Origin of the sequence: Phyllobacterium sp. 1468 (genome assembly GCF_031455525.1) — a bacterium.
GTDB lineage: Bacteria > Pseudomonadota > Alphaproteobacteria > Rhizobiales > Rhizobiaceae > Phyllobacterium.
Genome location: NZ_JAVDSX010000002.1, coordinates 336,125 through 390,966, shown reverse-complemented (window position 1 = coordinate 390,966; position 54,842 = coordinate 336,125). Strand labels below are relative to the sequence as shown.

The window sequence follows — 54,842 nt, the reverse complement described above, 5'->3', positions numbered from 1 at the left end:
GGGCGCAATGCGGCCTTGATCGGCGCGGGTATCGGCGCGCTCAGCGGCGGCGCGATCGGCAATTACATGGATCGTCAGGAATCGGAACTGCGCGCGCAGTTGCAGGGCACCGGCGTCTCGGTGACGCGCAATGGCGACAGGATCATCCTCAACATGCCGTCCAACATCACCTTCAACACGGATCAGGATCAGGTGAAGCCGGAATTCTTCTCCACCCTGGGTTCTGTCGCCATCGTGCTGCGCAAGTTCGACCGCACCATCGTCGATGTCGCCGGTCACACGGATTCCACCGGCAGCTTGCAGCATAATCAGCTGCTGTCGGAACGCCGGGCGCTGTCCGTTGCCAATTATTTGACCCAGCAGGGCATCGACAACCGTCGCTTCGACGTTCAAGGCTATGGCCCGTCGCAGCCCGTTGCGACCAACGCCACGGAAGCCGGTCGGGCGCAGAACCGTCGCGTCGAGATCCAGATTTCGCCGCTTACCGAGTAGCCGCCAGCGCCACCGCAATCCTTGCGGCAAGCCGTGCGTTGTTCTCGACGAGAGCAATGTTCGCTTTCAGGCTCTCACCCTTGGTGATGTCGAGAAGTTCCGAGAGAAGAAAGGGCGTTACTGCTTTGCCGGTAACGCCTTTTTTTGCGGCGCGGGCAATCGCTTCTCTAATGTACCCGCTCATGATTTCCGCGGGAATCTCACTTGCCTCAGGGATGGGATTGGTAATCAGCATGCCGCCGACAACGCCGATGGCATCCCGCGCGGCTTGAAATTTTGCAATGGCCTCGGCCGTATCCAGCCGCAGGGGCGCCTTGAGATGCGATTGCCGCGACCAGAAGGCAGGAAGCTCGTCCGCGCCATAGACCACGACCGGTACGCCTTTGGTTTCAAGCACTTCCAGCGTTTTTTCGATATCGAGAATCGCCTTGGCGCCGGCCGAAACGACGATGACCGGCGTCCGGCCGAGTTCCTCCAGATCAGCGGAGATATCGAAACTCTGCTCGGCGCCTTTGTGCACGCCGCCGATACCGCCGGTTGCGAAAACCTTGATGCCGGCGAGGTGGGCGGCGAGCATCGTCGCGGCAACCGTTGTTCCTCCGGTGCGCCCTTCGGACAACGCAAACGCTAGATCCGCGCGGGAGAGTTTCATCGCGCCCTTGACCTGCGCCAACGCCTCGCGCTCTTCAGGTGACAGACCGATCTTCAAACGCCCATCGACGATGGCGATGGTGGCGGGAACCGCACCTTCCGCACTGATGATAGCTTCGACGTCGGCTGCCATGCGGCTATTGTCCGGGTAGGGCATCCCGTGGGTGATGATGGTGCTTTCGAGGGCAACGAGGGGTTTGCCGGCCGCAAGCGCGTCTTGAACCGCGGGCGCAATATCCATGAATGGGTTCAAAACTTCGGTCATTGTCATTTCCTTTTTTTGTACGAAAGCATCGCAGTCGGAGCGCTGTTTGCAGGCTACCATGGCGTGAAGCTCAACAAACCTTCATGCGAGAGCAACTGCGGCCGGTATCTGTGCAAGTGCCGTGTCGAATTCCTGCCGTGTGAACCTGGCGCTGGCGGTGTGGACTTTCAGCGTCAGCATCGATGCTGCCAGTCCTTCGCGAAAGGCTTCGTCAAAAGCGAGCCCCCGCATCAGCGCGGCGATCATGCCGCCGGCCAGCGCATCGCCGGCGCCGGTGACATCGGCGATATCATCGACGGCGGGCGGGTGGATAGCGAACACATCGGTGCCGCAAAAGGCGAGGGCGGCCTCGCCACCATTGCTGATGACAGCGCCCTTAAGACCCTCGGAGTGCAACGCTTTATATATGTCACCGGGAGCGGCGTCGGAAGAGAGCCCGGTCAGTGCCAACGCTTCGCGGCGGTTCATGAACAGGCAGGTGAGGTTGCTGAAGATCGGCGCCAGACGAGACACTTTTGCCGGCGAAATCGCCAGCGCAAACAGTGGCCGCTCGCCTATGAGACTTGCCAGCCGCTGCAGCGGATCCGAGGGGAGGTTGGCATCGCAGAAAACCGCATCGGCCATGGCGATCGAGTCGCGGACCTTGCGCCGGCGCAATTGCCGCGGCAGGGCCAGCTCATAAAGTCCCATGTCCGCGATGCCGGCGACGACATCGCCTTGTTCGTCGAGGATGGCCGTATAGCTTGGTGTCGCCCGGTCCATGAAGACGACCGAGCCGTCCTGAATGCCCGCCGATTCGATGGCTGCGGCGACCATTTCCCCGATCCGGTCACCGCCGCGTACCGAGAGAATTTCGGCGGCGATCCCGCGCTGAACCGCGAGCCGCAGCGCATTGAAAACGCCGCCGCCCGGCTCCTCGCGCATGATTCCAGGGTTGGATGCGCCAGGCACGAAAGGCACGAGGCTCTGGCCGCGCCGGTCGAGATGAGCGCCGCCGACAGCGAAGAGCAACGGCTTGGTGACTTGAATCATGGTTGATTGCGTATCCAGATAAAACTTGAAGTTGTGGGTACCGACGCCCGCGCTCCTCTCTAGAACGCCGGAGGCCGCGGTGCAATCATAACAGCGATTCGAAAGGGCAAGCCTTGGGTTCAGTCAAAGGCGCGACGAAGCCCGGTCGAGTGATGTGGACAGAACGTCACGTCTCGACGAGAACATTTTGCGAACATTTTTTGATTATTGTTGGTTTACAATAACTTACGCCTGTTGCCAAATAAGAACAAAACAGATACAAATAAATTCAGATACTGGAACATTCCGGACTTCATGCACAACACAGGGGTAGTGTAACATGGCTCAAAATTCATTGCGGTTGGTTGAGGGTAATTCGGTGGATAAAACGAAAGCGCTGGATGCGGCATTGTCCCAGATCGAGAGGGCCTTTGGTAAGGGCTCGATCATGCGGCTTGGACGCAATGAGCAGGTGGTTGAAATCGAAACGGTTTCGACCGGCTCGCTGTCGCTGGATATTGCCCTTGGCGTCGGCGGATTGCCGAAAGGCCGCATCGTCGAAATCTATGGGCCGGAAAGCTCCGGCAAGACGACCCTTGCCCTGCATACGATTGCCGAGGCCCAGAAGAAGGGCGGCATTTGCGCCTTTGTCGATGCCGAGCACGCGCTTGATCCTGTCTATGCCCGCAAGCTTGGCGTCGATCTGGAAAATCTCCTGATCTCGCAACCGGATACCGGCGAACAGGCGCTGGAAATCACCGATACGTTGGTGCGCTCCGGCGCGATCGATGTTCTGGTTGTCGATTCGGTCGCCGCACTGACACCCCGCGCTGAAATTGAAGGCGAGATGGGTGACAGTCTGCCGGGTCTGCAGGCGCGCCTGATGAGCCAGGCGCTGCGCAAGCTCACGGCTTCCATTTCCCGCTCCAACTGCATGGTTATCTTCATCAACCAGATTCGCATGAAGATCGGCGTCATGTTCGGCTCGCCCGAGACGACGACAGGCGGCAATGCGCTGAAATTCTATGCGTCCGTTCGTCTTGATATCCGCCGCATCGGTTCGCTGAAGGAACGCGATGAGGTCGTCGGCAACCAGACCCGCGTCAAGGTGGTCAAGAACAAGCTTGCTCCGCCCTTCAAGCAGGTTGAATTCGACATCATGTATGGCGAAGGCGTTTCCAAGACGGGCGAGCTGGTCGATCTAGGCGTCAAGGCTGGCATCGTGGAGAAATCCGGTTCCTGGTTCTCCTACAATTCGCAGCGTCTCGGTCAGGGCCGCGACAATGCGAAACTGTTCCTCAAGGAAAATCCGGAAATTGCCAACGAGATCGAATTGGTGCTGCGCCAGAATGCCGGGCTCATCGCCGAGCAGATGCTCGACAAGGGTCCGGACGATGTCGACGATGACGAGAGCCCGGACGCCGCCGAGGGCTGATCGGCGATTGGAACTAGAGGCTTCATCTATCTGTGATGACAACCCGCATCCAGGCTCTGGCTGCGGGTTTGTTTTTTTGCGATGCCAGCCCATATTAGATTGCACCCGGGCCGGTGCCAAACTGCTTGCCTCTCTCAAGCTCAGATGAGCGCGCGTGGCGTTGTTGGCGAATATCCATTCCGCCCGGATTTTCTGGACAGGTCGCGGCCCTATCGCTACAAGCGGTGCGTTCTGCCCCATTACATGTTGAAAGGGGCCAATTCCGTTTCGGACAATAGCAGGTCAGAAGGCAATAAGATGAGTGGCGTCAACGAGATCCGGTCGACATTTCTGAACTATTTCAAGAAGAATGGCCATGAGATCGTGGCGTCGAGCCCGCTTGTTCCGCGCAATGACCCGACACTGATGTTCACAAATGCGGGCATGGTCCAGTTCAAGAACGTTTTCACCGGCGTTGAACAGCGTCCGTACAGCCGCGCCACCACCTCGCAGAAGTGCGTCCGCGCCGGCGGCAAGCACAATGATCTCGACAATGTCGGCTATACCGCCCGCCATCACACCTTTTTCGAAATGCTCGGCAATTTCTCCTTTGGCGACTATTTCAAGGAAGAGGCGATCTCGCTCGCCTGGAACTTGATCACGAGGGAGTTTGGGCTTCCCGCTGACAAGCTCACCGTCACCGTCTACCACACGGACGACGTGGCTTTCGATCTTTGGAAGAAGATCGCCGGCCTTCCCGAAGAGCGCATCATCCGCATCGCTACCAGCGATAATTTCTGGGCGATGGGCGATACCGGCCCTTGCGGGCCGTGCTCGGAAATCTTCTATGATCACGGCGCAGACATCTGGGGCGGTCCGCCCGGCAGCCCGGATGAGGATGGTGATCGCTTCATCGAGATCTGGAATCTCGTCTTCATGCAGTTCGAGCAGGTGACGAAGGAGCAACGCATCGATCTGCCGCGCCCCTCGATCGATACCGGCATGGGACTGGAGCGCCTTGCCGCGGTTCTGCAGGGCAAGCACGACAATTACGATATCGATCTGTTCCAGACACTGATCCACGCTTCGGAAGAAGCAACCGGCGTCAAGGCGGAGGGTCCGTTCCGCGCCAGCCACCGCGTCATCGCCGATCATCTGCGGTCATCGAGTTTTCTCATTGCCGATGGCGTGTTGCCGTCCAATGAAGGCCGCGGTTATGTGCTGCGCCGTATCATGCGCCGCGCCATGCGTCACGCGCAGTTGCTTGGCGCCAGGGAGCCGTTGATGTATCGCCTGCTTCCGGCGCTGGTTCGCGAGATGGGTCAGGCCTATCCCGAGCTCATCCGCGCAGAATCATTGATCTCCGAGACGCTGAAGCTCGAGGAAACCCGCTTCCGCAAGACGCTCGAACGCGGCCTTGGCCTGCTTGGGGAAGCAACGGAAACCTTAAGCGATGGCGACAGCCTCGACGGCGAAACGGCATTCAAGCTCTATGATACTTTCGGCTTCCCGCTCGATTTGACCCAGGATGCGCTGCGCCAGCGCGGCATTTCCGTCGATACGGAAGGCTTTTCCGCCGCCATGGAGCGGCAAAAGGCCGAGGCCCGTGCCCATTGGTCCGGGTCGGGCGATGCGGCAACGGAGACCGTATGGTTCGCGGTTCGCGACAAGGTCGGGCCGACGGAGTTTCTCGGTTATGAGACCGAGAAGGCGGAAGGCATCATCACTGCGCTGGTGCAGAACGGCGCGGTTGTAGACAGCGCCAGCGAGGGCGACGCGGTGTCGGTCGTCGTCAACCAGACGCCGTTCTATGGCGAATCCGGTGGCCAACAAGGCGATACAGGCACCATCTCGGGCGATGGCTTCCTGGTGGCCGTCACCGACACGCAGAAGAAGAACGACGGCGTTTTCGTTCATATTGGCACCGTGACCAAGGGTACGGTGAAGGTGGACGTGCCGGTTGAGCTCACGGTGGACCATGCGCGCCGTACGCGCATCCGCTCCAACCATTCGGCAACGCATCTGTTGCACGAGGCGCTGCGTGAAACGCTTGGCACCCACGTCGCGCAAAAGGGTTCGCTCGTCGCACCGGATCGGTTGCGTTTCGACTTTTCGCATCCGAAACCGATTTCGGACAAGGAGCTTGCCGTCATCGAGGATCTCGCCAACGAGATCGTTCTGCAGAATGCGCCGGTCACTACGCGCTTGATGGCCGTGGATGACGCCATTGCCGAGGGTGCTATGGCGCTCTTCGGTGAAAAATATGGCGATGAGGTGCGTGTGGTCTCCATGGGTACCGCGCTGCACGGCGACAAGTCCGGCAAAAGCTATTCGACCGAGCTGTGTGGTGGAACGCATGTGCGCGCCACCGGTGATATCGGTTTGATCCGCATTGTCTCCGAAGGGGCAGTTGCCGCGGGCGTGCGCCGCCTCGAAGCTTTGACGGGGGAGGCGGCCCGCCGCTATCTCGAAGAGCAGGACGAACGCGTCAAGGCGATCGCCAGCGTGCTCAAGTCTACGCCAGCCGATGCGTTGTCGCGTGTCTCGGCGCTGATGGATGAGCGCCGTAAACTCGAACGTGAATTGACGGAAGCGCGCAAACAGTTGGCTTTGGCCGGCCCGGCTTCCGGCGGCGCGCAATCCGAAACCGTCAACGGCATCGGTTTCATCGGCAAGGTGGTCAGCGGCGTCAATCCGCGTGACCTTAAGCCACTTGCCGATGATGCAAAGAAGACCGTCGGCTCCGGCGTCGTCACCTTCATTGGCGTGTCGGACGATGGCAAAGCAAGCGCGGTCGTCGGCGTTACCAATGATCTCGTCGGCAAGTTCAGTGCCGTCGATCTCGTTCGCATTGCATCGGCTGCGCTTGGCGGGGCAGGCGGCGGCGGCCGTCCTGACATGGCACAGGCCGGTGGTCCGGATGGCTCAAGGGCCGAGGAAGCGGTGTCTGCCGTGCGTGAAGCTTTGGCTAGCTAGCTTGCTTTCAATCCAGCCGCGTGAACTGCGCGGCTGGAAACTATCTCAAGTTGTTATTGGACATTTATTGGTATTTTAGACTTATTGATTAATTTTTTGTGCTTGCGATGTTTGAAGAACGTGTGCGAGTCTATGATTGTAGTGGAGAAGTTCGCCATATTTGATAAATTTATACTTCAATCGAGACGAATTCGGCATTCATAATTCGGCATGCAGGAGCCGCCGTGCCCGCGCGGAGGCGGAGCGTTTGCTACCGGGTTAAGTGCAGCCTGGTTTGCGCGTACAAGAAGTTTTAGTTTCAGCGCGGCGCACCGCGGAGGGATTGTGAAACGATTTTTGGGCCTGGCGTTCGCCGCACTACTCCTGAGTGCCTGTCAAACTCCAGCCGTCGTCAAGGATGTCCATTTGGGCGCTGACATCGTTTATGGTGGAGATGTTATCGCCTACTATGCCTTGATAGAAGCTTTGCATGTCACGCCTCTCTACTCCACGCGTTCGGGCTTCGGACTCGAGACGAGTTTTCAGAGTCCACGAAAAATGTATTTTTTGGAAGCCTGGAGCTACGGAAAACAATTTGACTATGTGAAAGGCATGACAACGAAATCGGTTTGCTTGATCCAGCCGTGTATGCCGATGAGCGCCGAGCAAGGCATCATGTCGATGGATGAAGCGGATTTTATCGCTGCAGCGTCCAAGGGCTTTGAATTTGAGCTGGTGGGCAAGGCCGGGAAGATTGTAGGTAAAGTTCCGGCTCAAGCATTCCGGACGGTGCTCGATATGAAGGGCAGGCTGAAGCCACCTCCGACGTCACCCGCCGCACCAGCCCCCTGACTTCGACCAAATCGGACGGTGCATCGGAGAATATCGACCAACCCTCATGATGCCTAGAGCAAGTTCTGTTTGTTTGAAGCCAGTTGTGTTTCGCGGATGGCGCGACAATTCACGCGAAAGGTGGCGAGGCCGACGTTCACCATCGTCCGCAGCCGCCTGACAAGTGGGTGTCCGCCAGACAAAGTGGGTGTCCGCCAGACAAAATGGGTGTCCGCCAGCCGGAAACCCGAAGGGTCCGGGTGAATTGGGCCGGCTTCGGCTTCGTCCGATGGATAAGCATCGGCCTTGCCAAACCCTCGACCTTGAACCAAATTCCCTCCGTCGGAATGGCTCTGAATAAACAAAATCCGCTCTAGCCGGCGCGAAACCCTCGCGCCGCAGCAATATGCATCGGCGCGATGCTATAGCGGTTCAGCCCCGCCATCACCGTCGGGTCGTTCTCGGCAAATTGTATTGCTTCGTCATGGCTGAGCACTTCGAGGAGCGCGATGCCGAACCAGCCGTCCGGATCCTGCACCGGGCCATAGGCGAGCACCGTTCCTTCTTCGAAATATTCGCCGACATAGGTCACATGCTGGCGCATCAATTCCTGTTCGTCATCGTCCATATCGTCGGCGAAGGTCGGGCGCGGCGGGATCAAGCGGAAAAAGAAATGCTGCGTGGTCATCGTTTCAGTCCCCTCGGTTCGATGGCGCTGTGACACTCCATCATACCGCAGGAACGTGGGACTTGCGATCCGGTAAATACTTGCCGCGCTGCGGGGCCATTTCATGGAGACCAAACGACAATCGTCATGTGGGTGGCGGAAATGGTGATTTTCGAACACCGAACCGCAGCGTAGGTTTGGTGCGTGAGCATCGAAGCGCAGAAAAATCCCAGTTGCAGGCCTCGATGCCAAATTTACCGTGGGGCTCTTACCCGCTCCATTTCGCTTTCGATCAGTCCGCCAAGCCGCTGCATGCCTGCATCGATCGCTTCGGCGTCTGGCAGGGAGAAGTTCAGCCTTATCGTGTTCCTGCCGGTGCCGTCGGCGTGGAAAGCCGCACCCGGCACGAAAGCCACGCGGATCTGCTCGATCGAACGGGCCAGCAGCGCCGCACCGTCCATATGATCCGGCAACGTCATCCAGACGAACATGCCGCCCTCCGGCTTTGTCCAAGTCACACCCTCCGGCATATACCGTGCCAGGGCGTTCAGCATGTGATCGCGCCGTTGCCGGTAATGGTTTCTGGCCTTCTCTACCTGCGCATCGAAATGGCGTTCCGCCACGTGGTGTATGACCATCTGGTTGATGGTAGGGCTGTGCAGGTCAGCCGCCTGTTTGATGAGCACCAGCTTGCTGATGACGGGGTGTGCGGCGCAGATCCAGCCAACACGCAAGCCGGGCGTCAGTGTTTTGGAAAAACTGCCCGAATAGAGCACCCGCGTGCCGTCGATATTGCCTTCGCGCTCGATGTCGAGCGCCAGCAGTGATGGAGCGTTCTCGCCTTCGTAGCGCAGGGCGCGGTAGGCGGCATCCTCGATCAGCGGAATATCAAGTTCGTGCGCTAGATCGATCAGCTTCATGCGATCGCTGCGGCCTATTGTTTCGCCGGTCGGGTTAGAAAAATCACTGGTTAGATAGGCAAGTTTTACATGACCTCCCGCCACCCTCGCGTTGGCCCGGTAGGCGTCGGGTGTCATGTTGCCGCCCTCTGGGATCAAGCGATCATAGTTCGGCTCATAGGCATTGAATGCCTGCAGTGCGCCGAGATAGGTCGGCCACGTGGTGAGGATCGTGTCACCGGGCGAAATGAACAGCTTGCCGAGATAGTCGAGCGCCTGCTGCGATCCGGTGGTGATGATGATGTTGTCGATCGTGCAGGCTACACCGAGCGAGGCCATGTACTGCACGAGCCATTGCCGCAGCGGCTTGTAGCCTTCACTGACCGAATATTGCAGCGCGGCATCCGCATTCTCGTTAAGGACCGCAGCATAGGCGTCCTTGATCGCATCTTTTGGAAAGAGCGCCGGGTCGGGAATACCGCCCGCGAACGAGATGATGTCCGGCTGGTCAAGCAGTTTCAAAAGCTCACGAACTTCCGAGGCGCGCATCTTGCCGGTGCGTCCCGAATAGCGGGCATCCCAGTCGCTCATTTCATTCCTCCCATGGTGCATAGGCACTCGACCGCAAATTCGCTATTATGTCAACAATGCTGTCGTATATTTGGGTTTTCAATCTGGCAATATGAAAAACCCCGGTGCGAGTGAACCGGGGTTTTCTGTTGCACAAGGGCCGGATCAGGCAGCCATGGCTTTTGAAAGGTTTTCGTTGATCTTGTCGAGGAAGCCTGTGGTCGACAGCCAGGGCTGATCCGGGCCGATAAGCAGGGCCAGATCCTTGGTCATGTAGCCGGCTTCGACCGTGTCCACGCAGACCTTTTCCAGCGTGTGGCTGAAGCGCTCTAGTTCCGCATTGCCGTCGAGCTTGGCACGGTGCGCAAGTCCGCGCGTCCAGGCGAAGATGGAGGCGATGGAGTTCGTCGACGTCTCTTCGCCCTTCTGGTGCTGGCGATAGTGGCGGGTCACAGTACCGTGCGCAGCTTCAGCTTCGACGGTCTGGCCATCCGGCGTCATCAGCACCGAGGTCATCAGGCCGAGCGAGCCAAAGCCCTGCGCCACGATGTCGGATTGCACGTCGCCGTCGTAGTTCTTGCAGGCCCACACATAGCCGCCGGACCACTTCAGCGCCGACGCGACCATGTCATCGATCAGGCGATGTTCGTAGGTGATCTTCTTGGCTGCGAACTTGTCCTTGAATTCGGCGTCGAACACTTCCTGGAAGATATCCTTGAAGCGGCCGTCATAGGCCTTGAGGATAGTGTTCTTGGTCGAAAGATAGCAAGGAACGCCGCGATTATAGGCATAGTTGAACGAGGCGTGGGCAAAGTCGCGGATCGAATCGTCCAGATTGTACATGGCCATCGCAACGCCGGCGCCCGGCGCATCATAGACTTCGTGCTCGATGGTCTCGCCATCATCGCCGACGAACTTGATCGACAGCTTGCCCTTGCCAGGGAATTTGAAATCGGTGGCGCGGTACTGATCGCCGAAAGCATGACGACCGACGATGATCGGTTGCGTCCAGCCTGGAACCAGGCGGGGAACGTTCTTGGCAATGATCGGTTCGCGGAAGATGACGCCGCCGAGAATATTGCGGATTGTGCCGTTGGGCGACTTCCACATCTTCTTCAGGCCGAATTCCTCAACACGCTGCTCATCCGGCGTGATCGTGGCGCATTTGACGCCGACGCCATACTGCTTGATCGCGTTGGCTGCATCGATTGTCACCTGATCGTTGGTCGCATCGCGATGCTCGATCCCGAGGTCATAATATTTCAGGTCGATATCGAGGTAAGGATGGATCAGCTTTTCCTTGATATATTGCCAGATGATGCGAGTCATCTCGTCGCCATCAAGCTCGACGACCGGATTTGCAACCTTGATCTTTGCCATGAAGTGTCAGCCTCTTTTTTGCTGCGTCTGGGAGTGTCAGCATGAGATTAAAGTGAGGGTTCGCGCCCCTATAGCACCGCGATTGCAGAACGCAAAGTGAGGGATGCGCTTTCTCATGATCAAGGGGAGAGATACCGGTGACATCCACCATTGCCCATCAAAAAAACGCGGGCTATGACGACACCGCAAAGTTCAAGGATGAAAAATGGCCGGTACAGACAGACAGCGCACCTTGATCGCCGAAGGCCCGGCTATCATTCTGGTGGAGCCGCAATTGCCGGAAAACATCGGCATGGTGGCGCGGGCCATGGCAAATTTCGGTCTGGCCGAGCTGCGCCTGGTCAAGCCGCGCGAGGAATTTCCAAACGACAAGGCGCGCTCCGCCGCGAGCCGCGCCGATCATATCATCGATGCGGCGCAGGTCTTCGACGACCTGCCTTCGGCGATCAAGGATTTGCATTTCGTCTATGCGACCACGGCGCGCGAGCGTGATGCCTTCAAGCAGGTTCGCGGCCCTGTCGAAGCAGGCCAGGTCCTGCGCCGGCGTTTCAACAATGGTGAGAAGACCGGCATTCTTTTCGGGCGCGAACGCTTCGGCCTCAATAATGACGAAGTCAGCCTTGCGGATGAGCTCGTGACCTTTCCGGTCAATCCGGCGTTCTCATCGCTGAATATTGCACAGGCGGTTTTGCTCATGTCCTACGAGTGGATGAAGTCAGGTCTGGAGAAGCATACCGACACGGCTTTTCGCGGGCCGGAACTCGAGCCAGCGCCAAAGGAACAGTTGCAGGGCTTTTTCAACCATCTCGAAGATGCCTTGCAAACGCGCGGTTATTTCCGGCCGATGGCGCGCAAGGAAATCATGGTCAACAATCTGCGCGGTGTGCTCACTCGAGCAGGTTTTTCCGATTCCGAACTGAAACTCCTGCGCGGCGTCCTCGTGTCGCTCGATTATTTCAGTCCGAAGACTCCGCGCGGCTCCGGTGCGCCGGAAGGGCGCAAGCGCGAGAAACCACCAGCGAAGAATATAGACGGGGATAAGCCGGGCGATGAGTGAAGAAACAGCGGAACGGCCGATCATCGTCTTCGACAGCGGGATTGGCGGCCTCACCGTCTTGCGCGAGGCGAGGGTGCTGATGCCGGACCGGCGGTTCGTCTATATCGCCGACGATGCCGGTTTTCCCTATGGAGAATGGGAGGAGGGCGCCTTGTGCTCCCGTATCGTCGACATGTTCGCAGGTCTCATCGCCGAGCACGATCCGGAGATTGCGGTCATCGCTTGCAATACCGCCTCGACGCTGGTGCTCGATGATCTCCGCAAGGCCTATCCGGCTGTACCGTTCGTCGGCACAGTCCCCGCGATCAAGCCGGCCGCCGAGCGTACCTCCTCGGGCTTCGTCAGCGTGCTGGCGACGCCGGGCACCGTCAAGCGCGCCTATACCCGAGATCTCATCCAGTCCTTCGCGACAAAGTGCCATGTGCGCCTCGTCGGCAGCCAGAATCTGGCTGCCATGGCAGAAGCGCATATTCGCGGCGACCACATCGATGACGAAGCCATTCGGGCAGAAATCGCGCCATGTTTTTATGAAAATGGCGGCGACCGGACCGATATTGTCGTCCTTGCCTGCACGCACTATCCCTTTCTCGCCAATGTCTTCCGGCGCCTTGCACCCTGGCCGGTAGACTGGCTCGACCCTGCCGAGGCGATCGCCAGGCGGGCGCTGTCACTGCTAAAGCCGAACGGCACCGGTGCCGAGCCTGAACATGGTGACGACATCGCCATCTTCACCTCGGGCAATCCGGATTTCGCGACGAGAAGGCTCATGCAGGGCTTTGGGCTTGCAACAGCGTGACTGCCTAATATTGTGTCATAGAGACCGGGCGATAAAAAAATAGACAAATTGCGACTAACGTCGAATTGACCCCGCAACTTGCCGCCGCCAAAAGTTGCTTTTTGAGTTTTTCAGAGAGCACTTATGAATTTTCGCTATTTATTGCTTGCGGCCGCCCTTGGCCTTTCCGCCTGTAACGGCTCGGACTCTTCGACGAAGAACAACGAAACAGAGGGCACCTTTTCTGATCTGGCCAATGCAAAGGCCGAATTGGTCAAAGTGAATGCACAAAAGGACGCGGGAGAAAAAGATGTCGCGGCCCTGGAAGCCAGGCAGAAAGAGCTGAGATCAGCCATTGGGAGTGCCACGGCTGAACTCGACCGGCTGCAGGGTGGGGACGGAAAGGGCGGCGAAATCTCCGCTCAGAAAGCCCGTCTTGCAGAGCTGGCTAAGGAGGCGGAAGGCAAGGCAGCAGAGATCAAGACGGCAAAAGAAACATTGGCGCGGCTGGGCAGCCTTGAAGACAAGAGCGGCGAGATCGGCCTTGCCAAAGCAGCGTATGACAAGCTCGTCCTGGATGCAGCGGCGACAGTGGAAGAGCTCAAAAAGGCAACGGAAAAGCTCACGCGGCTTGCAGGTGAAGAAAGCGATGGCGGCGAGGGCGGCGAGATCAAGGCGGCCAAAGAAAGGCTTGCTGACCTCCAGAGCAAAATCGATGATGCCAACAACAAACTCAAGTCTGCGCAGGATTCCCTCGAAATATTGAACGGCAAGGGCGAAGGCTCGATTTTTGCCGCACAGGAGAAACTCAAGAAGCTGACGGGAGATGGCGCCGACCCAGGCGAGATTGCCAAGGCAACCAAAGAACGCGACGATCTGCAGGAGGCGGCCCGCAAGGCAAATGACGATCTTGTTGCAGCAAGGCAGAAACTCGCCACGTTGCAGGGGGACGATGGCAAGGGCGGTGAAATTGCCGACGCGGAGCGCAAGCTGCTCGATGTCACGAAAGAAATCAAGACTACTGGTGAAATGCTGAAAGCAGCGCGCGAAGCCTTGAACAAGCTGCAGGGCGAGAATGGCGATGGGGGCGACATTGCAGCGGCCCGCAAGACTCTCGAAACCCTCTCCGATGAAATCCTAACGGCACAAGACAAACTGGCAGCGGCGCAGGAGGCTTGGAAAAAGCTTGCGGGCGAAGACGGCAAGGGCGGCGATATCGCTGCCGAGCAGAAAAAGCTCGACGATCTGATCAAGCTGGCAGCTGACAAGGCAGAGGAGATCAAAAAGGCGGGCCTTGAACTCGAGCGGATCAAGCTGGACGGCAAGGCTATAACGGATGAGGCGACGCTCGATGCAGCACGAATTCGGTCAGAGGCCCTATTTGACGCCGGGCGCTATGTCGAGGCGGCAAACCTGTTGAAAAAGGTTGGCCTTGCCAGCGAGGCCGCCAGTCTGATCGACAAGGCAGCCGGGCTCCTGACTGCCGCGGGCAAGCTCGAAGAGGCTTATATGCTTTACGCGCCGGACAACCATCCCATCGAAGACAGCAATCCCTATGGCGACGATCCAAACGGGTCAGTAGCATTTGACAAGGTCGACGAGACGCCTTCGGTCAAGCGTCATTCGATGCAGCTCGGCGGCAAGACGGTGTGGTTCACCGCCAAGGCCGGTCATCTCATCGCCTATGGCCAGAAGGACAAGAACAATCCTGATGCCAAGCGCGATCCGCAAGCTGCAGTCTTCTATATGAGTTATACCCGCGATGACCTGCCAAAGGAGGGGCGCCCTGTGACCTTCTTCTTCAACGGCGGCCCGGGCGAATCTTCGATTTGGCTGCATCTCGGTGCTTGGGCACCGTGGCGCCTTAAGGTTGACGCGCCCAATGTTCCGGCTGATGCCTCAGCTCATGCTCCCGAGAGCTACCCCTTTATCGGCAATCCGGAAACGCTGCTCGACAAATCGGATCTCGTCTTTGTCGATCCTGTCGGGACCGGTTATTCGCAAGCCATCTCCTCGGACGTCAAAAACCACATCAACAAGGATTTTTGGGGCGTCGATGCAGACGCCAAAGTCATGCGCGATTTCATCACCGGCTACATCAATGCGAACAACCGCCAAAGCTCACCGAAATATCTTTATGGCGAATCCTATGGCGGCGGCATTCGCGTGCCGGTTTTGACCAGACTACTGGCCGATGCCGGCACCACGGGCTTCGAGGAGGATAAGTCGGGCAAGCCCCCGGTCGTGCTGACAGGGTCCATCCTCCATTCGCCCATTCTGAACTATGCAACAAATTGCCGGGCTGGTGATACCTCCGCGTCATGCGCCGGCTTTCTGCCAACATATATCCTGACCGGTGCTTATTTCGAAGAGTCCGACACGCGAACAATGGCCGACCGCGCAGATGAGGCGCGGACGTTCACAAAAACAAAACACATACCGGCGATCGCGCAGTTTCGCAGCGGCAGCACAGGCTGGGACGCATTCAAGACCACGGAGGATGGCAAGGCATATCTGTCTGAAATAGCCCGGTTGACCCATGTTTCCGCTGTAGAAATACCTTCGCTTAATCCGAAGAAGGTAGTTGATAAGATCAAGAACTATTGGGCGGTGTACCCCAACATGGATATCGGCCGTGTGGAGCCGGACCGCAAGGGTGCACTTGGTTATATGAACTTTCTGAAACCGGGTATGAGCTATAACATCTATGATACCCGCATGCTTGTCCAAGGCGCGGTCAAGTATGATTTCGAATATTCTGAAGACATTGCGTTCAAGGCGGAAATGGCGACATTTCTGCCGGACTATCTGAACTATAAAAACAACGCCCGCTATGTCGCTTCTGCAGAACTGACCAGCTCTAATTGGTCATGGGATTGGGGCAGCAACCGGGGCGGAGGAGCCAAAATCACGGCGGAAACACTTTCCGACCTTGGGCTGGCGATCAACTATGCCCCAGAGCTTAAACTGATGGTCACCCATGGGTATTTCGATGCTGCGACTCCGTTCTTTCAAACGGAGCTCGATCTCGACAAGGTGGTCAAAGTGAACGGAGCGGACGTCAAGCTATCCGACCGGATCCCGGTCCACGACTTCGAGGGCGGTCATATGATCTACTACGTCGAAAAGGAGCGTCCGGCCTTGAAGAAAACCATGGACGATTTCTACGACGCGCCGCCCTATACCCCGCCAGCCGTCCCTCCGGTGCAAAAATCGGCGGCTCTCCAGTGAGATGAATACTATGAGAAAAATATTGCAAGCTGCTGTTATTCTGATCTTTTTCAGCACATCGATGGCCGTCGCAATGCCGGCTTCCGGCATGGGACAGTTGCATGCCGGCGCTGTCGTCCTGGTCAGGGACAGGATGGGTTCGCCGCCGATCGATCCGAACCTGCCGCCCGTAACCGGCGCATCGATCAATGCCGAGATCAACGCCGAACTTGCGGCGCGCTTTGCGGAAGCTGCCGGTACTTCCTCCGGATTGCTGACAGCCAGCCAAGCGAAGAATGCAAGCTGGGGCTATGTCGCCGATCATTTTGCGGCCATCGATCGTGATCATGACGGCTATGTCAAATTACGCGATGTCCTGGATTTCATGCAGGGCGGGTCGGCCAGCAGGCAATTCCCTGCCGGGTCGGCGGGGGTCCAGATCGTGGAGTGAAGGCTTCTCAGGCCGTCGCTGCCGCCGCCGTTTTCGCCACTCCGCCAAGTTCCTTCCTGATCACCGGGGCGACCTTCGTGCCATAAAGCTCGATGGCCTTCAGCGTGTTCACGTGCGGCAGGCTGCCGAGGTCGATCTGCAACATGAAGCGGTCGTGCTGGAAATAGCTGTGCTGCAGCATGATCTTGTCGATGATTTCCCGCGCTGAGCCGACCAATAGCGCGCCACGCGGTGTCCGCCCGGCTTCGTATTGGGCGCGACTGCTCGGCGGCCAGCCGCGCTCGCGACCGATCTTGTTCATCACCACCTCGTAGGACGGCCAGTATTCGTCAGACGCGGCCTGCGAAGTCTCTGCGATATAGCCATGCGAATTGATGCTGACTTTCAGCGTTTCTGGCGCATGTCCTGCCTTGGCTCCCGACTGGCGATAAAGGTCCACCAGCGGCGCAAAACGATGCGGTTCGCCGCCGATGATCGCCACGGCGAGCGGCAGGCCGAGCGTTCCGGCGCGGACCACCGATGCCGGTGTGCCGCCGACCGCGATCCACACGGGCAGTGGATCCTGCAGCGGACGCGGGTAAACGGCGAGATTGTCGATCGGCGCGCGAAAATTGCCGCTCCATGTCACGCGTTCGCTGGCGCGCAGTTTCAGCAGCAGGTCGAGTTTTTCGGCAAACAGCTCGTCGTAATCGTTGAGGTCATAGCCGAACAGCGGAAAGGATTCGATGAACGAGCCACGTCCGGCCATGATTTCGGCGCGGCCGGAGGAGATCAGGTCGAGCGTCGCATATTCCTGGAAAACCCGTACCGGATCGTCGGAGCTCAGCACCGTTACGGCGCTGGTCAGCCGGATGTTCTTTGTCCGCGAGGCGCCCGCCGCCAATGCGATAGCTGGGGTCGAGATGACGAAGTCAGGCCGGTGATGTTCGCCGATTCCGAACACATCGAGCCCGACCTCATCGGCGAGCACCATCTCCTCGATGAGGTTCTGCATGCGCTGGTGCGCGCTGATGGCGACGCCCGTCGCGGGATCGGGGCTCATCCCTGCAAATGTATAGATGCCGAGTTCCATGGTCATACCTTGCGTTGAACTGTGCTGCATAGTTAAGCGCAGGATGACGCCATGGGAAGAACGCACGTTGCAGTTGCCAAGGCACCAAAAGGAAACCGGGTTGGGAGATGAGTTTGCTGTGCGTGGTTCGACAAGCTCACCATGAGGGAGGTAGGCGCATTCCGAGAGAGCTAGCAAGGCGCAGCTCTTCAGTTTCCGACTCTCTTGAAACGCAACCTCCCTCATGGTGAGCTTGTCGAACCACGCACAGCAGCGGACCGTCTCTCCATTCTGGAACGGAACTGTTTCCATCCAGGCATGAAAGGGTCTAAACCCGGGAGACGACCGTCACCTCAATACCCCACGGTAAAACGCTCTCTGCTGTGCTTCGGCGATTCTGCCTCATCTACAATCGCCACGGCGAGGTCGCTGGCGCTGATGGCGCTGTTGCCATCGGCGTCAAACACCGGATTGTCCTTGCCAAGCCGGTATTTGCCGGTGCGGGGGCCGGGTGCCAGATGGAAGGGTGGCGAGACGAAACTCCAGTCGAGGTCGCTCTCACCGCGCAGATCGTTCAGGGCTTGGCGTGCACCCAAGGCGCCTTCCTTGTATTCGGCGGGAAAACCTTCGCCATCGACAAATTGCGTGCCATCGGGCGCATAAAGGCTGCCCGCACCACCGATCACGATCAGCCGGTTGATCCCCGCTCGCTTCGTTGCCTCGGTGATCGATTTGCTGGCTGCGATATGGATTGCCTTGATGTCCGGGTTGGTCCAGCCGGGATTATAGGCGGAAATGACGATGTCATGGCCCTTGAGTTTGGCTGCGAGGTCGGAGGTGTTGGTTGCATCGGCTTCGACGGCTGTGACACCCTTCAGCTTTTCCACCTTGTCCGGGCTGCGCACCAGCGCAGTCACGCTATTGCCGCGCGCCACGGCTTCCCTCAGAATCTCGCTGCCAACAAAGCCAGTAGCGCCGATCAACGCAATTTTCATGACATGCTCCTCTGATGCAGCTACGCATCGTTTTACGGTTACTAATAATAACCATGTATGCTAGAAACATGGCGGAGAGAAGTACGCACTTTTTCCGTTTCAGGGCACATGGAAGTAACCGCATGAGGAAAAGCGGGAACCGGTGTTCCGTCCAGATGAAGAAACAGACGACGAGGCAGATATGAGTATTCACACGAAGACCGAGGGCAAGACACCACTGCTTGAATCGATGCCAGCCATGCAATCGGACGGTGCAGGCGGATGCCCGATGCGCGAGGTGCTGGATATTGTCGGCGACTCCTGGAGCCTCTTGACGCTGATCAACCTGCAGTCCGGACCGCGCAGGTTCAACGTGCTCCGCCGCATGATAGAAGGCATTTCCCAGCGCATGCTTACGGTGACGTTACGCTCGCTCGAGCGCGACGGTCTCGTCAGCCGTACAGTCAAGCCGACATCGCCGCCGGAAGTGACCTACGCCTTGACCGATATCGGTCATTCGATTGCCGTTCCGGTGGGGGCGCTCGGCGAATGGGCGGCTGCCAACCGCGATCACCTGCGCGCTGCGCGCAAGGCGTTCGACGAGGCACGCGCGGATCTGGTCGTAAATTCATGAATTTGGTAGAAATGGCGCCTTGAATGGCTGGTTGACAGCCTCGATGCCGACGATCTCCGACACGAGAAGAGATAATCTGCATGAACGTTTGAGTTGGCTGGAACCCCCATCCGCCGGTTGCGTTTCTTCACCTGTGCAACATTTCTCAGGGAGAATGACGATGCCTGCAAAATCCCAGGCCCAGCAGAAGGCAGCCGGTGCGGCGTTGTCCGCCAAGCGCGGCCAGACCAAGAAGAGCGAACTCAAGGGCGCTTCCAAGGGGATGTATGAATCGATGAGCGAAAAGCAGCTTGAGGAGTTCGCGGAAACCGACCGCAAGAACCTTCCGAAGAAGAAGTCAACCAAACACTAGTTCAAATGCTGTGGGCGCGGATCTCACTGGCAGATGCGCGCCTCACATTTTCTTCCATGACAGCCGAGATCTAGATGCAGGTTGCCCTGATGGGCAGCATCGCCGTCCGGACCGATCACCGTCATGAAGCGGTCGCAACTCACCTTTTGCAGCGCGCGCCAGAATGCCTGTTCTTCCGGCTTCCCCCGCCAGCCTGAACCAAGTTCCGTCGTCTTGCCGTTCTTGAACTTGAAGGACACGATATCGACGGCGTTGGCGAAGGCGTGCTCCGAGACGCGGCCCTTGTGCCCATTGTTGACCTTGCGGCACTGATAGTCGGAACCGGTAGTGATGCTTTCGATCTCTGCACCAAAATTCGCCTGTGCATCTTTTTGCACCTCAACGACCCACGTCGCCAATGATCCTGCCATCGCGCAATTCGTGGTGATCGGCGCTGCCAGTTTCACCGGGTTATCCTTGCCAATGGCCGTGATCTTCAACGGCGAACGCTCACCGCACATTCCCTCGGACAAGGGTGAAATGAGTTCGCCCTTGACTTCGCCGTTCATCAGGGCAGGGCAGGCATTCTGATAGACCCGATCGGGCGAGACCGAAGGATCCGCCTTCTCCACACTTTCCTCATGATCAGGCTTGTCGTTCGCATCCTGCTTGGGCAGCGGGTTCGGGCCGAGTTGTTCGGCCGGCTTTGGCGGCTCCTTTGGCTTCTCGGCGGTGGCTTCCGGAGCCGGCTTCTGCTCAGGAACGGGCGTCGTTTGCGGATCCGCCTTCTGGATTTCGCCGGCAGGCTTTTCCTCGGGCTTTGGCGCTTCCCGCGCGACCGCATCGCGTGGATTGTCCTGCGGCAATGGCGGAACGACCGGCAAGGGAACGGCTGGTACACTCGGGGGACGAACAACTTTTACCCGGTGCCCACGTCTGTGCCGCGCGTCCGCATCGTCGCTGGAACTGATAAGGACTGTGCTTGCAATGATGGCTGTGAGGGATAGAAGGACGAATGTCGAGCAACGCGATTGCCGCGAGAATAGGGTCATTACCGGCTCTACTCCTGTTGAGCGTCCACCCTAACGTTTCAAATGTGGCATCGGTTTCAAATTATATGATCCGCTGAAACATGCGGCCTGGGCGCTACTGAGCGGGAATACCAACTTGACATCATGAAAGCTTCACACTAGAAGCCACCCCAGCGCAGGGCTTGTAAGAGCTCTGCGTTTCATTTGACGTGTCCCGTGAGTGATCTCGCAAAGCGTGCGTGGGTCATTCTGTCAGTCTTCGAAAACGGAAGGCAGAGGAGGGCGCGTTTCCTTGAACCCGGGTCTTAAGGCTCGAGGTTTGGTTTGTTTGAAAGGAAATGCGATGAGCAAGCGCGAATCGTCCAAGTATAAAATCGACCGCCGTCTCGGCGAAAACATCTGGGGCCGTCCGAAGTCCCCGGTCAACCGTCGTGAATATGGCCCCGGCCAGCACGGCCAGCGCCGCAAGAGCAAGCTCTCCGATTTCGGTGTGCAGCTGCGCGCAAAGCAGAAGCTCAAGGGCTTCTACGGCGACATTTCGGAAAAGCAGTTCCGCAAGACCTATGAGGAAGCCGCTCGCCGCAAGGGCGATACCGGTGAACAACTCATCGGCTTGCTCGAGTCGCGTCTGGATGCGATCGTGTACCGCGCCAAGTTCGTTCCGACGATCTTCGCAGCGCGTCAGTTCGTCAACCACGGCCATGTCAACGTCAACGGCCGTCGCACAAACATCCAGTCCTACATCTGCAAGGCTGGCGATGTGATCGAAGTGCGCGAAAAGTCGAAGCAGCTCGTGATCGTTCTGGAAGCCGTTCAGCTGGCTGAACGCGATGTTCCTGAATATCTCGAAGTCGATCACAACAAGATGGTTGCCAAGTACAACCGCGTTCCGGCCTTCTCCGATGTGCCTTACGCCGTACAGATGGAACCGAACCTGGTTGTCGAATTCTATTCGCGTTAATCGGTATTGAGTTTTAAAAGAAGCCGCCGGAGAAATCCTGGCGGCTTTTTTGTTTTCCCAATCGGAGCCTAGTAATGGCTGATCTTCAGGATGTCGTCGACAGCGTCTATCGCGATCTTTCCAGCCGCATCGGCGAGGGCAAGCTTGCCGACTATATTCCGGAACTCGCAACCGTCGATCCGAAGCAGTTCGGCATCGCGCTGGTCACTGTCGACGGGCAGATCCACGTGGCAGGCGACGCCGAGACGGCATTCTCGATCCAGAGCATCTCGAAGGTCTTCACGCTGACGCTTGCGCTCGGCAAGATCGGCGACGGTCTATGGAAACGCGTCGGACGCGAACCCTCGGGCAATCCCTTCAATTCCATCGTCCAGCTCGAGCAGGAAAAGGGCAAGCCGCGCAATCCCTTCATCAATGCCGGAGCGATTGCGGTCGCCGATGTGGTTCTGGCTGGCCATCTGCCCAAGGAGGCGATCGGAGAGATCGTGCAGTTCATTCGCCAACTCGCCGATGATGAAACCATCGCCATCGATCAAAACGTCGCCCGCTCGGAGACGCAGACCGGGTACCGCAATGTGGCGCTCGCGAATTTCATGAAAGCCTTCCGCAATCTCGATCACCCGGTCGAACACGTCCTCGGCGTCTATTTCCATCACTGCGCGATCGCCATGTCGTGCCACCAACTTGCGCACGCCGGGCTCTATCTCGCCTCGGCCGGGCGTAATCCGCTCAATGGCGGCAGTGTGGTTTCGGCAAGCCGCGCCCGCCGTATCAATGCGCTCATGCTGATGTGTGGCCACTATGACGGCTCGGGCGATTTTGCCTATCGTGTCGGCCTGCCGGGCAAGAGCGGTGTTGGTGGAGGCATCCTGGCCATTGCCCCGGGCAAGGCGTCCATCGCGGTCTGGTCACCGGGGCTGAACGAGGTCGGCAATTCGCAGCTCGGCTCGGCGGCCCTGGAACTTCTGGCGCAGCGCACCGGCTGGTCCGTGTTCGGGCAATAAGCAATTCCAGGAAAAGTGGGAACCGGCTTTACCAATCGGAATTGCGGCTAGAGCGGAAAGTCCGATAGCGCTTGCGCTGCCGTTGTTTGCAATGCAATGAAAGCGCCATGAGGTGTTCACATGACCATTCATGACCAGGAATTGACCGACGCTGCCGGTTGCCATCCGATGTTTCTCGGCGTGCCATCCGGTGTGGAGTTCAACAAGTTGCGCAAGCGGCTGTTACGCAACACGCGGCAGGCGCTCGAAGATTTCACCATGGTCAAGCCGGGTGAGCGCTGGCTCGTCGGGCTTTCCGGCGGCAAGGATTCCTACGGCCTGCTTGCGCTGCTGCTTGATCTCAAATGGCGTGGTCTGCTGCCGGTGGAACTCCTCGCCTGCAATCTCGATCAGGGCCAGCCGAATTTCCCCAAGCATATCTTGCCTGATTTTCTGAAGGCAAACGGCATCGCGCATCGCATCGAATACAAGGACACCTATTCGATCGTCACCGAGAAGGTGCCGGAGAGCCAGACCTATTGTTCGCTCTGCTCCCGGCTCAGGCGCGGTCATCTTTACCGCGTGGCGCGGGAGGAGGGCTGCTCGGCGCTGGTGCTCGGCCATCATCGCGAGGATATCCTCGAAACCTTCCTGATGAACCTTTTCCATGGCGGACGCCTTGCTGCGATGCCGCCCAAACTGCTCAATGACGAGGGCGATCTCATGCTGTTGCGGCCGCTGAGCTACTGCGCCGAGGACGATCTGGAGAAATTTGCCGCGGCCATGCAGTTCCCGATCATTCCGTGCGACCTGTGCGGCAGTCAAGACGGGCTGCAGCGCAACATGATGAAGGCAATGCTGGCCGATATCGAAAAGCGTATGCCGGGCCGCAAGGAGATCATGATCCGAGCGCTCGCAAACACGCGCCCGAGCCACCTTTTGGATCGCAGGATTTTTGATTTCGCCGGGCTGACGGCCGGTTAAATCAGCGCTTTTTCGATCAGGGGAACAATTTTACGATGGCCGCGATGGCAATCGTCGCCACGGATGTTCCGAAGAAAAATATAGCTATCCGTACCGTAAGACGAAGCGTCAGCAGCTCCAGAGCAGTATCCAGATCAGATTTCGTTACCAGTTCGGGCATGATGAAATCCCTCGCGGCTTCAGCTTGCGCCATGGCATGGGCGGGACTAAATCCGCCCTGTTCCAAACGTATCGCATAACCCAGAGTATCGAATGAAAATTTCATAGTCGGCCCTTCAAGATACGCGGATGTTAGGCGACAGATTGGACCTCAGCAATTCAACCAAAGTGGCACATGAAAATCGCGTAATGCCATTTCGCTCAGATGTATGAGTTCCGGCCTAGATCGGCTTGTTGTGTGGCTGGAACAATTTTCCTCTTTCAGCGATCAACACGAACACCAGCCCGATCAGCGACAGCACGAAGAACCCCGTGACCAAGGGCAGAGTCGTGCCGTTGTATGCCTGGCCAATCACAGCGCCAATGACGCCGCCGCCAGCGGTACCCATGAAACCAAGCACAGACGAGGCGGTGCCGGCCACGTGTCCAAGCGGCTCCATAGCCAGCGAATTGAAGTTGGAGCCGATCCAGCCAAACTGGAACATCGCCAGCGAAAACAGCAGGAGATAGAGCACGAATGGTGTCGGCTGCGGCCCGAACAGCGTCAGCAGCAGCCACAGGCCATTGATCGTCATGAAAGCAAGCAGCGCTCCGTGCGACAGGCGGCGCATGCCGAAGCGGCCGACGAAGCGCGAATTCATGAACGAAGAAAATGACATGGTGATAGCAACGACGGAGAAAGCCAGCGGGAACCACACGCCGAGATGATAAATCTCGACATAGATCTGCTGTGCCGAATTGATGAAGCCGAACATCGCGCCGAAGATGAACGCACTTGCCAGTGCGTAGCAAAATGCGACGCGGTTGGTCAGCACGATCTTGAATGCACGGGCAACCGACACGATGGTGAATGGACGCCGGTCGGTGGGATCCATCGTCTCCGGCAGGCGCAGATACATCCAGATCGCGACCGATGTTGCCATCAGCGCCATGAAGATGAAGATCAGCCGCCAGTCACCGAACAGCATGACGATCTGACCCGTGCCGGGCGCGATGACCGGAACGATCATGAACACCATCATGATCAGCGACATGGCTTCGGCCATCTGCCGGCCGCCATAAACGTCACGCACGATCGAAATGGCAATGACACGGGTGGCAGCGGAGCCTATGCCCTGCAGTGCCCGGAAGAACAGCAGTGCGCCGAAGCTCGGGACGAAGACACACGCCATTGCTGAAGCGATATAAATGGCCAGGCCGCAGAAAATCGGCACCTTGCGGCCAAAGCGATCCGATAGCGGGCCGAAGAACAGCTGCGCCACCGAGAAGCCGAGCAAATAAGCCGAAATCACATATTGCCGATGGTTTTCACTGCTGATGCCAAGCGCTGCACCGATCTGCTGCAAAGCCGGCAGCATGACATCGATAGCCATGGAATTGACCGCCATCAACATCGCCATCAGGCCGATGAATTCGACTTTACCCATTCCCTGGAGGCGTGAGGGAGTGGTATTGGCAGAGGCATCCATTTCCGAGTGCTTTCTGGATTTGAACAACAAACAAAGACAAAGGCGTCGGAACGGCCGACGCCTTTAACATGAAGATTCCGGATGCGACCGGAACCAATTGCAATTAAAGCGTAATCAGGCGGCCTTGGTGGCGACGCCCTTTTCGCTGAGGAGAGCCTGCAATTCACCCGCCTGGAACATTTCACGGATGATATCGCAACCGCCGACAAATTCACCCTTCACATAAAGCTGCGGGATAGTCGGCCAGTTGGAATAGTCCTTGATACCTTGGCGCAGTTCGTTGGAAGAAAGAATGTTCACGCCTTTATAGTCGACACCGACATAGTCTAGGATCTGAACGACCTGACCGGAAAATCCGCATTGCGGAAAGCCCGGGGTGCCCTTCATGAAAAGCACGACGTCGTTGCTCTTGACTTCGTTATCGATGAATTCGTTGATACCGCTCATTTAAGGTTCCTTTCGCGGCCGCGAGGGAGGAATCACGGCCAGAAAACGCTTTGAGGTCAATCTTACCTCAATTCTTTGCCCAAAAAAAGCACGATGGGCGCGTGAACGCAAGTAACTTGTCCGTAGTAGATGGTACGTTGTGCGTGGTTCGACAACCTATAAAGAGATTTTCATGCCGCTGCTTCATCTTGTCTCGGAGCCAAATGGAATCCCATTGCTTTCAGGACAGCCACCGTTGTTTCCAGTGTGGGATTTCCGGTTTCGCTCAAGCATTTGTAGAGATGCTCGCGTGCCAATCCTGTTTGGCTGGCAATCTTGCTCATGCCTTTTGCACGTGCCACGACGCCCAGAGCTGCTGCAATAAGCTTTGCGTCATCGGTTGCCATTGCTTCGGTCAGGAATATTTCCACAGCCTCATCGGAATCGAGCATTTCTGCGGGATCGAAATCGTAGAACTTCTCAGCCATTGTCATCTTTCCATTCGGCAGCGATTTGCTTGGCCATTCCGATGTCTTTTTCTTGAGTGCTTTTGTCGCCGCCACACAAAAGCAGGATAATCAGATCACCGCGCCGCTGAAAATAAACACGATAGCCAGGACCGTGGTGAACCCGAAGTTCGCTGATACCCGCGCCGACCGGTGCAACGTCACCAGCATTTCCTCCCAGTAAACGTTGCAGTCGCAAAGCGATCAGGGACTTATTTTGCCACCTTTTGAAGGTATCGGACTGTTTAAATGCCGACATCGCAACATGTAAGTTAAAAATTACAAACTGTCAAATGGATTGGTATTGTAAATAGATGGTGGCCAGTTATTCCGGCGCGCTGGTCTGCAAGGCGAGAGCGTGCAATACGCCGCCCATATTGCCCTTCAGCGCATCATAGACCATCTGGTGCTGCTGAACGCGTGACTTGCCGCGAAAGCTTTCCGCCACGACCTCGGCGGCATAATGGTCGCCATCGCCCGCCAGATCGCGGATGGTGACTTTCGCATCCGGGATGGCGTCTCGAATCATTTTTTCGATGTCGCGCGCGTCCATTGCCATGTCGTTCTCTCCTCAGGCGGCCTGTGTTTCTTCGTCCGCCTGACCACTCATATAGTCAGGGAACCACGATTCGTGGGCTTTTTTCAGGTCCTCAACAGATATGGAGAGCAGGCGTCCAATCGTCAATGCGTTGCCGCCGACTGTACCAAGGTTACGGAATGGAACGCCGGAACCTTCCGCGTTGAGCATGACGAGTTTTGCTAGGTCAGGGGCAACGGCCAAGACGTAGCGGCCCTGGTCCTCGCCGAACAACAGCGCATGCGGCGCGGTTTCGCCGATTTCCACATTCGCACCCTTGCCGGAGGCCATGCACATCTCGCTCAAGGCTATCGCAAGGCCGCCATCGGAAAGGTCATGGCAGGCGGTCACCTGGCCGTTGCGGATGGCAGAGCGGATGAAGTCGCCATTGCGCTTCTCGATGCCGAGATCGACGCTGGGAGCAGGGCCGTCTGCCCGTCCATGCAGATCGCGAAGATAGATCGACTGGCCAAGATGTGTACCATCGCCGCCTACGAGGATGAGCACATCGCCGTCGCGCATGCCGCCGATCTTGGCCGTCTTGCTCCAGTCCGGGATGAGCCCAACGCCTGCGATAGTCGGGGTTGGCAGAATCGCCTGGCCATTGGTCTCGTTGTAGAGCGAAACATTGCCCGACACGATCGGGAAGGCCAGCGCGCGGCAGGCATCACCGATGCCGCCAATTGCTTTCACCAGCTGGCCCATGATCTCGGGACGTTCCGGATTGCCGAAATTGAGATTGTCCGTAGCCGCGAGCGGTTCAGCGCCAACGGCAGTCAGGTTGCGCCAGCATTCGGCGACCGCCTGCTTGCCGCCTTCATAAGGATCCGCCTCGCAATAACGCGGCGTCACATCGGACGAAAAGGCGAGAGCCTTGCTGTGATGGCCATCGACACGCACCACACCGGCGTCTCCGCCCGGTACCTGCAGGGAGTTGCCCTGGATCAGCGTGTCATATTGCTCGTAGACCCAGCGGCGCGATGAAAGGTCGGGCGAGTTGAGCATTTGCAGCAGCGCCGCGCCATAGTCCTCGACCTCGGGTACATTGGCGGCAGGTAGCGGGGCGTGCTTGCCCGGCTCCATCCAGGGCCGGTCATATTCCGGAGCCTGATCGCCGAGATCCTTGATCGGCAGATTGGCGACTTCTTCGCCGTCATGCAGCACGCGAAAACGCAGATCGTCTGTCGTATAGCCGACGATGGCGAAATCCAGCCCCCATTTCTTGAAGATGCCTTCGGCCTCTTCCTCTTTTTCCGGGCGCAGCACCATGAGCATGCGCTCCTGGCTTTCGGACAGCATCATTTCGTAGGCGGTCATGCGCTCTTCGCGCACCGGCACGGAGTTGAGATCAAGTTCGATCCCGAGATTGCCCTTGGCGCCCATTTCCACTGCCGAGCAGGTGAGACCGGCTGCACCCATGTCCTGGATGGCGATGACAGCGCCGGAGGCCATCAGCTCCAGCGAGGCCTCGAGCAGGCATTTTTCGGTAAAGGGGTCGCCAACTTGTACGGTGGGGCGCTTCTCCTCGATGGATTCGTCAAATTCGGCCGACGCCATGGTTGCGCCGCCAACGCCGTCGCGTCCGGTCTTGGCACCGAGATAGACGACGGGCAGGCCTACGCCCTTGGCCTCGGACAGGAAGATCGCATCGGTCTTGGCAAGGCCCGCTGCAAACGCATTGACCAGGATATTGCCGTTATAGCGCGCGTCGAAATTGACCTCGCCGCCCACCGTCGGCACGCCGAACGAATTGCCATAGCCGCCCACGCCCTCGACCACGCCGGAAACAAGATGCCGTGTCTTGGGGTGCGACGGTTCGCCAAAGCGCAGGGCGTTCATTGCCGCGATCGGCCGTGCGCCCATTGTGAACACATCGCGCAGGATACCGCCGACGCCGGTCGCCGCACCCTGGTACGGCTCGATATAGGACGGGTGGTTGTGGCTCTCCATCTTGAAGACCACGCAATCGCCATCGCCGATATCGACGACACCGGCGTTTTCACCCGGCCCCTGTATGACCTGGGGCCCCGTGGTCGGCAGCGTGCGCAGCCACTTTTTCGAAGATTTGTAGGAGCAATGCTCGTTCCACATGGCGGAAAAGATGCCAAGTTCGGTAAAGCTCGGCTCGCGCCCGATCAGATCGAGGATGCGCTGATATTCGTCCGGCTTCAGCCCGTGTGAAGCCACGAGTTCCGGCGTGATCTTGACAGTATTGGAAATGGTCATGGGTCCTGGAATATCCATACATGGGAGAGCTTTTGGCCTTCTTTAGCTTATGTAGTCCTGCGGCGCGATAGGAAAAAGGACTGAATCAACAGAGAGGGTCGCAGCTCGGGGGATGGGGCGCTTGTCCGAGCCAGCCGCCCGGCGTAACGTCACTCTTACAAGCAACAATACGGTTTCAAGGGGATTGAAATGGCGGGAAGGCTGGCAGGCAAGGTGGCAATCGTTTCTGGCGGAGCCACAGGCATGGGTGGTGCGGCATCGAAACTCTTCGCTGCGGAGGGCGCGACAGTGGCGATCGTCGACCGCAATGAGCAGGCGGCGGCTGCCACCGTCGCGGAAATCACTGCTGCCGGAGGGGTCGCCAGCTATTTTGTCGCCGACGTTTCAGACGAGGGACAGGTGCAAAAGGCCGTTGCCGGCGCTGCGGACAGATACGGCCATGTCACTGTTCTCTTTAATCATGCGGGCACCATCGTCATCAAGCCTTTCCTCGAAACGACGGTTCAAGAGTGGGATTGGCTGCACGCGGTCAATGTCCGCTCCATGTATCTGATGACGCGGGCCGTCATCCCGCACATGATCGATGCCGGCGGCGGTTCGATCGTCTGCACCTCGTCCATTTCGGCCGTGGCGGCAACGCCGATGGAAGTTCTCTACGATACGACCAAGGGTGCCTGTCATATGTTTGCACGAGCCATCGCGGTCGAGTTTCGCGACCGCAACATTCGCTGCAACGCGGTCTGCCCCGGCTTTATTCGCACACCGCACGGCTTGCGCGAGGTGGATGAATTGCAAAAGCAAGGGGTGGATGTCTCCGACGAGGCCATGATCGCAGCGCAGGGGCGCATTGGCGAGCCGGAAGAGGTGGCGCGTGCCGCGCTTTTCCTTGCCAGCGACGAGGCGAGCTTCATCACCGGCACGCACCTGTTTGTCGATAATGGATTCACGGCAATTTGAACAAAGCGTTTCTGCAACTGGAAGTTGGCGCTGGCCCGTGCAACACTGCATTTGGGTCACCGGACTTTACGGGCTTTGAAGCTCGGCATAGGAGGAATGCAATGACGGTTTTCCTGATCGCGGACGTTAAAATCACTGATGACAAATGGGTGCCGGAATATGCAGCTGTCGTGCATGATATCGCGGCGAAACATGGCGGCAAATATCTTTCACGCAGCGGTAATATCAAAGTGCTTGAAGGCAAACCGCTTGAGACGACGCTCATCGCACTTATCCAGTTTCCGGATGCGGATGCCGCCATGGCCTTCGTGAATGATCCGGAATACGCACCTCACGGCAAGGCGCGCCAGGAAGGCAGCGAAAGCCGCTTCCAGCTTATCGACGATACCGATATCGCCGGGACCATTCCGTATTTGGGCAAGGGGTGAGGAGGGTACTACCCGGCGTCGAGTTGAACGCGCAGGCGCGAACCGGTCGCCTGGGCCACCTTCGTCAAAGATTTGGTTGAAGGCATTGTTGTGCCTCGTTCCCATCGAGCCACCATGGCTTGTGACGAACCGATTTTATAAGCGAGTTGAGCCTGCGTGAGTTTGGCTCGATGGCGCGCTTCGGCAATCGCAAAGGCGATCTCCATCTCAGGGCTTATTTTGTCATAGGCCTTGCGAAATGCAGGATCTGCGTTCCACCGCTCTTTCAATGTCGTGAAGGGAATGCTCATCAGATTATGTCTTTCGCTCTTTCTTCTGCCAGATCAAGCCACCTCTGCGGGGTTCTCTGCCTTTTCTTCATAAAAGCTGCGACGATGATGATTCTGGATCCTCGTGCGGTCACATAAAGGGCCCTGCCATCATTTCCGTTTGCGCTAGGGCGCATTTCCCATAGCTTGCCTCGTAGATGTTTGACGTGTGGCTCTCTCATCTTGGTGAGGCCAACTGTCTCAATTCGTTCAATGATTTTGACAAGCGCGGCACGAACTTCCACTGGCCACGCATCCAAATCACCGGCGACAGTGTCGTTGAAAACTTCAACGCGCCATCTCATGATAAATCATTTAATATCAAAAAAAGCATAAATCAATCTCTTGAAATAAGATCGCGTCAGAATATCACAGGAGCTTATCTGTTCGACCGACGCAATGATATCTCAAGAATAGCTGTCATAACTCGCATTATCCGTTTCCATGAGCCGGCGCAAAATGCTGAAGCCTTGAACCACCTCATCGCGCGTTTCCGGCACGGTCAATCCAAGGCGCACGCGATGGAACACTTTCTCGGTGCGGCCGGGTTTAAACTCGTCCTCGTCGTCGACAAGCACACCTTCGTTCAGTGCAGCGCTTTTGAACGTGCCTGAAAGCCACGGGTCGGGCAATTTCATCCACAAAAATGGCGAAAGCGGCTGCGAGGTGAACTCCATGCCAGCGAAGACCGAGCGTGCAATCGCTTCGCGCGCAGCAATCTCGGTCTGGACCTTGCCGCGGATCGCGTCGGCTTCGCCTGAATTGACCAGTTGGGCGCCGAGTTCCGCCATGATGAATGGCATGCCGCCGGTGACCATCTTGTGCGCCGTGTGGACGCGCGCCGCGAGGTGCGGAGGGCAGGCGACCCAGCCGCCGCGCACACCTGCAGCCACTGATTTCGACAGGCCGCCAATATGAAATGTCCGCTCCGGCGCGAGATCGGCGATCTTGATGTTATCGTGCCCCATCACCGAGCCGTAGATCTCGTCCTCGATGATCCAGACATTGTGCCGCCGCGCGATCTCGACAATCGCCCGCCGATGATCCTCGGGCATGGTCGTTGCGGTCGGGTTGTGTAGTGACGGCATGAGAAAAACAAGCTTGGGATGCTGCTGCGCGCAGAGCCGCTCGAAATCGTCGGGCGTCGCGCTGCCATTGTCCGTGTGCAGGATGATGCTGCGCCGCCCCATGAGATTGACGCTGCGCGCCGCGGAGCAATAGGTCAGATCTTCAAAGGCAACCCTGTCGCCGGGAACGGTTATCGCCGCTATCACCGCGAGAATCGCCGAATGCGCGCCGAGCGTCGGCACGATGGACGCAGGTTCCGGCACCCAGCCCGCACCGGACAGCCATTTGCTTCCCGCCTCCTGCCACGATACGGGAAGGGTGCGGGAATAGCTCGACATCTCGCGCGGGAATTGTCGGGTGATATCCGCCAGCAGCTGTTGCATCGCGTCGGACTGGCCGACCTCGATTGCGGCGGTCGAGTCCATGCGAATCTTGCCAGGCGTCGCCACAGGACCGCGCGTGCCACCAAATGGCTCCGTGTGCGGCGGCGCCTGAACCAGCGAGGTCACCTTGTGATCCGTCACATAGGTGCCGCGCCCGACTTCGCCGCTGACAAGCCCACGCTCGCGAATGAGATTATAGGCCCGGCCCACCGTTCCAATCGTCACGCCGATATCGAAGGCAAGATTGCGCTGCGGCGGCAGTTTGGTGCCGGGCGCGAGAACCCCCTCGGCAATGTCGGTTTCGATTCGGTCGGCCAGCTGCAGGTAGAGCGGGCCTTTGCCGGGTTCAAGTTCAGGGAGCCAATTTGTCATGGTAACAATTATTATATTGTGCTTTCAATTGAGTCAATTCATATAACAATCGCACGAAAAAGAGTCAATTTGACCTCTCAAGGACAATGACAATGAGTACAATAGATACAATCGGAAGATCTGGTAGCGCGGAAAGCCACGCTGCACGTTCTCACACCAGCGGATTGCTGCACACGGCTACCGCCCTGATGCGCTGGTTTGGAAACGCCATGATGAAGCGCCGGACGCGCATGCATCTCAGCGAGCTTAGCAATGATCTGTTGAATGATGTCGGTATTGAACCTGCGCAAGCGCGTCGCGAGATCAAGCGGTTCTTCTGGGATTGAGGCGCTCTTGCGATGGGCGCCGCCAATACCGATATGAAAGGCGATCGCTCGTCAAATGGAGGCGAATATGGGTCCCATCTACATAGATCCAGGCAGATTTGGCCTGGCACCAGCATTTCAACATGACTTGTTTACCCGCCTCATACGTTGGCTGGAAAATGCGGCTGTCAAGCGGCGGACGAGACTGGAACTGGGATCGCTCGGTGATGACGGGTTGAAGGACCTCGGCTTGACGCGCGATCATGTGGAAGCGGATCTCGAACGATATTATTCCTGAGGTGACAAGGCCGGCGCACATCGCACGGCCTCAGCCATTTTCATCCGCTTGCCGAGCACGATGTCTGCCCGCCTGCCCACCGCCGCACATCTGCGGCAATGCGATTGCCGGCGGAATTGCTCATGAGCGGACCAAAGGCTTCGACCTTCGCCGGGTTGCCTTCCGCATGCACGACGAGAAGCGGGCGCCCGCCCGGATTGCTCGAGGGCACGACGAGGATGCGCGGACGTCCCGAATAGGAATTCAGTTCCGGCGCCAGGCGGTATGGCTTGAAACTTGAATCGCCCGATTTGAACCAGCAATTATTGGCAGCAATTGCGACGCGCTCCATTGTTGGCAGCGCGGCTTTTTCCGATGCGAAGGCCAGGGAGCCCGGCCCGGGTTTGCCTTTCGATTGACAACCGGCAAGGACGCCAAGCGAAATTATTACGGCGATTGTAATCGTCGGCGTCTTCATGCGTATTTTCTCCGGTCTGGAATTTAGGCGGACTCGAGTTCAACCTGGAACACTTTGAGCCCGTCGGTCATTTCGTACCAGACCAGCGATAGCACCGGATCCTGAATAATCAGTTGCTGAAGCGCATCGAATTTCGGGTAGGGATCGAGCAAATCCTCGCGGCCGGAAATGACACGGAAATTGTTGAAGACGAAACGGGTTGGGGTCAACCAGGCATCGGCCAGCGTCATCTGATCGCCGAGCGCGAAAGGGCCGTTGCCAATACGCTTTTCGATCTCGGTCAGGCCAATCTCCATCTGCTTGAACAGCTTGCTGATGCGTGCATCATCCTTCGACTTCCTGAAGAACAGCTCGAAAAGCTCCATCACCGGCGCCAGCACCTCGAGTTCGGCCGTGCGGGCGGTCATGCGCACGATGGCGCGATCGCGGGAATCGGCCGGGAGCAGCGCTGGTTCGGGGAAATGCTCTTCCAGATATTCGGCGATCACCGAGGCTTCGACGATTGTCAGGCCTGAGCCGGTGATCAGCACCGGTATGCGGTTGAACGGCGAAATTGCGCGGAATTCTTCCGGGATCGGAAATCCCGAAGGCGGTGCAACGATCTTGATGGGAGCCTGTTTGTAATATGCGATGCAGCGGATGATGGAGGAATAGGGCGATAGCGGCCGCGAGTACAATTTCATGTGTGTTCCTCCGTTGAAGCGCAGTTTTTGCTGTCCGCAGACACTGCTTCGGTCGAGCCTATAGCAATGGCCGCAGAGATCAAGGAAGACATCGCTCTTCGGTCCGTCGGCTAAGCCAACGTATCAAAGTTGCGAGAGGAACTTTGCAAAAACCATCGAGCCCTCCGGCCAGGGGCCGTGGCCGGATTCCGAATTGAGATGGCCGCTGTCACCGGCATCGATGATCATGGAACCCCATGACGCGGCAAGTTCATCGGCTACTTCGTACGAACAATAATGATCGTTGCGGCTGGCGACGACGATGGAGGGAAATGTGAACGGTTCCAGCGGGTAGGGGCCGAAGGTCATCAGATGTTTCGGCCGGATCTTCGGGTTGGAAACATCCGGCGGCGTTACCAGAAACGCGCCTTTGACCTTGTCGCCGATCTGCGGAATAGCATGGATGAAGGTCGGCACACCAAGCGAATGCGCGACCACGACCACCGGGCGCGTCGCAGAGTCGATCGCCTTGACCACCTCGGCCACCCAGTCCTCGCGCACGGGTTTCGCCCACTCCGCCTGCTCGACGCGGCGCGCGGTGGAAAGCTTGTTCTCCCAGCGCGTCTGCCAGTGATCGGGGCCGGAATTGGTATAGCCGGGAACGATGAGAATATCGGTATCTTTGACTTTCATGTGCCGTATTTAGGAAAAATGGCGATGGTTCGCAATATGGGCGTGCCTGACGAACGCCGCGAGCGGAGGTTCTACCAGGTTATGGCAGCAAAAATCCTTGCGATGTTTGTCGTCGATACTGGTGAAAAGGCGCTTGTCCTTCCGATGAAGTAAGATAAGGAGCGTTGGCCGGGACCAAAAATCGAAAACCTGGCCTCGTTAGCCTGTTTTCAGGAGCCACCGCTTATGCTCGATCTGCTTGTCTCACCACTTTTCCAAATTGTTGCGCTCGGTCTTGCTGGCATCGTTGTCTGGCATTTGCAAGGGCGCAGTCGTCCGACAGCCCGCCTGCTGGTCCAGATCGCATTCTTTGCCGCGATGACGGCAATATTGTTCGCAAACGGTATCTCGCCTCTCAAGTTCGAGCCATTGAGAGAAGGCGGCGCTATGCTCATCGCAGCCAAGACGCTGTGGTGGGTACATCTTGCCTGGGCCTCGATCGGTTTCGTCCGCATCTATATTGTCCTCGACGGCAAGCCGCGCGAAGCCCGGGTGTTACAAGACCTTATCATCGCCGCAGTCTACCTTGCGGTTACGCTTTCGGTTCTCGCCTTCGTGTTTGACTTTGCCATTGGAACACTCCTCGCGACGTCCGGCGTCCTCGCGATTATCCTTGGCCTTGCCCTGCAGAGCACCCTGAACGATCTCTTTTCCGGATTGGCGCTTACATTGGGGCGTCCGTATACAATCGGTGACTGGATCATTCTAGCCGACGGCACCGAGGGACGGGTGGCGGAGAGCACCTGGCGTTCAACCCACATCCTGACGCCGGCAAACAATGTCGCCGTTTTGCCGAACAGCTTTCTGGCCAAGATTGGACTGACGAACGTCAATCGTCCTGACGAGTCGCACCTGCTTGTTCTGCCGCTGCGTGTGAAGGCGGTGCACCCGCCATCTTTTGTCGTCGAGAAGATGCGGCAAGCCATGATTGGAGCAAACAACATCACTCACGATCCTGCTCCCGCTGTCGCGCTGAAGGGTATCGACGCCTTTGCTATGGATATCGAACTGCAATTCCGCGTCAGGCATCCATCAGACAGAATTCCTGCCAGGAACGAGCTTATCGATCTGGTCTACCGCCAATGTATGGAGACCGGCATTTCTCTTGCTCTGCCGGCGGCGTCTTCCGTCTTTATTGAAAACATTCACACCGATCATTCCTTACCGGACCCCTTGCGGGAATTGTTGCAGGACAATCCGATCTTTGCGGATCTTGAGCAGGACGAGCTGCATAAACTGGAAGTGTCGGCAAGATTGCGGCGGTACCGGCCTGGAGATACCTTTTTCGAAGGAGCGGATAGTGCATCAGGCCTGCTGATCGTCCGCTCGGGAGCCGTATCGGTTCTTTCTGATGGCAAGGAGGTTCTACGGCTTGCACCGGGTGCCATATTCGGCCAGATCGATGGGGTTCCCCTGGCCACCAAATACCAAGCCTTGACCGTGCTCGAAGCGTATGAAATTGACGGACCGACCTTGGCGTCGCTGTTCAAAGATCATCCCGAAATCCAGAACAACGTGACCCGGCACCTTTCCGGTCTTACCGGGAATGGATTGGCGACGGGCTCGTCTCGAGAGGAGCATGTATCCATCCTCCGTACCGTTCGAGGTTTGCTCGGTAAATGAATGGATGCACAATTTTTCTAAGCACTGTCGGCAAATGCCACTGTCGGACGTCTTTAACGCATAATGGCAGCGTTGAAGGAGACTAAACATGAGAAAGATCATCACTGGTGCTTTTGTAAGCCTCGACGGTATCATGCAGGCACCAGGCGGCCCGGACGAAGACCCGACAGGCGATTTCAAATATGGCGGCTGGGTTGCCCCCTATTTTGACAAGGCAGGGGAAGAGGCCGTGGGGGAGATGTTTGCCAAGCCTTTTGACCTTCTGCTCGGCCGAAAAACCTACGACATTTTCGCCGCCTATTGGCCCTATGTCGACGCCGATCATCCGATCGGTCCGCTGTTCGACCGCGTCAACAAATATGTCGCGACCCGCAATCCAGAGCTGAAACTTGACTGGCAGAACAGCCAAACGCTGGGCCCGGACGTGGTCGCGGCAGTCACGAAGCTGAAAAGCGAGGAAGGTCCGGATCTGTTGACACAGGGCTCCACCGATTTCCTGCAAACCCTGTTCAAAAATGGCCTGGTCGACGAGATGAACATCTTCGTGTTTCCGCTCATATTGGGGAAGGGCAAGAGGCTGTTCAGCGACCAAGCCTCTCCCGCCGCGCTGAAACTCGTTTCGTCAAAGGTCTCGGACTCTGGCGTCACAATCAACAAATATGTGCGCGCGGGCGACATTGTTACCGGCTCGTTCGGAGCGGAACATCCGAGCGAAGCGGAATTGGCGCGGCGTAAAAACCTGACGTGAACCGAAGAATGGTGAAGGTCGAACCCTACACTTTCTATCAGGAATTCAGACCTTCTCCTTCTTTTTTGTTGGGGTTTGCTTTGCCGGTTCGTGAGGTTCGTCCGGCTTGGGCGTCAATAGCTTTCGCAATTGGCCAATCTTGTCTTTCACCAATGGACGAAAGCGGGACGCTCGATAAGGCATGTCGGCGGCACCATAACCCTCGGGGCCGTCATCATTGCCGCGATGGATTTCCTCCACCTTAATGCCGAGGAATTCGCCATCGACGTAGTGCTGGTACATGCCAATCCAGCGGATGGTGTAGATCTGACCTTTTCGGATGATTTGATCGATGCTGACATTCTTGAATTTGTCGTCGATACAAACGACTTTCTGTCCGACATAAAAGTCGTTCATACTATTACCCTCGCCTAAATCAAAGTAGGCTCAAATGAGCGTGCCGCCGCCAGAGAGTCAACCAAAACAGTTGCCGGTTATTCCCTCCTGGCGGAGAACGCGACTTCGGCGTCTTTGGCACTTGCTGGGTCGTGAACGCATAAATCTGATAGATCACATGGCCCCATACCATTCTATCAGCTTGATCGGTTCACCACCTGAACAATCCCGCCGGTGGGTTCAGTATTTGTGAACAAGCTGTTCGCTCGTGCCGGGCTTGTTTCGAGCCTCGATAAATCCGACCTTAGCGGTAACGAAACTGAAATGTTGCGAAGGGGATCCGCATGAAGCTCACACGCCGGGATGTGGTTGGTGGTGCAGCGGCCTTGGTCGTAACGGCGGGAAGTTCCCGCGCGGAGACAAAAATGGACAAGATTTCCTTTGCGGCAACGGCGCCGACCCACGTGTCGAAGGTTGGTATAAAGGCCAAGGACGCCGGCGCGCTGGCGAAATATTATGAAGATGTGGTTGGCCTGCGCGAGATTTCACGCAAGGGCCAGTCGGTCATTCTTGGCGCGGGTGAAACGCCGCTGCTCGAGATCGAGCAGGCCTCGGCCATCCGTGCCGATGATCCGCACAGCGCCGGCCTCTACCACACCGCTTTTCTCTTGCCGGCGCGTGCCGATCTCGCCCGCTGGGCCCGGCGGGCAATTGACAAGCGCACGCCGATTGTCGGCGCTTCCGACCATCTGGTCAGCGAGGCCATCTATCTCACCGATCCGGAGGGCAACGGCGTTGAAATTTATGCCGACCGCCCGCATGAAAGCTGGAAGTGGAACGGCTCATCCGTGCAGATGGGCACCGAGGCGCTCGACGTTGGCAATCTGCTCGGCGAACCCGGTAACGAGGTGCCTTTCGACATGGCTCCCGACGGGACGATGGTTGGCCATCTGCACCTGCGCGTCGGCAACGCCAAGGAGGCGGAAAGCTGGTGGCAGAATGAGCTCGGGTTGCAGACGGTTGCCGGGTTTGGCGGCAGTGCGGTGTTCATGTCAACCGGCGGTTACCATCACCATGTCGCCGCCAATTCGTGGCAGAGCCGCGGGGCGGGGCGCCGCGACAATGATCGCTCCGGACTTGCCTGGGCCGAGTTCAGCTCAGCCGATGCCAAGGACGAACGTGAGATCGTTGACCCATGGGGCAATGTCATCCGGATCGTCCCGGTAAAGGGTTAGTTGAGGCTTACACTTTCTGATTTGGTTGGCATTGTGCGTGGTTCGGCGAGCTCACTTGAGGGAGGGTGGTGATTGTAGTGACAATCGCCAACGTCGAAGAAGCCGGCTTCTGCAAGCAACGCACCCGCCTCATGGTGAGCTCGCTGAACGGCACCCGAAACCCTTCCGTACCAGCCGTTACGGCGTTTCAACCCATCACACTGCCAGCATGTAAATCAGCGCAGAAATTAATCGAACACTCGTTCAATTAATTTCCCGAACCAATCCGTTCCAACTGGCGGTTTTCAGCTGTTTCACGCGATTTAACCGCCGCTATCCTGGCGGGTGAATTGCGCAACTTTGTCCGATTCCCACTCAGGAATTTTCAATTCCTATGCAAGAATCCTCGAATCCGGACTGCTTTTATCAACCGGGGGCTTTAATTTAGTTGCTGCCGGTTGAACCAAACACGCGCTTGAAGATCGTATCGACATGCTTGGTGTGATAGCCGAGGTCGAACTTCTCCCGGATCGTCGCTTCGGGCAGGGCGGCGCGAACATCGGCGTCGGCAAGCAGTTCTTCGAGGAAATCGGCCCCGTGCTCCCACACTTTCATGGCGTTGCGCTGCACCAGACGATAGGAGTCCTCACGGGAAACGCCAGCTTGAGTAAGCGCCAGAAGGACCCGTTGGGAGTGGATCAGTCCGCGGAACTTGTTCATGTTTTTCAACATGTTATCTGGGTAGACCAATAGTTTTTCGATAACGCCGACCATACGCGCCAAGGCAAAATCCAAAGTGATCGTCGCATCAGGGCCGATCATGCGCTCGACCGAAGAGTGCGAGATATCGCGTTCGTGCCAGAGTGCAACGTTTTCCATCGCTGGCAGGGCAAACGCGCGGACCATGCGGGCGAGCCCGGTCATGTTCTCTGTCAGCACGGGATTGCGCTTGTGCGGCATGGCCGATGAGCCTTTTTGGCCGGGCGAAAAATACTCTTCCGCCTCCAGAACCTCGGTGCGCTGCAGATGACGGATCTCGACCGACAGGCGCTCTACCGACGATGCGATGACACCAAGGGTTGCAAAGTACATGGCATGGCGATCACGCGGAATCACCTGCGTCGAAACCGGTTCTGCCTGCATTCCCAATGCCTTGGCGACATGTTCTTCCACGCGTGGGTCGATATTGGCGAAGGTGCCGACAGCGCCGGAGATTGCGCAAGTTGCAATCTCCGCGCGTGCGGCGACGAGACGATGACGGCAGCGCTCAAACTCGGCATAGGCCTGCGCCAGCTTGACGCCGAAGGTTGTCGGTTCGGCGTGGATGCCGTGGCTGCGGCCGATGGTGACCGTGTCCTTGTGCTCGAAAGCCCGCTTTTTCAGAGCTGCCAAAAGCTTGTCCAGATCGGCTAAAAGTATATCGCTGGCGCGCATCAACTGCACATTGAAGCAGGTATCGAGTACGTCCGACGAGGTCATGCCCTGGTGAACGAAACGCGCGTCCGGACCAACTATTTCGGCTAAATGTGTAAGAAAAGCAATGACATCGTGCTTGGTCTCGCGCTCGATCTCGTCGATGCGATCGATATCGAACGTGGCCGCGCCGCCCTTTTCCCAGATCGTTTTCGCCGCTTCCTTCGGGATGACGCCAAGCTCCGCCAGCGCGTCGCAGGCATGCGCCTCGATTTCGAACCAGATGCGGAATTTCGTTTCTGGAGACCAGATGGCGACCATTTCGGGACGCGAATAGCGCGGGATCATATGTTTTCCTGTCCTTTTAGGCTTTAAGGGCGGTCTATCAGAGCTAGGCCGATCACTCAACGCACCATTTGGCGACTTTTTGCCGTGGATGCGTCTAGCGCTGCCTGGTGACCGCCAGCCAGCGATAGTCCGGGCCCTCAAATCCCGTTCCGCGCACTGCAATCATCACCGCGATTACCGGTTTCCCACCGTCCGGATATAGGGTCTGGACGGCGCCAATACTATAGCCGAGCGGACAGCCGCGACTGGCCGGAACGGAGGCGTCTTCGTGCAGCACTTCCGGCTTTGCGTCAGTCTTATCCTCAAGCAGCGTCAGGCGGAAACCTTTGATTTCACCCAGGTTTTGACAAGTTTCACTCGGAGGGACGGCGATCTCTTCCAGCTGAATTGTCAGTGCTGGATCAATCGCAGGAAACACGAATCGCGGGTTGACTTTGACCTTGAACGGATCGGCCGAAAGCTCCGTAACAGGGTTCGAGGCCACCGCATTGCCGGCATTGGCGCGCAATTCTTCATCGCTGAGGGACGTCACGCCCTGTGCATCGCGGCCGACCTTGTCGCGGGCGTTTTCGAGTGATGAATTTTCATCGTCGAGCCTGACCCGGACCGGCGTCTTGGCCAGAAACTTGTCGGTTGCCGTGTCGATATAGAACCGGTTGGCATAGGGGAAGCCAGAGCCGTCCTGGATGCCATATTCCTCGAAGGCAAAGGTGCCGCCATCCTTGGAAAAGCCAATGATATCAAGCTTTGCCGCATCTCCGGCCACTGCCGCGACTGGCGAGGACGCCAAGAGAAGGCTAAGCAAAATGCGGCGGAATATCATTGCGGTCCTTGGCGGATTGAACTGCGGATCAGGTCGATGTTGGACCTGTAGGCGGCTTCGCTTGCGCCTTTGTAAACAGCGGACCCGGCAACCAGTGCATTGGCACCAGCACGTACTGCGAGCGCGGCCGTTTCAGGAGTAATGCCGCCGTCGACCTCGAGATCGATAGGTCGGTCGCCGATCATCGCCTTGATTTTCCTGATCTTTTCCAGTGTTTCGCGAATAAATTTCTGTCCGCCAAAACCGGGATTGACAGTCATGACGAGGATGAGGTCGACGTCGTTCAGCACGTATTCGATAGCGGATTCCGGCGTTGCCGGATTGATGGCAACGCCCGCCTTCTTGCCGAGCGCCCGAATAGCCTGAAGCGAGCGGTGCAGGTGCGGTCCGGCTTCGGCATGGATTGTGATGATGTCAGAGCCTGCCTTGGCGAAGGCCTCGAGATAGGGATCGCACGGCGAAATCATCAAATGCGTATCAAAAACCGCGTCTGTCAGCGGCCGGATGGCCTTTACCACTTCCGGACCAAAGGTAATATTCGGGACGAAATGCCCGTCCATCACATCGATATGGATCCAATCGGCGCCCGCCTGCAAAACCGAGTTTACTTCCGCGCCAAGCTTCGAAAAATCCGAGGCCAAAATGGAAGGTGATATGACGAGCGGACGGCTCATGATCTGTCTCCGGTAGAAATGCTGTGGGCGCCGGTTATCACGCGCGGCTTTATCGCACAATCGAAACTGTTCAGCGAAGTGATCGCCAGACCGGAAAGGGATCGTTATCCGCAGGCGTAGCGGCATGAACACCTCGTGCTATGGCACGCGCCATTGTTGAGGCCGCCGCCGCACAAAGATCAATGAATTCAGTTATTTCCGGCATTTTGCCACTAGTTCCGGTGGCGATGGCGAACACCAGATCGCCGTCAAAAGGTGTGTGTGCCGGCCAAATCGCGCGAGAGTAACCATCATGGGCGGCAATGGCCAAGCGCTTGGCCTGAGCGCTCGTAAGGATCAGATCGGTAGCGATGACCCCTATTGTCGTGTTGGCATCGCGCGCCGCGCCGCTGAACTTGGTACCGATTTCGGCGCCATCGGCAGGAAAGGGATGTGGCAGCCCAAGTCCGCCGAACTCGTCACCGATTTCGAATGGCGCAGCCCAGAAATGCCTGGTTTTTCCGACGGTTGCCGTGCCAAGCGCGTTCACCGCGACGAGGGCGCCGATGGTCACGCCACTTTCAAGAATTGACGAGGCGGAGCCCAGCCCGCCCTTCAGTTCGTGGACTGTTGCTCCTGTGCCGGCGCCCACGGTTCCAAGTGTGAAATCTTTGGATGCCGACTGCGTTGCTTCATAGCCAAGCTCACGATAGGGCGGGTACCGGCCCCAATCCTTGTCGCCGCCGTTCAGCAAATCGAAGAGAACGGCGCCCGGGACGATTGGAACACGCTGCGTGCCGACTTCAAAACCAATGCCGTCTTCTCGAAGGGCGGCCTGAACGCCTGACCCGGCATCCAGACCGAACGCCGATCCGCCCGATAAAACCAGTGCGTTGATCTGCTCAACGGTGTTATGCGGCTCAAGAAGATCGGTTTCGCGCGTGCCCGGCGCGCCGCCGAGCACCTTGACTGCCGCGGTTGCCGGGTTCTCGCATAACAAGACTGTACAGCCGGATTTGAGCTTCCCGTCGGAAGCGTTCCCGACTTTCAACCCAGCGACGTCAGTGATGAGATTGCGTGGACCGGCCTTCAACATCAGTTGGTCTCCAGCACGAACTGGTTTCCGTCGAATTTCTGCAAGCGGTAAGTATCGGCGATGCGCTCGCCTTTGGCATCGAATTGCATCGTGCCAAGCGCAGTTTCAAAGACATTGGTGTGCAGAATCTCCGTCAGTGATCCTGCCTGTGATTGTGCGGTATTGAGCGCCTGCATTGCCACTTCGGTCGCAGCATAAGCCGGTATCGTATAGCCTTCCGGCACTTTTCCTGCCAACTCGATCGTATTCTTGGCGTTTCGGGCACTTTCCAGAGCTTGTGGCTCGCGGGGTGCGATCATCAAGGTGCCGATGGCGAGCTGACTGCCATCGCCTGCCGCCTCGAGGGCCTCGCCGCTGGCGAGGACAAGTGCATAGTTCAGCGCCACGGCGCTCCGCCCTATGGCTGCAACATCGTCGCGTTCCCCGCCGATGAAAACCTGTGTGGCGCCTGCGCGTTTCAGTCGGCTCACCAGTGCATTTTGATTGTCGAGGCCGGGGCGATATGTATCGGCAAAGACCGGTTTTAGGCCTTTTTCTTCCAGACGGGCCCGCACACCTGCCGCAAGTTCCCGCCCGAAGATCGTACCGTCATCGATGATGGCAAAGGGTTCCGAATGCCACAGACCGGCAAGGATATCGCCAGTTTCGTTGGCCTCATTGCGGCCGGATGGCGCGGTCCTGAAGACCGGATAAGGTTGATCGGCGCGCAGCTCTGTCAGTGTTTGTGCCCGAATTGCCGGGGTAATAATGGGAATGCCCTTCTGATTGAGGATGGGCAGGGCGGCTTCGAGCGATTCAGTGCAGAGAAAGCCAACGACTATCGCAACACCTGCCTGGACCAGCTGCTTTGCCGCCGCATCGCCGCCTGCCGCGTTGCATTGGTCATCAGCAGTCGTGATTGACACCGTTTGGCCGCTCTTGTTGGCAGCAACCGCAATCGTCGCACCATCGACAACTTGCGTTCCAAGGCGCGCAAAAGGGCCGGAAAGCGGCGCGATAACACCAATCTTGTCTTCCGCATGTGCGACACTTGCGACAGCTATGCAAAGGCCAAATGTGGCGGCGCGTATTGTGGAGTTCATTGCGAAAATGTCGTTTCCTCTTTGATGGATCGTAGTTGCACGTTTTCGGTAGCTGTTTCCTTCATTCTTAGCAATCTCGCGCTATATAAAAGGAAGTTACCGGAAAAAATGACCTGCCCCTATGGTTGAGACACATGTTGCGATAGTGATGGTTCGGACAACGGAAATAAAATAGTGCTAATTGCCAAAGATCAGAAAATAGAGCCGCTCGCATTTCGCAATGCCATGAGCCATTTTGCCGAGGCGGTTCACATCCTTACCACCGATGGTCCTGCAGGCCGCCGCGGCGTTACAATTTCAGCGGTTTGCTCCGTTTCGGATGATCCGGCGACGATGCTCGTGTGTCTCAATCGCAATCACGATTTCAACCACCTGTTCATCGAAAATCAGGTTTTCGCGCTGAATACGCTCTCATTCCAGCAGCAGGCGCTTTCGGAAGCCTTTTCAGGCAAGGGCGATCTGTCCCAACCCGACAGATTTGCGCTCGGGCATTGGCAAACACTTCAAACCGGTGCTCCAGTGCTCACAAACGCCTTGGCGAGCTTCGATTGCCGCATCATAGCTACCCACGAAGTCGCAACGCATTATGTGATCTATGGCAAGGTCACCGCCCTCAATATGGGCGACCCTGGTCGTTCATTGATCTATCTCAATCGCTCCTATCACAGTGCAGGGGATTAGCGCCGGAGACGTCATGGCTGAACTGCCGCAATTGATCGAAGATACGCTGGCTCTGCTGGAGGCTGGCGGATATGTCGCGGACCGTGCGTTGGCGACGGTACTGTTTCTCAGCTTGCGCATGAAGAGACCTTTGTTTCTGGAGGGCGAGGCTGGCGTCGGAAAGACAGAGATCGCCAAAGTCCTCGCGGCAACGCTGGACCGACCGCTGATCCGGCTGCAATGCTATGAAGGGCTCGACGTCTCTTCTGCTGTCTATGAATGGAACTATGCGGCGCAGATGATCGAGATTCGTCTGGATGAAGCGAGCGGCAAGGTTGATAAAAAAGCCATAGAACGCAATGTTTTTTCGGAGAAATTCCTGATCAGACGGCCCGTTCTGCAGGCGCTGTCTGGTAAACCGGGCAAGGCCCCGGTTTTTCTTATCGACGAACTTGATCGAACCGATGAAGCCTTTGAAGCCTTCCTGCTCGAAGTGCTGTCGGACTATCAGGTCACGATTCCGGAACTTGGAACAATCCGTGCTGCCGAACCACCAATCGTCATCATAACCACCAATCGGACTCGCGAGATTCACGACGCATTGAAACGCCGGTGCCTTTACCATTGGGTAGACTATCCCTCCGCTGAAAGGGAACTTGAGATCGTCCGGCGCAAAGTCCCTGCAGCCAATGAACGCCTGTCGGATGAAATCGTCCGCTACGTGCAGAAATTGCGTGACATGGATTTGTTCAAGCTACCGGGTGTCGCCGAAACGATCGACTGGGCGGGGGCCTTGACCGAAATGGACAAGTTGGCACTGGATCCGGAAACCGTATCCGACACGATTGGCGTTCTGCTAAAATATCAGGATGATATAGCCAGGATTTCCGGCGGCGAGGGGCGGCGAATACTCGACGAGGTCAAGGCAGAACTGAACGCGGCGTAACATGGAAACGATCGCCTCATCACCCGAGATAGCAAGGACGGAAAGCCGCCTTGCCGACAATATCGTCTATTTTGCCCGCACTTTGCGAAAGGCCGGGCTGCGGGTGGGCCCCGCTTCCGTCAGGGACGCGATCGAGGCGACTTTGGCCGGTGGGATCGGCTCCCGGGATGATTTTTATTGGACATTGCACAGTGTGCTCGTCAACCGTCGCGAAGACCATGCGACATTCGATGAGGCGTTCCGGCTTTATTGGCGCTCCCGCGAGCTCATCGAGAAAATGCTGGCCATGTTCTCGCCCCTGGCCTTGGCGCGCGAGCGATCGAAGCCAAGGGCTGCCGAGGCTCGCGTGGCCGAAGCGCTGTTTAAGGAAAGCTCGCGCAACCAGCCCGGAGAACGCCCACCCGAGATCGATGTGGACGCGCGTTTGACATTTTCCGGCAAGGAAGTGCTGCGGACCAAGGACTTTGCGCAGATGTCGGCCGAAGAGCTCAGCCAGGCGCGCCGGGCGATGGATGAGCTGACGCTACCCCTTGATGAAGTCGAGACGAGGCGTTTCCGCAGTGATCCCAAAGGCGCGCGTATCGATCCCAGAGCAATGATGCGTGCGAGCCTGCGGACCGGTGGTGATCTCATTTTACCGAAATTTCGCTCGCGTCGCGAAGTGCATCCGCCATTGCTCGTGCTCGCCGATATTTCGGGTTCCATGAGCCAATACACTCGCGTTTTCCTGTATTTCATGCATGCGATGATGGCCAAGCGCCGCCGGGTACATTGCTTCGTCTTTGGTACGCGGTTGAGTAACATCACGCGATCCCTGCGCTATCGTGACCCGGATGACGCGATTGCCCATTGCACGGGTGCTGTACAGGACTGGTCAGGCGGTACACGCATTGGCGAAACCCTCCGGGAATTCAATCGTCATTGGTCGAGACGCGTTCTCAGTCAAGGTGCGGTAGTGCTTCTCATCACGGACGGACTGGAGCGCGAAAATACGAGCGGCCTTGAAGCGGAGATGGAACGGCTATCGAAATCTTGCCGTCGGCTGATCTGGCTCAATCCCTTACTCCGATTTGAAGGTTTTGAGCCACGTGCCCGTGGTGTAAAAGCTATGTTACCCTATGTTGACGACTTCCGTGCTGTGCACAATATGGAGGCTTTGGAGGATCTGTGCCGGGCACTTGGCCGACCGCGGGACACCGACGATGATCCGAAGCGTTGGTTGCACCAACATTAAAGTTTGTGGTACTGTCATACAATGCAAAGTCCGACTGAACAAATACGCGATCCGTTGCTGATCGCCGAAAGCTGGATGGCTGAGGGGCGCGACGTGGCAATTGCCACCGTTGTGGAAACCTGGGGGTCGGCTCCGCGCCCGGTCGGCAGCCATCTTGTGATCGATGAGGCAGGTAATTTCGAGGGCTCGGTTTCTGGCGGCTGTGTTGAAGGCTCGGTCATCGCTGAAGCCATGGATGTAATCAGCCAGGGCACCCCGCGGATGCTGGAATTTGGCGTCGCCGACGAAACCGCCTGGCAGGTCGGTCTGTCCTGCGGCGGACGTATCAAAGTCTATGTCGAACGGCTGGGCTGATAATGGATCCCTATTGTCTGAAGAAACTCAATGCAGAACGGCAAGCCCGCCGTGCGGCATTGTTGCTGACCGATCTTGGCGACGGGCGCGACCGCGTGATCAAGGAGAGCGACCCGGTTGCCGGTCTGCTGGGCGATGCGGTCAGGCAGGCATTTCTGTCAGGAAAATCGGGCCTCGTCGAGATTGAGGGCCGGTCGTTCTTTCTGAACGTCCACGTGCCGCCGCCACGTCTGGTGGTGATCGGCGCTGTGCACATCAGCCAGGCGCTGGCTCCGATGGCCAAGATTGCTGGATACGATATGGAAATCGTCGATCCGCGTACAGCGTTCGCCACGCCGGAACGCTTCCCGGATATCAAACTCTTTGCTGAATGGCCGCAGGATATATTCGAGCAGCGCCCACTAGATCCCTATACGGCGGTTGCTGTCGTTACGCATGACCCGAAAATCGACGATCAGGCGCTCGAGCGAGCTTTAAAAGCTGGATGCTTTTATGTCGGCGCGCTGGGCAGCCGCAAGACCCACGCAAAGCGCGTCGAGCGGCTCACCGCGCTAGGGTTCGGCCAGGATGAGATCGCTTTAATCCATTCGCCTATTGGCCTTGATATCGGTGCCTCCAGCCCTGCCGAGATCGCGGTTGCGGTTATGGCTGAGGTGATCAAGGCATTTCGAGCAAGAGGTCTCCAGACCCCGCTGCGTTTGGAGACAGCATGATTTTTGGTGAAATACCCCTTGAGGATGCGCTTGGCGCGATTCTTGCGCACGCGACTCATACAGCGAACCTTAAGCTGAAAAAAGGACATGCCCTCAGCGAACATGACGTTGGGCAATTGCGCGAAGCGGGTGTGACCCACGTCATTGCCGCGCGCTTGCAAGAGGCTGATCTCGAAGAAAACGAAGCCGCCAGACGAATAACTGCAGCGTTGCAGTGGTCGGGTGTTCGGGCGGGGCCGGCATCGACGGGCCGGGTCAATTGCTATGCCGAAATGGCCGGGCTTTTTACGGTGGATGCCGACTTGATCAATGCCATCAATGCGGTCGATCCTTCGGTGACGATCGCCACGTTGAAAGCGTTCGACAGGGTTGAACCGCAGCAGATGGTTGCGACGATCAAGATCATTCCTTTTGCAGTTCCTGTGTCTGTCGTTGACAGGATCGCGGAGTTGGCACGCGGTCGCACGGCCTTTGGAGTGCGAGGTTTTACAGGTTCGCGCATTGGCCTGATCCAAACGACGCTGCCGTCAATCAAGCAGACAGTGCTCGACAAGACACGCCGTGTCATCGAAGCACGGATCGCAGCCAACCATGGAGTTGTGACATCCGAACTGCGCCCGCCCCATGCGAGCAAACCGCTGGCCGAAGCGATATGCAAATTGCAGGAAGCAAATGACTTCGTCGTCGTCTTTGGCGCCTCTGCGGTGGTCGATCAGGACGATATCGTTCCCACGGCAATCAGGGAAGCGGGCGGCGTCGTTACTCATATCGGCATGCCGGTTGATCCGGGAAACTTGCTGATCCTCGGCGAACTTGATGAAAAGCCCTTGATCGGCGCTCCCGGTTGCGCGAGGAGCCCCAAGGAAAACGGCTTTGATTGGGTGCTCGACCGGCTTATGGCGAATGTGCCTGTAACCAAGGCAGACATCGTCGGAATGGGCGTCGGGGGCTTGTTGATGGAAATTCCAACGCGGCCGCAGCCGCGCGATCCACGCCCGTCGGTTGCGCGGCCCCATGTTGCCATCGCGCTCCTCGCTGCCGGTCAGTCGACCCGCATGATGGGTCCAAACAAATTGCTGGCCACTTTCGATGACGTGCCGCTGATACGCCGCTCGGCGCGCACTGCGATCGAGGCGGGTGGGCGTCCTGTCGTCGCCGTGCTCGGCCATATGGCAGAGCAATGCAGCGCTGCGCTGGATGGGCTTAACGTGGTGATCGCCCTCAACAAGGACTACGCCAGCGGGCTAGCGTCATCGCTGCAAACCGCGATCAGGAACGTACCATCGGCGTCCGATGGCGTGATGATGCTCCTGGCCGACATGCCTGCTCTGTCTGCGACTGATCTGCAGACCATGATCAGCCGTTTCCAAAGTGCCGGCGGTCAATCTGTCGTGAGGGCGACTTTCGAAGGCAAGCGCGGCAATCCCGTCATTCTGCCACGTGTCTTGTTCAACGAAGTATTCAGTCTTGCCGGTGATGTCGGTGCACGTCATTTGATCGAGCGTGGCGATATTCCTGTCATCGATGTGGAGCTTGGCGAGGCGGCTGCCCTTGACGTAGATACGCCGGATATGCTGCATCGCGCGGGTGGTACTATTACTGAGCCCATCCGATAGGAAATTCGCTTGATCAGGTCCTTTGTTCTTGGCGCACTGGCTTTAGTTTGCCTTTCAAGCCCCGCGCCAGCATTGCAGCTCGAACCCTACAAAGATGATCTCTTTGCCTATCCCAGTATTCTGAAAACTGGCGACGGCGGTGATTATGTCGTGGTCGATTATAACGAAATGCGGGATATCAACGGTCGCGATCAGGTGCCAGAGCGACGCGTCAAACAGAACTACATCTCACTTCAGCCAAAACGCTCGCAAAAGGACCTTGTCGTTACGACAGGCAAGGGACCGCTAAAGGTCATGACGGTGGGGAAACTTTCAGGCGCATCCGTCATTACCATTTATCTGCACGGCCAGGGCGGCAACCGCCAGCAAGGTATGAACGACTTCACGTTCGGCGGTAACTTCAATCGCCTGAAAAACCTGATGGACCGCAATGGGGGACTTTATATTACACCAGAGTTTAGCGACTTCGGAGACAAGGGCGAAAGCGAAGTTGCGGGTGTAATCGATTATTTCAAGACGCAATCGCCACAAGCAAAACTCTTCGTCGCTTGCGGATCAATGGGGGGCTCATTGTGTTGGAAGCTGGCGCAGGATGCCGAAACTTCCAGGAACATCTCAGGCCTGATCATTCTCGGATCGCTATGGGATGAGCACTTCATTGGATCTGCTGCGTTCAAACGCCGTGTGCCGGTCTTCTTCGGCCATGGCAGTCGTGATCCGGTTTTTGCCGTCGAAAAGCAGCAGGCCTTCTACCAGACGATAAGGACATCGGCACCGGGCTATCCCGTGCGGTTTCATCGGTTTGAAAGCGGCAATCACGGCACGCCAATCCGTATGACCGACTGGCGCGGCGTACTCAACTGGATGTTGTCGGCCTCCCGCTGACGCGCTGGGACGAACTTGTGGCAATAAAGTCCCATTGTGGCAGTTGTGCCACTAGACAAATGATAAAAACCGAATAGTTTCCGGCGCTATATCCAATCCTGCGATAAGACTTTGCGGAGAGAACCATGCGCCTGCCTACCGTTATTCTAAGCCGGATTGCCCCCTTGGCGATCCTCATTCCACTGGCTGCATGTTCTACCACCGGCGCACCCAGCATGATGCCGACCATGCCGACTTTTGCGCCCGTACGTCCACCTGTGAACGCCGCTCTGGCTCAACCTTGCATTGCTGCAGCATCTTCCAAATATTTCATGGGCGAAAGCAACATCAAGGCCGTCGATGCCGAACCAATGGGTGGCGGCCTAAACCAGGTGCGCTTGAAGGTCGATATTCGCGATGCAATGTGCACCGTTACCGACAAGGGTAAAGTGCGCTCCGTCGTCGACACCATGCCAAAGAGCGCCGATCAGCTCGCTGCCGAAGAGGCCGCGGCGCGGAAGGCGGCTGGAGAGCCAGCACCAGTCAAGAAATCCAAGAAAAGTAGCTGACATCGTATCCAGCTAGACTGAACGGCGCGGTCAAAACCGCGCCGTCTTCATATGGAAATTGTGTCTTGCGGGACCAGAACCTGAAGTTCTCCCGCGTGAATGGCAATTTTTACGTCTCGCGCTAGCGGGATCAACTCACCGTCGATGGTCGCTTTCGCGCTGCGCCGCAGGTGCGGAAAGTGCAACTCAACTTCCTTGGCAAGAATTTCGTCGACGTCGGGGTTGCGGCGCCATGACCCGGTCAGAACGCTGAACGCCAGCTTTATTATTGTGCCAGGGGTCAGGCCTCCGGCAACGTAGACTCCCAATTCGCCGTGCTCGACGTTGTCGGGTACCGGTAAAACGCCGCTACCATACGGATTATTCGAAATCGAGATTGCGGAAACGGTTCGTTCTGTCGCGGTGCCGTCGATGACTATGCGCACGGCGAAGCGCGGCGGGTTGCCCACGGCTTTGGCGAATGCACGGATGCTTGCAAGACGCTTACCCCACCGAGAGCGATACTCCAAGGTGTTGCGAAGCTTGATCATTTGCGGCTGGAAACCAATTGAAAACTGATGAACAAAGCTTTCCTCATTGGCGGTGGAAATGTCGACCGCCTGAATGGTGCCGCTGGCGAGGCTTTCCAGGGCTGCATTGAGGTCCAGCGGAATTTTCAAGGCGCGTGCAAAGAGGTTCATAGTTCCAGCCGGAAGTACAGCGAGCGGCACCTTGGCTTTCCAGGCAACGTCAGCGGCGGCCGAAATCGTGCCGTCGCCACCGCCTGCCATCAGAACATGCTCGCCGGCTTCGCCCGCAACTTTTTGCAACGCCTTGACAATGCTTTTGCCAGCTACAATCTCGCTCTCGAACGTATGGCCATGCTTTTCAAAGATTTCCTTGGCTGTTTCAGCGAACAGATTGATATCCATGGTGCGAAACGTACCGCCATCGCGGTTGAAAACAGCATGGATTTTCATGTTTGATCCTTGATTGGGAGGACGCGGAGTTCGATCAAAAGATGATCAATTGCCCTGACAGAAGCAATGCCTCAACCGTTGTTTGGTTCCCGCGGTCCGAGCAGATGAGGGCTTGCAAAACCAAGTTTGCGCAGAGAATTCTGGATTTCCGGCGCGCTCATGAAGAGCTTCCATAGTAGGCGGCTTCTGTGATTTTCGATCATAGCAATGGTTGGGCCCTGGTCTATCGCGAGGTAGGTTCTGGCGAACCATTTTCGGGAAGGCGAAAACGCATCGACGAAACCAAACCTGCCATTCACCTTGCCATGGGGAAGTGTCAGGAAATGACGCAAGGCGCGCATTGAATATTCTGGAACGTAGGGCAGGCTGCCGAGAGCGGCGGTAGGGGCTATCAAACCGAAATCTGAACCGGGGGAACTTACCCTGTAGCCTTCCGGACCGTGACTGGAAGATAGGCCCCAGCAATCTTGACCATAACCGATATAACCATGTGGATTGTGAACGCTGTGCAGGTAGTTGATTTCCGCGTGGCTGCAATTTTGCAACCAGTAGTCGGCGTATTGGTCTGTAAGCCCACGCGGATCCAGGCCGCAGAAGGAATAGTGCGCAAAGAACATGGGGCCGCCAAAGTCCGGGCCAAGCGGCAACCTGACGCCATAATAGTGCCGCCCATTGACGAAGGCGCCATCTGACGCAAAACCTCTGTGATAAATCTCCGGGTCGATACCGTGGTCGGGGGAGGCCGCCGACAGGATGTAAGTGATCAACGCTTCATTCCAGCCCCGGATCGGCACATTGCGTGCCCAGCCAAATTTTGGACTGCGGTGCCAGTAGAGAGCTTTTTCCCCCGGTTTGATGTGGGAATTCCACTGGACCGATCGCCAGAGCCGATTGATTCTGTCGCGGATAACGATGTCTTCGGGGCCATTGCGTGCAAAATATTGCCGGACACAAATCAATCCTTGCACGAGAAGCGACGTTTCAACCAGGTCACCACCATCATCCAGGCGTGTAAACGGTACGGTCGTGCCATCCACGCCATTGATGAAGTGCGGGAAAACGCCTTGATAGCGTTTCGCGCGTTCGAGCGCAGACAACATTTTCTCAATGCGGTGCTGCGCGTCATCGCGCGCGATCCAGCCACGCTCAATGGCGACGAGGATAGCCATGAAACCGAAGCCGGAGCCGCCAATGGCAACGAGGTCATTATTTGGATCGGACGTCCGGCCGGAGCGGTCGCGCGCGAGACCACTTTGCGGATGAGCACCCTCCCAGAAATAGCGGAAACTCGCCCGCTGGACTTGTTCCAGCAGGAAATCGTCGCTGTCGTCCGCATGCAACGGATTGTGCAGATCAAGTCTCTGATGCATGCGAAGGTCGAAATCCTTGTAGAGGGCGTTATGCCGCTGCATATGACGGGTTGCGTTGGCGATTTGTCTGATCTCTATAACACCTAGTATGTGTCATGCTGTCTGAGAAGACCAAGGTCGAAATCTGCCAATTAATTTGAGATGAGGCGTAAGAATGCATCAGAATGAATTTGTTTTCGAGCCTCTCCCGCAACCGGCGTTGCGGGTGACCGGCTCTGACAAGCTGTTTCCGGTTCATCGGATTTATTGTGTCGGACGGAATTATGCTGATCACGCCATCGAGATGGGACATGATCCTAACCGCGAGCCGCCGTTTTTCTTCCAGAAAAATCCGGATTGCCTTCTTATCGATGGACGCGATTTCCCCTATCCGTCTGCGACGAAAGATGTCCATTTCGAAATGGAAATGGTTGTTGCGCTTGGAAAGGGTGGCTCTGACATCGCCACTGAAAACGCGCTCGATCATGTATTTGGCTATGCGGTCGGTCTCGATATGACTCGCCGCGATCTGCAAGGGGAAGCCAAGAAGCTTGGCCGTCCATGGGAGGTGGGAAAGGCATTCGAGGCTTCTGCGCCCTGTTCGGCCGTCGTGCCTGCCACAAGCATCGGTCATCCCGCCAAGGGTGCGGTCTGGTTGAAAGTCAACGGAGCTGAACGACAGCGCGGCGACTTGGATCAATTGATTTGGAAAGTGCCGGAGACAATCAGCTACCTCTCGACACTATTTAAGCTCCAAGCCGGTGATCTCATCTATACGGGTACACCAGCCGGCGTGGGCGCCATCTTGCCTGGCGACGAAATGATCGGCGGCGTGGACGGAATTGGTGAAATACGCGTGCGTGTTGTGTGACGCTGATGTTTTGTCAACGAAATGAAACAGTTGCTTATGCCAATATGCAAAATAGGCAGAATAAATTTTATCATCTTATTTTCGGCGAGCGCCGTAATTGTTCCAACAAATAATTCGGTTTTTTGGGAGAAATGGATGTTTCCGGGGGGGATTCCCAGCGGTGGGTTTGAACTACAGCGATAGTGTGTCGGCTAAGTATAAAAAGCTCAAAATTCTGTGAAAGACCTGAGTATTGTCTTTGCCGAAAAATGCTCTATTGAGAAACTTCCTTAGTCATAATTCTGTCACTTAAAGTCGCGCTTCATGAACCACATCCTTTTTGGCTCCTACCCAATCCCGCGTTTCGCCGGGATTGTCAGCCATAATTTTGTTGTCTGGACTGATGACACCGGCAGGCCACTCTATGAAATCAATGGTGGTGC

General features: G+C 57.2%; 60 protein-coding genes (2 of these 60 running past the window's edge). 31 read left to right on the top strand and 29 right to left on the bottom strand.

Translation table 11 applies throughout. From position 1 onward, the window contains the following. A protein-coding gene (locus J2X72_RS07345; RefSeq protein ID WP_210001161.1) for an OmpA family protein crosses the window boundary here: on the top strand, positions 1 to 492 show its 3' portion. 171 nt of this gene lie to the left of the window's left edge; 492 of the gene's 663 nt are visible here — the last part of the coding sequence; the start codon falls outside the window, past its left edge; its stop codon occupies positions 490 to 492. Here J2X72_RS07345 and J2X72_RS07340 read toward each other — a convergent pair. After that, entirely contained in the window at positions 482 to 1,408 is a 927-nt protein-coding gene (locus tag J2X72_RS07340; protein WP_310070205.1) for a pseudouridine-5'-phosphate glycosidase, read from the bottom strand. The two genes, J2X72_RS07345 and J2X72_RS07340, sit on opposite strands and share 11 nt — an antisense overlap. 81 nt (positions 1,409 to 1,489) lie before the next feature. Beyond that, complete coding sequence (locus tag J2X72_RS07335; protein WP_310070202.1) at positions 1,490 to 2,440, bottom strand: carbohydrate kinase family protein; 951 nt, start codon at positions 2,438 to 2,440, stop codon at positions 1,490 to 1,492. A gap of 319 nt (positions 2,441 to 2,759) precedes the next feature. Here J2X72_RS07335 and recA point away from each other — a divergent pair, with 319 nt between their 5' ends. The 3 genes from recA (at position 2,760) to J2X72_RS07320 (ending at position 7,640) form a co-directional block, all read left to right on the top strand. Next, positions 2,760 to 3,854 carry a recombinase RecA gene (gene recA / locus J2X72_RS07330; RefSeq protein WP_210001175.1) on the top strand — a complete coding sequence of 365 codons (1,095 nt, stop codon included), beginning with the start codon at positions 2,760 to 2,762 and terminating at the stop codon, positions 3,852 to 3,854. A gap of 297 nt (positions 3,855 to 4,151) precedes the next feature. Then, positions 4,152 to 6,809, top strand: a complete 2,658-nt coding sequence (alaS, locus tag J2X72_RS07325) for an alanine--tRNA ligase (RefSeq protein ID WP_310070200.1) — start codon at positions 4,152 to 4,154, stop codon at positions 6,807 to 6,809. A gap of 324 nt (positions 6,810 to 7,133) precedes the next feature. Next, positions 7,134 to 7,640, top strand: coding sequence for a hypothetical protein (locus tag J2X72_RS07320; protein WP_310070197.1), 507 nt, complete (start codon positions 7,134 to 7,136; stop codon positions 7,638 to 7,640). 352 nt (positions 7,641 to 7,992) lie between these two features. On the opposite strand, the gene J2X72_RS07315 is transcribed toward J2X72_RS07320, so the two are convergent. From J2X72_RS07315 to J2X72_RS07305, 3 genes are all read right to left on the bottom strand, one after another. Continuing rightward, positions 7,993 to 8,307, bottom strand: a complete 315-nt coding sequence (locus tag J2X72_RS07315; protein WP_210001180.1) for a YciI family protein — start codon at positions 8,305 to 8,307, stop codon at positions 7,993 to 7,995. Between the two features lie 233 nt (positions 8,308 to 8,540). Further along, positions 8,541 to 9,776 (bottom strand): PLP-dependent aminotransferase family protein, encoded by a 1,236-nt coding sequence (locus J2X72_RS07310; protein WP_310070194.1) that lies wholly within the window; start codon positions 9,774 to 9,776, stop codon positions 8,541 to 8,543. A gap of 144 nt (positions 9,777 to 9,920) precedes the next feature. Beyond that, a complete protein-coding gene (locus tag J2X72_RS07305; RefSeq protein ID WP_114428855.1) occupies positions 9,921 to 11,135 on the bottom strand; it encodes an NADP-dependent isocitrate dehydrogenase in 1,215 nt (404 codons plus the stop codon). Between the two features lie 205 nt (positions 11,136 to 11,340). Between J2X72_RS07305 and J2X72_RS07300 the strand changes: the two genes are divergently transcribed. The 4 genes from J2X72_RS07300 to J2X72_RS07285 all read left to right on the top strand — a co-directional run bounded on the left by J2X72_RS07300 (position 11,341) and on the right by J2X72_RS07285 (position 16,628). Beyond that, positions 11,341 to 12,192: an RNA methyltransferase gene (locus J2X72_RS07300; RefSeq protein WP_310070190.1), complete on the top strand. Its 852-nt coding sequence runs from the start codon at positions 11,341 to 11,343 to the stop codon at positions 12,190 to 12,192. After that, positions 12,185 to 12,988 carry a glutamate racemase gene (gene murI, locus J2X72_RS07295; protein ID WP_310070186.1) on the top strand — a complete coding sequence of 268 codons (804 nt, stop codon included), beginning with the start codon at positions 12,185 to 12,187 and terminating at the stop codon, positions 12,986 to 12,988. Before J2X72_RS07300 ends, murI begins: the two co-directional genes overlap by 8 nt. A gap of 123 nt (positions 12,989 to 13,111) precedes the next feature. Continuing rightward, positions 13,112 to 16,198: a S10 family serine carboxypeptidase-like protein gene (locus J2X72_RS07290; RefSeq protein ID WP_310070184.1), complete on the top strand. Its 3,087-nt coding sequence runs from the start codon at positions 13,112 to 13,114 to the stop codon at positions 16,196 to 16,198. A gap of 10 nt (positions 16,199 to 16,208) precedes the next feature. Continuing rightward, a complete protein-coding gene (locus J2X72_RS07285) occupies positions 16,209 to 16,628 on the top strand; it encodes a hypothetical protein (protein ID WP_310070183.1) in 420 nt (139 codons plus the stop codon). A gap of 7 nt (positions 16,629 to 16,635) precedes the next feature. Here the strand turns inward: J2X72_RS07285 and J2X72_RS07280 are convergent, their stop codons facing one another. Both J2X72_RS07280 and J2X72_RS07275 read right to left on the bottom strand, forming a co-directional pair. Further along, positions 16,636 to 17,700: an LLM class flavin-dependent oxidoreductase gene (locus J2X72_RS07280; protein WP_310070180.1), complete on the bottom strand. Its 1,065-nt coding sequence runs from the start codon at positions 17,698 to 17,700 to the stop codon at positions 16,636 to 16,638. A 332-nt stretch (positions 17,701 to 18,032) separates the two neighbouring features. Then, a complete protein-coding gene (locus J2X72_RS07275) occupies positions 18,033 to 18,674 on the bottom strand; it encodes an NAD(P)-dependent oxidoreductase (protein ID WP_310070178.1) in 642 nt (213 codons plus the stop codon). A gap of 181 nt (positions 18,675 to 18,855) precedes the next feature. Here J2X72_RS07275 and J2X72_RS07270 point away from each other — a divergent pair, with 181 nt between their 5' ends. Together J2X72_RS07270 and J2X72_RS07265 are read left to right on the top strand one after the other, a co-directional pair. Then, entirely contained in the window at positions 18,856 to 19,287 is a 432-nt protein-coding gene (locus J2X72_RS07270; RefSeq protein ID WP_310070177.1) for a helix-turn-helix domain-containing protein, read from the top strand. Positions 19,288 to 19,447: 160 nt separating this feature from the next. Next, complete coding sequence (locus J2X72_RS07265; RefSeq protein ID WP_112528379.1) at positions 19,448 to 19,639, top strand: DUF3008 family protein; 192 nt, start codon at positions 19,448 to 19,450, stop codon at positions 19,637 to 19,639. Positions 19,640 to 19,662: 23 nt separating this feature from the next. Here J2X72_RS07265 and J2X72_RS07260 read toward each other — a convergent pair whose 3' ends face one another. Beyond that, the gene (locus tag J2X72_RS07260; protein WP_310070174.1) at positions 19,663 to 20,670 is read right to left on the bottom strand and encodes an extensin family protein; all 1,008 of its coding nucleotides are present in this window, start codon (positions 20,668 to 20,670) and stop codon (positions 19,663 to 19,665) included. A gap of 322 nt (positions 20,671 to 20,992) precedes the next feature. On the opposite strand from J2X72_RS07260, the gene rpsD reads away from it, so the two are divergent. The 3 genes from rpsD to ttcA all read left to right on the top strand — a co-directional run bounded on the left by rpsD (position 20,993) and on the right by ttcA (position 23,577). Continuing rightward, entirely contained in the window at positions 20,993 to 21,610 is a 618-nt protein-coding gene (gene rpsD / locus J2X72_RS07255) for a 30S ribosomal protein S4 (protein ID WP_112528375.1), read from the top strand. Positions 21,611 to 21,684: 74 nt separating this feature from the next. Next, entirely contained in the window at positions 21,685 to 22,614 is a 930-nt protein-coding gene (locus J2X72_RS07250; protein ID WP_310070169.1) for a glutaminase, read from the top strand. A gap of 120 nt (positions 22,615 to 22,734) precedes the next feature. Beyond that, positions 22,735 to 23,577 carry a tRNA 2-thiocytidine(32) synthetase TtcA gene (ttcA, locus tag J2X72_RS07245; RefSeq protein WP_310070166.1) on the top strand — a complete coding sequence of 281 codons (843 nt, stop codon included), beginning with the start codon at positions 22,735 to 22,737 and terminating at the stop codon, positions 23,575 to 23,577. Between the two features lie 16 nt (positions 23,578 to 23,593). Here the strand turns inward: ttcA and J2X72_RS07240 are convergent, their stop codons facing one another. The 7 genes from J2X72_RS07240 to purL form a co-directional block, all read right to left on the bottom strand. Then, positions 23,594 to 23,842 (bottom strand): hypothetical protein, encoded by a 249-nt coding sequence (locus J2X72_RS07240; RefSeq protein ID WP_210001212.1) that lies wholly within the window; start codon positions 23,840 to 23,842, stop codon positions 23,594 to 23,596. Between the two features lie 115 nt (positions 23,843 to 23,957). Further along, the gene (locus J2X72_RS07235; RefSeq protein WP_210001698.1) at positions 23,958 to 25,163 is read right to left on the bottom strand and encodes a multidrug effflux MFS transporter; all 1,206 of its coding nucleotides are present in this window, start codon (positions 25,161 to 25,163) and stop codon (positions 23,958 to 23,960) included. A gap of 156 nt (positions 25,164 to 25,319) precedes the next feature. Continuing rightward, positions 25,320 to 25,652, bottom strand: a complete 333-nt coding sequence (grxD, locus tag J2X72_RS07230; RefSeq protein WP_112528367.1) for a Grx4 family monothiol glutaredoxin — start codon at positions 25,650 to 25,652, stop codon at positions 25,320 to 25,322. A 170-nt stretch (positions 25,653 to 25,822) separates the two neighbouring features. Beyond that, entirely contained in the window at positions 25,823 to 26,119 is a 297-nt protein-coding gene (locus tag J2X72_RS07225) for an addiction module antidote protein (RefSeq protein WP_210001213.1), read from the bottom strand. Then, positions 26,112 to 26,396, bottom strand: a complete 285-nt coding sequence (locus J2X72_RS07220) for a type II toxin-antitoxin system RelE/ParE family toxin (protein ID WP_310070162.1) — start codon at positions 26,394 to 26,396, stop codon at positions 26,112 to 26,114. The genes J2X72_RS07225 and J2X72_RS07220 overlap by 8 nt, the downstream gene beginning before the upstream one ends. A gap of 66 nt (positions 26,397 to 26,462) precedes the next feature. Continuing rightward, complete coding sequence (locus tag J2X72_RS07215) at positions 26,463 to 26,696, bottom strand: BolA/IbaG family iron-sulfur metabolism protein (RefSeq protein WP_099998651.1); 234 nt, start codon at positions 26,694 to 26,696, stop codon at positions 26,463 to 26,465. Between the two features lie 12 nt (positions 26,697 to 26,708). Further along, positions 26,709 to 28,940 carry a phosphoribosylformylglycinamidine synthase subunit PurL gene (gene purL, locus J2X72_RS07210; protein ID WP_210001217.1) on the bottom strand — a complete coding sequence of 744 codons (2,232 nt, stop codon included), beginning with the start codon at positions 28,938 to 28,940 and terminating at the stop codon, positions 26,709 to 26,711. Between the two features lie 189 nt (positions 28,941 to 29,129). Here purL and J2X72_RS07205 point away from each other — a divergent pair, with 189 nt between their 5' ends. Together J2X72_RS07205 and J2X72_RS07200 are read left to right on the top strand one after the other, a co-directional pair. Beyond that, entirely contained in the window at positions 29,130 to 29,897 is a 768-nt protein-coding gene (locus tag J2X72_RS07205) for an SDR family oxidoreductase (protein WP_310070154.1), read from the top strand. Positions 29,898 to 29,998: 101 nt separating this feature from the next. Then, the gene (locus tag J2X72_RS07200; protein WP_310070152.1) at positions 29,999 to 30,325 is read left to right on the top strand and encodes a DUF1330 domain-containing protein; all 327 of its coding nucleotides are present in this window, start codon (positions 29,999 to 30,001) and stop codon (positions 30,323 to 30,325) included. A gap of 8 nt (positions 30,326 to 30,333) precedes the next feature. Here the strand turns inward: J2X72_RS07200 and J2X72_RS07195 are convergent, their stop codons facing one another. The 3 genes from J2X72_RS07195 to J2X72_RS07185 all read right to left on the bottom strand — a co-directional run bounded on the left by J2X72_RS07195 (position 30,334) and on the right by J2X72_RS07185 (position 32,456). After that, on the bottom strand, positions 30,334 to 30,615 hold the full coding sequence (locus tag J2X72_RS07195) for a helix-turn-helix transcriptional regulator (protein ID WP_310070151.1): 282 nt from the start codon (positions 30,613 to 30,615) through the stop codon (positions 30,334 to 30,336). Continuing rightward, positions 30,615 to 30,938 (bottom strand): type II toxin-antitoxin system RelE/ParE family toxin, encoded by a 324-nt coding sequence (locus tag J2X72_RS07190; RefSeq protein WP_310070149.1) that lies wholly within the window; start codon positions 30,936 to 30,938, stop codon positions 30,615 to 30,617. Before J2X72_RS07190 ends, J2X72_RS07195 begins: the two co-directional genes overlap by 1 nt. Positions 30,939 to 31,040: 102 nt before the next feature. Beyond that, complete coding sequence (locus J2X72_RS07185) at positions 31,041 to 32,456, bottom strand: PLP-dependent aminotransferase family protein (RefSeq protein WP_310070148.1); 1,416 nt, start codon at positions 32,454 to 32,456, stop codon at positions 31,041 to 31,043. A gap of 92 nt (positions 32,457 to 32,548) precedes the next feature. Here J2X72_RS07185 and J2X72_RS07180 point away from each other — a divergent pair, with 92 nt between their 5' ends. Continuing rightward, positions 32,549 to 32,782, top strand: coding sequence for a DUF1127 domain-containing protein (locus J2X72_RS07180; RefSeq protein WP_310070146.1), 234 nt, complete (start codon positions 32,549 to 32,551; stop codon positions 32,780 to 32,782). Between the two features lie 67 nt (positions 32,783 to 32,849). Next, positions 32,850 to 33,059 (top strand): DUF1127 domain-containing protein, encoded by a 210-nt coding sequence (locus J2X72_RS07175; RefSeq protein ID WP_210001225.1) that lies wholly within the window; start codon positions 32,850 to 32,852, stop codon positions 33,057 to 33,059. Positions 33,060 to 33,099: 40 nt separating this feature from the next. Here J2X72_RS07175 and J2X72_RS07170 read toward each other — a convergent pair whose 3' ends face one another. The 3 genes from J2X72_RS07170 to J2X72_RS07160 all read right to left on the bottom strand — a co-directional run bounded on the left by J2X72_RS07170 (position 33,100) and on the right by J2X72_RS07160 (position 34,871). After that, the gene (locus tag J2X72_RS07170; RefSeq protein ID WP_310070144.1) at positions 33,100 to 33,516 is read right to left on the bottom strand and encodes a hypothetical protein; all 417 of its coding nucleotides are present in this window, start codon (positions 33,514 to 33,516) and stop codon (positions 33,100 to 33,102) included. A gap of 23 nt (positions 33,517 to 33,539) precedes the next feature. Then, complete coding sequence (locus tag J2X72_RS07165) at positions 33,540 to 34,199, bottom strand: glutathione S-transferase family protein (RefSeq protein ID WP_210001229.1); 660 nt, start codon at positions 34,197 to 34,199, stop codon at positions 33,540 to 33,542. Between the two features lie 123 nt (positions 34,200 to 34,322). Next, the gene (locus tag J2X72_RS07160; RefSeq protein ID WP_310070140.1) at positions 34,323 to 34,871 is read right to left on the bottom strand and encodes an alpha/beta hydrolase; all 549 of its coding nucleotides are present in this window, start codon (positions 34,869 to 34,871) and stop codon (positions 34,323 to 34,325) included. Positions 34,872 to 34,895: 24 nt separating this feature from the next. Between J2X72_RS07160 and J2X72_RS07155 the strand changes: the two genes are divergently transcribed. The 3 genes from J2X72_RS07155 (at position 34,896) to J2X72_RS07145 (ending at position 37,281) form a co-directional block, all read left to right on the top strand. Further along, complete coding sequence (locus J2X72_RS07155) at positions 34,896 to 35,024, top strand: hypothetical protein (RefSeq protein ID WP_310070138.1); 129 nt, start codon at positions 34,896 to 34,898, stop codon at positions 35,022 to 35,024. Between the two features lie 72 nt (positions 35,025 to 35,096). Further along, positions 35,097 to 36,533 (top strand): mechanosensitive ion channel family protein, encoded by a 1,437-nt coding sequence (locus J2X72_RS07150; RefSeq protein WP_310070136.1) that lies wholly within the window; start codon positions 35,097 to 35,099, stop codon positions 36,531 to 36,533. Positions 36,534 to 36,621: 88 nt separating this feature from the next. Beyond that, positions 36,622 to 37,281 carry a dihydrofolate reductase family protein gene (locus J2X72_RS07145; RefSeq protein ID WP_310070134.1) on the top strand — a complete coding sequence of 220 codons (660 nt, stop codon included), beginning with the start codon at positions 36,622 to 36,624 and terminating at the stop codon, positions 37,279 to 37,281. A gap of 45 nt (positions 37,282 to 37,326) precedes the next feature. On the opposite strand, the gene J2X72_RS07140 is transcribed toward J2X72_RS07145, so the two are convergent. After that, entirely contained in the window at positions 37,327 to 37,677 is a 351-nt protein-coding gene (locus tag J2X72_RS07140) for a CAP-Gly domain protein (protein ID WP_210001236.1), read from the bottom strand. Between the two features lie 323 nt (positions 37,678 to 38,000). Here J2X72_RS07140 and J2X72_RS07135 point away from each other — a divergent pair, with 323 nt between their 5' ends. Beyond that, positions 38,001 to 38,891, top strand: coding sequence for a VOC family protein (locus tag J2X72_RS07135; RefSeq protein WP_405044661.1), 891 nt, complete (start codon positions 38,001 to 38,003; stop codon positions 38,889 to 38,891). Positions 38,892 to 39,314: 423 nt separating this feature from the next. On the opposite strand, the gene purB is transcribed toward J2X72_RS07135, so the two are convergent. From purB to J2X72_RS07110, 5 genes are all read right to left on the bottom strand, one after another. After that, a complete protein-coding gene (gene purB, locus J2X72_RS07130) occupies positions 39,315 to 40,631 on the bottom strand; it encodes an adenylosuccinate lyase (RefSeq protein ID WP_310070133.1) in 1,317 nt (438 codons plus the stop codon). 94 nt (positions 40,632 to 40,725) lie between these two features. Then, on the bottom strand, positions 40,726 to 41,454 hold the full coding sequence (locus tag J2X72_RS07125; protein ID WP_210001242.1) for a DUF2259 domain-containing protein: 729 nt from the start codon (positions 41,452 to 41,454) through the stop codon (positions 40,726 to 40,728). Then, positions 41,451 to 42,128: a ribulose-phosphate 3-epimerase gene (rpe, locus tag J2X72_RS07120; RefSeq protein ID WP_310070128.1), complete on the bottom strand. Its 678-nt coding sequence runs from the start codon at positions 42,126 to 42,128 to the stop codon at positions 41,451 to 41,453. Before rpe ends, J2X72_RS07125 begins: the two co-directional genes overlap by 4 nt. A 70-nt stretch (positions 42,129 to 42,198) precedes the next feature. Next, positions 42,199 to 43,203 carry a P1 family peptidase gene (locus J2X72_RS07115; protein WP_310070125.1) on the bottom strand — a complete coding sequence of 335 codons (1,005 nt, stop codon included), beginning with the start codon at positions 43,201 to 43,203 and terminating at the stop codon, positions 42,199 to 42,201. Continuing rightward, complete coding sequence (locus J2X72_RS07110; RefSeq protein WP_210001247.1) at positions 43,203 to 44,285, bottom strand: branched-chain amino acid ABC transporter substrate-binding protein; 1,083 nt, start codon at positions 44,283 to 44,285, stop codon at positions 43,203 to 43,205. Before J2X72_RS07110 ends, J2X72_RS07115 begins: the two co-directional genes overlap by 1 nt. 225 nt (positions 44,286 to 44,510) lie before the next feature. Here J2X72_RS07110 and J2X72_RS07105 point away from each other — a divergent pair, with 225 nt between their 5' ends. From J2X72_RS07105 to J2X72_RS07070, 8 genes are all read left to right on the top strand, one after another. Beyond that, positions 44,511 to 44,966, top strand: coding sequence for a flavin reductase (locus tag J2X72_RS07105; RefSeq protein WP_310071016.1), 456 nt, complete (start codon positions 44,511 to 44,513; stop codon positions 44,964 to 44,966). Positions 44,967 to 44,979: 13 nt separating this feature from the next. Further along, positions 44,980 to 45,891, top strand: coding sequence for a MoxR family ATPase (locus J2X72_RS07100; RefSeq protein WP_310070123.1), 912 nt, complete (start codon positions 44,980 to 44,982; stop codon positions 45,889 to 45,891). A 1-nt stretch (position 45,892) separates the two neighbouring features. Next, on the top strand, positions 45,893 to 47,125 hold the full coding sequence (locus J2X72_RS07095; RefSeq protein ID WP_310070122.1) for a VWA domain-containing protein: 1,233 nt from the start codon (positions 45,893 to 45,895) through the stop codon (positions 47,123 to 47,125). A 21-nt stretch (positions 47,126 to 47,146) separates the two neighbouring features. Beyond that, entirely contained in the window at positions 47,147 to 47,479 is a 333-nt protein-coding gene (locus tag J2X72_RS07090) for an XdhC family protein (protein WP_310070121.1), read from the top strand. Between the two features lie 2 nt (positions 47,480 to 47,481). After that, positions 47,482 to 48,192: an XdhC family protein gene (locus J2X72_RS07085; protein WP_310070119.1), complete on the top strand. Its 711-nt coding sequence runs from the start codon at positions 47,482 to 47,484 to the stop codon at positions 48,190 to 48,192. Then, entirely contained in the window at positions 48,189 to 49,808 is a 1,620-nt protein-coding gene (locus tag J2X72_RS07080) for a molybdopterin-binding/glycosyltransferase family 2 protein (RefSeq protein WP_310070117.1), read from the top strand. Before J2X72_RS07085 ends, J2X72_RS07080 begins: the two co-directional genes overlap by 4 nt. A gap of 9 nt (positions 49,809 to 49,817) precedes the next feature. After that, on the top strand, positions 49,818 to 50,693 hold the full coding sequence (locus tag J2X72_RS07075) for an alpha/beta hydrolase (protein WP_310070115.1): 876 nt from the start codon (positions 49,818 to 49,820) through the stop codon (positions 50,691 to 50,693). Between the two features lie 125 nt (positions 50,694 to 50,818). After that, positions 50,819 to 51,241 (top strand): hypothetical protein, encoded by a 423-nt coding sequence (locus tag J2X72_RS07070; protein WP_210001256.1) that lies wholly within the window; start codon positions 50,819 to 50,821, stop codon positions 51,239 to 51,241. Between the two features lie 47 nt (positions 51,242 to 51,288). On the opposite strand, the gene J2X72_RS07065 is transcribed toward J2X72_RS07070, so the two are convergent. Further along, positions 51,289 to 52,200, bottom strand: coding sequence for a diacylglycerol kinase family lipid kinase (locus J2X72_RS07065; RefSeq protein ID WP_310070113.1), 912 nt, complete (start codon positions 52,198 to 52,200; stop codon positions 51,289 to 51,291). A 71-nt stretch (positions 52,201 to 52,271) separates the two neighbouring features. Next, the gene (locus J2X72_RS07060) at positions 52,272 to 53,612 is read right to left on the bottom strand and encodes a glucoamylase family protein (RefSeq protein ID WP_310070112.1); all 1,341 of its coding nucleotides are present in this window, start codon (positions 53,610 to 53,612) and stop codon (positions 52,272 to 52,274) included. 112 nt (positions 53,613 to 53,724) lie between these two features. Here J2X72_RS07060 and J2X72_RS07055 point away from each other — a divergent pair, with 112 nt between their 5' ends. Together J2X72_RS07055 and J2X72_RS07050 are read left to right on the top strand one after the other, a co-directional pair. Beyond that, entirely contained in the window at positions 53,725 to 54,420 is a 696-nt protein-coding gene (locus tag J2X72_RS07055) for a fumarylacetoacetate hydrolase family protein (protein WP_310070110.1), read from the top strand. Positions 54,421 to 54,723: 303 nt separating this feature from the next. Next, on the top strand, positions 54,724 to 54,842 hold the 5' end (the start) of the coding sequence (locus tag J2X72_RS07050; RefSeq protein ID WP_310070109.1) for a hypothetical protein. The gene runs 358 nt beyond the window's last position; 119 of the gene's 477 nt are visible here — the first part of the coding sequence; its start codon is at positions 54,724 to 54,726; the stop codon falls past the right edge of the window.

Bases quoted from the DNA above. Each gene is read 5' to 3' on its own strand.
- J2X72_RS07140 (WP_210001236.1), bottom strand. From the start codon at position 37,677: ATGAACGACTTTTATGTCGGACAGAAAGTCGTTTGTATCGACGACAAA.
- J2X72_RS07310 (WP_310070194.1), bottom strand. From the start codon at position 9,776: ATGAGCGACTGGGATGCCCGCTATTCGGGACGCACCGGCAAGATGCGC.
- J2X72_RS07090 (WP_310070121.1), top strand. From the start codon at position 47,147: ATGCAAAGTCCGACTGAACAAATACGCGATCCGTTGCTGATCGCCGAA.
- J2X72_RS07195 (WP_310070151.1), bottom strand. From the start codon at position 30,615: ATGAGCATTCCCTTCACGACATTGAAAGAGCGGTGGAACGCAGATCCT.
- J2X72_RS07290 (WP_310070184.1), top strand. From the start codon at position 13,112: ATGAATTTTCGCTATTTATTGCTTGCGGCCGCCCTTGGCCTTTCCGCC.
- J2X72_RS07270 (WP_310070177.1), top strand. From the start codon at position 18,856: ATGAGTATTCACACGAAGACCGAGGGCAAGACACCACTGCTTGAATCG.
- J2X72_RS07080 (WP_310070117.1), top strand. From the start codon at position 48,189: ATGATTTTTGGTGAAATACCCCTTGAGGATGCGCTTGGCGCGATTCTT.
- J2X72_RS07240 (WP_210001212.1), bottom strand. From the start codon at position 23,842: ATGAAATTTTCATTCGATACTCTGGGTTATGCGATACGTTTGGAACAG.
- ttcA (WP_310070166.1), top strand. From the start codon at position 22,735: ATGACCATTCATGACCAGGAATTGACCGACGCTGCCGGTTGCCATCCG.
- alaS (WP_310070200.1), top strand. From the start codon at position 4,152: ATGAGTGGCGTCAACGAGATCCGGTCGACATTTCTGAACTATTTCAAG.
- J2X72_RS07175 (WP_210001225.1), top strand. From the start codon at position 32,850: ATGGGTCCCATCTACATAGATCCAGGCAGATTTGGCCTGGCACCAGCA.
- J2X72_RS07225 (WP_210001213.1), bottom strand. From the start codon at position 26,119: ATGGCTGAGAAGTTCTACGATTTCGATCCCGCAGAAATGCTCGATTCC.
- J2X72_RS07315 (WP_210001180.1), bottom strand. From the start codon at position 8,307: ATGACCACGCAGCATTTCTTTTTCCGCTTGATCCCGCCGCGCCCGACC.
- J2X72_RS07335 (WP_310070202.1), bottom strand. From the start codon at position 2,440: ATGATTCAAGTCACCAAGCCGTTGCTCTTCGCTGTCGGCGGCGCTCAT.
- J2X72_RS07180 (WP_310070146.1), top strand. From the start codon at position 32,549: ATGAGTACAATAGATACAATCGGAAGATCTGGTAGCGCGGAAAGCCAC.
- J2X72_RS07285 (WP_310070183.1), top strand. From the start codon at position 16,209: ATGAGAAAAATATTGCAAGCTGCTGTTATTCTGATCTTTTTCAGCACA.
- J2X72_RS07185 (WP_310070148.1), bottom strand. From the start codon at position 32,456: ATGACAAATTGGCTCCCTGAACTTGAACCCGGCAAAGGCCCGCTCTAC.
- J2X72_RS07250 (WP_310070169.1), top strand. From the start codon at position 21,685: ATGGCTGATCTTCAGGATGTCGTCGACAGCGTCTATCGCGATCTTTCC.
- J2X72_RS07100 (WP_310070123.1), top strand. From the start codon at position 44,980: ATGGCTGAACTGCCGCAATTGATCGAAGATACGCTGGCTCTGCTGGAG.
- J2X72_RS07190 (WP_310070149.1), bottom strand. From the start codon at position 30,938: ATGAGATGGCGCGTTGAAGTTTTCAACGACACTGTCGCCGGTGATTTG.
- J2X72_RS07055 (WP_310070110.1), top strand. From the start codon at position 53,725: ATGCATCAGAATGAATTTGTTTTCGAGCCTCTCCCGCAACCGGCGTTG.
- purL (WP_210001217.1), bottom strand. From the start codon at position 28,940: ATGACCATTTCCAATACTGTCAAGATCACGCCGGAACTCGTGGCTTCA.
- J2X72_RS07070 (WP_210001256.1), top strand. From the start codon at position 50,819: ATGCGCCTGCCTACCGTTATTCTAAGCCGGATTGCCCCCTTGGCGATC.
- murI (WP_310070186.1), top strand. From the start codon at position 12,185: ATGAGTGAAGAAACAGCGGAACGGCCGATCATCGTCTTCGACAGCGGG.
- J2X72_RS07165 (WP_210001229.1), bottom strand. From the start codon at position 34,199: ATGAAATTGTACTCGCGGCCGCTATCGCCCTATTCCTCCATCATCCGC.
- J2X72_RS07300 (WP_310070190.1), top strand. From the start codon at position 11,341: ATGGCCGGTACAGACAGACAGCGCACCTTGATCGCCGAAGGCCCGGCT.
- J2X72_RS07115 (WP_310070125.1), bottom strand. From the start codon at position 43,203: ATGTTGAAGGCCGGTCCACGCAATCTCATCACTGACGTCGCTGGGTTG.
- J2X72_RS07220 (WP_310070162.1), bottom strand. From the start codon at position 26,396: ATGTCGGCATTTAAACAGTCCGATACCTTCAAAAGGTGGCAAAATAAG.
- J2X72_RS07265 (WP_112528379.1), top strand. From the start codon at position 19,448: ATGCCTGCAAAATCCCAGGCCCAGCAGAAGGCAGCCGGTGCGGCGTTG.
- J2X72_RS07305 (WP_114428855.1), bottom strand. From the start codon at position 11,135: ATGGCAAAGATCAAGGTTGCAAATCCGGTCGTCGAGCTTGATGGCGAC.
- J2X72_RS07145 (WP_310070134.1), top strand. From the start codon at position 36,622: ATGAGAAAGATCATCACTGGTGCTTTTGTAAGCCTCGACGGTATCATG.
- J2X72_RS07085 (WP_310070119.1), top strand. From the start codon at position 47,482: ATGGATCCCTATTGTCTGAAGAAACTCAATGCAGAACGGCAAGCCCGC.
- J2X72_RS07155 (WP_310070138.1), top strand. From the start codon at position 34,896: ATGGTTCGCAATATGGGCGTGCCTGACGAACGCCGCGAGCGGAGGTTC.
- J2X72_RS07260 (WP_310070174.1), bottom strand. From the start codon at position 20,670: ATGACCCTATTCTCGCGGCAATCGCGTTGCTCGACATTCGTCCTTCTA.
- J2X72_RS07065 (WP_310070113.1), bottom strand. From the start codon at position 52,200: ATGAAAATCCATGCTGTTTTCAACCGCGATGGCGGTACGTTTCGCACC.
- J2X72_RS07340 (WP_310070205.1), bottom strand. From the start codon at position 1,408: ATGACCGAAGTTTTGAACCCATTCATGGATATTGCGCCCGCGGTTCAA.
- J2X72_RS07205 (WP_310070154.1), top strand. From the start codon at position 29,130: ATGGCGGGAAGGCTGGCAGGCAAGGTGGCAATCGTTTCTGGCGGAGCC.
- J2X72_RS07215 (WP_099998651.1), bottom strand. From the start codon at position 26,696: ATGGCAATGGACGCGCGCGACATCGAAAAAATGATTCGAGACGCCATC.
- J2X72_RS07125 (WP_210001242.1), bottom strand. From the start codon at position 41,454: ATGATATTCCGCCGCATTTTGCTTAGCCTTCTCTTGGCGTCCTCGCCA.
- J2X72_RS07170 (WP_310070144.1), bottom strand. From the start codon at position 33,516: ATGAAGACGCCGACGATTACAATCGCCGTAATAATTTCGCTTGGCGTC.
- purB (WP_310070133.1), bottom strand. From the start codon at position 40,631: ATGATCCCGCGCTATTCGCGTCCCGAAATGGTCGCCATCTGGTCTCCA.
- recA (WP_210001175.1), top strand. From the start codon at position 2,760: ATGGCTCAAAATTCATTGCGGTTGGTTGAGGGTAATTCGGTGGATAAA.
- J2X72_RS07280 (WP_310070180.1), bottom strand. From the start codon at position 17,700: ATGGAACTCGGCATCTATACATTTGCAGGGATGAGCCCCGATCCCGCG.
- J2X72_RS07200 (WP_310070152.1), top strand. From the start codon at position 29,999: ATGACGGTTTTCCTGATCGCGGACGTTAAAATCACTGATGACAAATGG.
- grxD (WP_112528367.1), bottom strand. From the start codon at position 25,652: ATGAGCGGTATCAACGAATTCATCGATAACGAAGTCAAGAGCAACGAC.
- J2X72_RS07060 (WP_310070112.1), bottom strand. From the start codon at position 53,612: ATGCAGCGGCATAACGCCCTCTACAAGGATTTCGACCTTCGCATGCAT.
- J2X72_RS07160 (WP_310070140.1), bottom strand. From the start codon at position 34,871: ATGAAAGTCAAAGATACCGATATTCTCATCGTTCCCGGCTATACCAAT.
- J2X72_RS07105 (WP_310071016.1), top strand. From the start codon at position 44,511: ATGAGCCATTTTGCCGAGGCGGTTCACATCCTTACCACCGATGGTCCT.
- J2X72_RS07135 (WP_405044661.1), top strand. From the start codon at position 38,001: ATGAAGCTCACACGCCGGGATGTGGTTGGTGGTGCAGCGGCCTTGGTC.
- rpe (WP_310070128.1), bottom strand. From the start codon at position 42,128: ATGAGCCGTCCGCTCGTCATATCACCTTCCATTTTGGCCTCGGATTTT.
- J2X72_RS07275 (WP_310070178.1), bottom strand. From the start codon at position 18,674: ATGAAAATTGCGTTGATCGGCGCTACTGGCTTTGTTGGCAGCGAGATT.
- J2X72_RS07110 (WP_210001247.1), bottom strand. From the start codon at position 44,285: ATGAACTCCACAATACGCGCCGCCACATTTGGCCTTTGCATAGCTGTC.
- rpsD (WP_112528375.1), top strand. From the start codon at position 20,993: ATGAGCAAGCGCGAATCGTCCAAGTATAAAATCGACCGCCGTCTCGGC.
- J2X72_RS07150 (WP_310070136.1), top strand. From the start codon at position 35,097: ATGCTCGATCTGCTTGTCTCACCACTTTTCCAAATTGTTGCGCTCGGT.
- J2X72_RS07235 (WP_210001698.1), bottom strand. From the start codon at position 25,163: ATGGGTAAAGTCGAATTCATCGGCCTGATGGCGATGTTGATGGCGGTC.
- J2X72_RS07095 (WP_310070122.1), top strand. From the start codon at position 45,893: ATGGAAACGATCGCCTCATCACCCGAGATAGCAAGGACGGAAAGCCGC.